Consider the following 57,249-nt stretch of genomic DNA (forward strand, 5'->3'; position numbering starts at 1 on the left):
GATGCCTATCGTGCCGGTACTTCAGTGGATGGGCCTGCCGGAGGCAGAGGCAGCGGCTCCCGCTATCCTGGTAGGCTTCGCAGACATGTTCCTGCCAGCGGTGCTGGGTAGCAACATCGAGAGCGAGCTGACGCGCTTTGTGATCGCCTGCTTGTCGTTGACCCAGCTCGTCTACATGTCAGAAATCGGCGCCCTGCTGCTGAAGTCGAAGATCCCGATGAAACTCTGGGAACTGTTCGCCATCTTCCTGCTACGCACGGCCATTACCCTGCCGATCATCGTCGTCATGGCCCACTGGCTGGTAGGATAAGGAACTCTGACATGACGTGTGCAGATCTGCTGATTCGATTGCTGCGTGATACCTATGGCCTCGACACCGTCTTCGGTATCCCAGGCGTGCACACCATCGAGCTCTACCGCAGTCTGGAGGGGGGCGATGCAGCGGGCATCCGCCACGTCTCTCCGCGCCACGAACAGGGCGCGGGCTTCATGGCTGACGGTTACGCACGCGCCACCGGACGCCCCGGGGTGTGCTTCATTATTACCGGGCCCGGAATGACCAATATTGCCACGGCGATGGGTCAGGCGCTTGCCGACTCCATTCCCATGCTGGTGATCTCCAGCGTCAACCGTCGCGCCACCCTAGGGATGGGTCAGGGACGCCTGCATGAGCTGCCCAGTCAGCAACAACTGATCGCCGGGGTCTCGCGCTTCAGCCACACGCTGCTCGATCCCTGCCAGCTACCCGAAGTGCTGGCCCGGGCCTTTGCAGTGTTTCGCAGCGAGCGACCCGGACCCGTCCATATCGAAATTCCCATCGACCTGTTCGATGCGCCAGTCGCGACACCGAGCCATTGGCTGGCGCCGACGCTGTATCGCCCGGCGCCGGACCCCCAAGGTCTTGCCCAAGCCGTCGAATGGCTAACGGCCGCCGAGCGCCCCTTGGTGCTGCTCGGTGGCGGCTGCGTCGATGCCCCCGACGCGGCGCGCCAACTGGTCGAACGTCTCGACGCGCCGACGGTAACCACGATCAATGCCAAAGGGCTGCTGGGCCAACACCATCCGCTCGACCTGGGCGCCAGCGCCGCCCTGCCGGCGCTACGCGAGCTCGCGGCGAATGCCGATGTGATCCTGGCGGTGGGCACCGAACTCGGCGAGACCGATTACGACGTAGTGTTCGACGAGGGCTTCGCCTTAACCGGCCGGCTGATCCGTATCGACCTGGATGCCCAGCAACTGGTGCGCAACCAAGCCCTGGCGCTAGGCTTGGTGGGCGACGCAGGGCGCAGTCTCGAGCTGCTGGTCGAGCGTCTGCCGCGCCCCATGCAGAAGGGAGGTCGGAAACGCACGGCGCTGGCCCTTGCCAAACTGGACTTGGCCAACGATCCGGCCTTCGCGCCCTTCGTGCCACTCTATGCAGCCCTCGCGACAGCACTGCCAGAGGCCATTCTGGTCGGCGACTCGACGGCCCCGGTGTATGCCGGCAATCACCTGGTCTCGCAGCCGGCGCCAAGGCGCTACTTCAACGCCTCTACTGGCTACGGCACCCTAGGCTACGGCCTTCCTGCCGCGATAGGTGCTCAGCTCGGCCAGCCGGCACTGCCGGTGATCGCACTGGTCGGCGACGGCGGCGTGATGTTCACCCTGCCGGAACTCGCCACCGCCGTGGAAGAGCGCCTGCCGGTGGTCGTCCTGCTGTGGCACAACGCCGGGTACGAGGAGATACGCCGCTTCATGGATGCCCACGGTGTCGAACACCTCGGCGTCGACCTCAAAGCCCCCGACTTTCTGACGCTCGCCCGCGGATTCGGATGTCGGGCGACTCGCGTCGACAGCCCCACCAGCCTCAGCGCCGCACTAGACAGCCGGCCTCTGGACGGCCCGATGCTGATCGAGATCGACGCCCACCGTTGGCAGGTCAACTGATGGGCGTCAGCGCAAGCACGACCATGGGCTTGGACACGGAACTTTTTCCCTTATCGCCCCGAGGCGTTACCGATCACTCACGAGGACAACAGCAATGAGCCATTCCACCTCCCCCTTCGGTCAGGACACCCTTTCCGCCGACCACGTCGAACGCAGCCTGGGCATGCCCGGCACCTTCGCCCTCTGGCTGGGAGCCAACGTCGTGGTGACCACTATTCTGACCGGGATGCTGCTAGCTCCCAACCTAACCTTTCAGCATGCCATGCTGCTGGTCCTGCTTGGCTCTGCCATCGGCATCATCCCTCTAGTTCTGATTGGACTGATGGGCCAGCAAACCGGCATGACCACCATGGTGCTGGCCCGCGGCACCTTCGGACGCTGGGGTGCCGTTTTCCCCGCCTGGGTAAACCTGCTCGCGCTGATCGCCTGGAGCTGGATCCAGGCCCTGCTCGCCGGCATGAGCCTCGATCATGCCGTCTCGACCCTAACGGGATACTCCAACGTCGCCCTGTTCACGGTGATCTGTGAAGGACTCGTCGTACTGATCGCCCTGCGAGGCCATCTCGGCATCGAGAAAGCGGAAAAACTGGCCGCCGTCCTGATGCTGCTGCTGTCCGGTGTCGTGGTCTTCGCCCTGGCGCGCAACTACGACCTGCCCAGCATCACCGAGATGGAAGCCACGGGGGTCCTGGGCGCGGGCGTAATCTTCGATATCATCATCGCCACCGCCTTCTCATGGATTCCGCTGGCCGCAGACTACAATCGCCACTGCCGCTCCCCGCGCGCCGCGGTAATCGGTACCTGGGGCGGCTATGTCGCCGCGACGCTGATTGCCATGGGCCTGGGCGCCACCGTCTCCACACTGTCGGTCTCGATCGGCTTCCCGCAGACTTATGACCCCACCCAGTTACTCAGCAGCTTCGGTTTCGGCCTACCCGCGGCACTGGTGATCTTCTTCTCGGTACTGACCACCAACGTGATGTGCGTCTACAGCGCGACACTGTCATTCATGAGCGTTCGACCCAGCAGCACCTTCTGGAAGCCGGCGCTGATCATCGGCATCGTCTCGGTAATCGGCTCGCTGATCCCGGGCATCCTCGACCAGTTTCAAACCTTCTTGCTGATCATCGGCAGCGTGTTCATCCCGGCCTTCTCGCTGATGATCGTCGACTACTTCCTGATCGATCGTGACCAATACACTGCACGACAGTTGATCGATCAGGCCGACCGGCTCCCCGCCATCAATCCACAGGCACTTGGCTGCTACATCATTGGCGCCGTGCTGGCCTATTACTGGAACTGGGTCGCCCCGCTGAGTGTCGGTGCCTCGCTGCCGGTGTTCGTGCTGACCGGCACCCTTTATTACGTCACTCGCCAGGTGACCCAGCTCCAGCAGAAGGCCAAGGCATGAGTCCGGGACAAGCGAGCCTCCATCGCATCGCGGCGGATCAGTGGTACCGCACACAACGCTTGAACCACGGCATCACCCTGATCGATGAACCATGGATCAAGCCATTCTTCCGCTGCAACCTCTGGCATGTTCGCGGTCGCGAACGCGACCTGCTGGTGGACTTCGGCCTGGGGGCCGTCCCTCTGCGCCGACACGTGGCGCTGCTCGCCGGGCGTGACATCGTGGGCGTGGCGAGCCATACCCACTTCGATCATATCGGCGCCGCCCATGAATTCGGCACTTGTCACGTGCATAGCACCGAGGCCGATATCCTCGCCGCCCCGGACAACGCCAGCACCCTGGCCGAGGTGTTCCTGAATGACGAGATGTTCGACGCCCTGCCGCCGGCGCCCTATGCCCACAGCGGCTACCGCATCGCTGCACCGCCCAAGATCGCCTTGCTCGAGGACGGGGACGAGATCGACCTGGGCGATCGGCGTTTCGAGGTGATTCATACTCCGGGCCACTCGCCCGGCGGGATCGCCCTTTGGGAAGCCGCCAGCGCCACCCTCATCTCTGGCGACCTGATCTACGACGGCCCGCTGATTGAGGATGCCTTCCACAGCAACCTCAAAGACTACGCTACCAGCATGCGGCGGCTGCGCGCCCTGCCAGCTCGAGTAGTCCACGGCGGACACTTCCCGAGTTTCTCCGGCACGCACCTGCACGCCATGATTGACGACTGGCTACGAAATCACGATCTATGACGGAGTGCATCATGCAACGGCTCGACCAGCAGTTCATCAACAACCAATGGGTGACCAGCCAAGGGCAGCGCCGCCTGGCAGTCACCGACCCGTTCCGCGAGAGTGTAATTGCCGAGGTCACCACAGGCGACCCCGCCGACGTGGATGTCGCGGTGGCAGCCGCCCGGCTCGCCCTGCCCGCTTGGCGGCGCCTGAGCGGTACCCGCCGGGCCGACTATCTTGACGGCTTCGCCGGCGCGCTGACGAAACGCCGCGAGGCGCTGATCCGTCTTTCCTCGACCAATAACGGCAAGGCAATAGCGGAAGCGGCGATCGATCTGGACGATGCCATCGCCTGCTATCGCTACTATGCGGGACAGGCGCGGGCGCTGGATGCCCGTCAGGGAGAATCCGTCGCACTGGAGATGAAAGGTGTCGTGGCACGCTGCTATCACGACCCGGTCGGTGTCGTGGGACTGATCACCCCCTGGAACTTTCCGCTGGTGACCAGCGCCTGGAAGCTTGCGCCGGCGCTCGCGGCCGGCTGCACGGTGATACTCAAGCCCTCCGAGGTAACGCCGTTGCCTGAGCAGGTACTGGCCGATATTGCCCTGGACATCGGCTTGCCCGCCGGGGTTCTGAACCTCCTGCATGGCGATGGGCAGGGCATCGGCGCGCCCATCAGCCGCCATCCTGGCATCGACAAGGTCTCGTTCACCGGCAGCAACCGGGTCGGCGAAGCCGTCATGCGAGCGGCAAGCGACACGACCAAGGGCATCTCGCTGGAGCTGGGCGGCAAGTCGCCAATTCTGGTTATGGAAGACGCCGACCCGCAGCAGGCCGCCGACTGGGTGATGGCCGGGATCTATTTCAACTCGGGCCAGATATGCTCGGCAACCTCACGGCTGATCGTGCACGAGACCATCGCCGACGCGCTTTATGCCGCACTGGCCGAGCGCATCGACGCCATCAGGCTCGGTGACCCGCTTTCCCCGACGACCGACATGGGACCCTTGACCAGCGCCCACCAGCGTGACGGCGTGCAGCGCTACCTCGACATCGCCGCCGCCGAGCAGCTCGTCGCGGTACGTGATGCTTGTCATCGGGAGCTGCCCAAGCAGGGCTACTTCCTGGCCCCGACGCTTTATCGCGACGTACCGGTGACGAGCCGACTGTGGCGCGAAGAGATCTTCGGGCCTGTACTCTGCGGCCGCAGCGTGGCCAGCGAAGAAGAGGCCATCGAGCTGGCCAATGATAGCGACTTCGGCCTGGTTGCTACCGTGATCAGCGGCGACAGCGAACGCGCCCAACGAATCGGCCGTGAAATACAAGCCGGCAGCATCTGGTTCAATAGCGAACAACTGGTGCTGTCAGAGACCGGCTGGGGCGGCTTCAAGCGCAGCGGTATCGGCCGAGAGCTTGGGCCCTGGGGGCTTGCAGCCTACCTGGAGGTCAAGCACATCATCGGCCCTGCTACCTAATTTACTGGAGCAAACATCAGCGCGATGGTCGTAAAACCATCAAAAGCTGAAGTTCGCCGTGAAGATCAGACTCGGGCAGAAACGACCTCGTTGCTGGTGCTGTCAAAAAAGTTCGAAGTCTTGTACGGCCAGAACCCGGACGACTCTATTCTGAGTCAGCAGCGTTGTTTACTACTTCCAGCGCGATTTCAATTATATCGTGGCGCCAGAACTCCTGATCGAACTCAACGACCTGATCATTTTGATCATAACTGGTTCGGGTAAGAAACAGTCCTGGCGCACCCGCAACCACATTAAGTTCTGCAGCCTGATCACCATTCAACGGTGCTGGGTACATATTCACCCGTGTCCTGCTGATACGAATGCCATAGTGTTCGCGAAGAAGTGCAGTCAATGAGCAATCCAGAGGCAACTCCAGTAAACCCGGACATAATTTTGCATTAATATGAATGTGCTCCACCAAGACTGCACGTCCATCAATCATCCTGCATCGACGAAGCAAGTGCACCGGGGCCCCGAGCTCAACACCCATCGTGCGATTTGTCCAAACAGACGCTACCAATTCACTCTTTGAAAGAATTATCGTCTCCGGCACGTGGCCCTGAGCACGAACGTTATCCATGAAACTGATATTTTTGGACGGATCATAAAAAAGTCTTGGCGGTGAAACATACCAGCCGCGACGAATTAACCGATATATTAGGCCCTCTGACTCAAGCTGCATTAAAGCCTGGCGCACGGTTACTCGGTTAAGATCATAAGCTTTACTGAGTTCTCGCTCTGACGGCAACTTCGCATGGTGTTGCAGCACCGATCTTTCAATATCGCCTGCCAGCTTATCCCTGAGCCTCAGATAAAACGGTATATGGAGATCTTTCATGCGGAGTATACCTGTGATTATAATCAGTATTCGGCGAAATTATACGTAGCGATCCGTACTTAAGCAACGCACTGAGCCATTAGCTTGCCATGATATTCCACTAAGTCCAGGGCATTAAAAACAGCCCTGCTGGCTACTCAAAAATTCGAATAAAAAACGTCATTAGCGCAGATTTTCAGCTTGCAAGAGATTCTGGTCTACACCATAATTATGTTACAGCGTTAAGGTGAATTATCTCCAAACCCTCAGTTTTAAACAAATTAGTAGAATGGAATCGTGGTATGAGTGTTTTTGCAGGGCTTCTGCTGGTTACTTCGGCATTTTTACACGCAGGCTGGAATCTACTCGGAAAAACCGTTCATCCGTCTCCAGCCTTTTTCCTGATTGCCACTTTGTTTTCCTGCTTATTATTGACTCCCGCTATTCTGATCAACGGCGAAGACTTGTTGTCGCTGCCGTCTCTGATATGGGAGCTTATTTTGCTCACCGGCTTTTTTCAGGCGGTCTACATGTGGGCGCTGGCAGGCGCTTACAAGCACGGCGAGATTTCCGTTGCCTATCCCCTATTACGCGCGTTACCGGTATTACTTATCGCAATTATGACAGCGCTTCTGGCGCAGGGAGAAAGTCTTGGGCTACTTGCCGTGAGCGGCATCATACTCGTCTCGATCGGCTGCCTGATAATACCCATCCCATCTCTGCGAAGGATCAGTTTCCGTACCTTTATAAATATGTCGTGTTGCTTTGCATTAGTAAGTGCTCTTGGTACTGTCGGATATACACTCGTCGATGACAAAGCACTGACCATTCTCAGAAACAACGAAGCCTTGCAGTTGTCTGTCATTGAAATAAGCCTGATCTACCTGTTTTTTGTAAATATGAGCGCTTCGGTATGGTTATGTTGCATAGTGTTACCGAATAGGAATAATCGCGAGCATATGCGCGAGATCGCTCACAAACATCTTTCAAAAACTGCATTAACCGGCTTCGCGATGACACTCACCTATGCGCTGGTGCTGATTAGCATGGCCTACGTAGATAACGTCAGTTACGTCGTCGCTTTCCGACAGCTCAGCATTCCTATTGCCGTCATTTTTGCCATCTATCTGCTTAAAGAGCCAGGCACACCGTCGAAATTGGTCGGCACTCTGACCCTCTTTACAGGGATCGTTTTAATCAGCCTTGCTTGATATGAATGAAACCCGTTTCCAGGTTTTAAACTTCCCGTTTAATGGTTCGCACCGGCGAGCAGCGCCAAAGCTGCAGAATGCAATTCTGGGGTCCCTGCCGCTATCACGGAACCCTCACTATTCCGATGCAGCGCGTTTCCCTGCCAATCCGTTATGACGCCTCCTGCTTCTTGAATAATTGGCACAGCCGACATCCAATCATAAGGGTGAAGACTCGCCTCGACTACCAGATCAATATGGCCAGAAGCCAGAAGTCCGTAGCTGTAGCAATCCCCGCCATACCTGCGCAGCCTCACCGCAGATTCCAATTTTTTGAGGCGTTCAGCCTGGCCAGTATTAAACATATTTGGTTCAGTGCTGAAAAGTGTGGCCGAACCGATGTCAGTAACATCGGATGCCTTACAGGGGGTGCCGTTAAAGGTGGAACCCTGCCCCAAAACACCAATCCAACGTTCGTTTAAGATCGGCATATCAATGGCGCCTATCAGAAACTGCTCTTCCCGCGATACACAGATCAACGTCCCAAAAAGTGGCAGGCCGCTGATAAAACTTTTGGTGCCATCGATGGGGTCCAGCGTCCAGGTATAAGCGCCCGTTCCTAACTGATCCTCCCCTTCCTCTCCTACAATGCTGTGCTCGGGAAAATGCTGGTGTATCACCTTGCGCATGGCTGCCTCGATTTCCTGATCGGCCAGAGTTACCGGGCTTAAATCTCTTTTGGCAGTGACCGCAAGCGACTGACGAAAATAATGCCGTGCTATGGTGCCCGATTCGGCAAGAGTCTCGTGCACAACCTTCAAAAGGGATTCATTCATATTCATGGCAATTCCCCAAAAAGAGAGGCCGTCTAAGACGGCCCGTGAATTTAACGAATTTGTGGCGTCTTAAAGCGCTGGTGATCGCCAGAGGAGCAGCCGCGAACGTAATTTCATCGTCAACAACCAGTGTATTATCCTTACGCCAGCAGACGTAATCACAATCATCATGGCCATGGCAGCAGCCGGAGCGATATCGCCGGCTCCTTCCATATTCAGGACGGCCACTGAAGCCAACTGCGTATCAGGTGAATACAAGAAAATCAGGGCCGATACCGTTGTCATTGCCGTTGTAAAAAGATAAGTCGAAATATTCAGTATAGCGGGCAGACACATCGGAACCGTTACCCGAAAGAATGTCTTGTAAATGGGCACATTAAGAGACGCTGCTACCGATTCCAGCTCTGGCGCCACCTGCTTTAGTGCCGTAACTGCAGTAATGTGGCTCACCGTATAAAAGTGCACGATTGTAGAGATCACCATGATGGCCATACTTCCGTAAAGAAAGTTCAACGGATTATCCGGTGAGTTAAAAAAGAAAATATACGACAAGCCAAGCACCATCCCTGGAACCGCCATCGGTAGCAGAGTAAGCATACCTATCAGCCCGCGCATGCGCCGAAATCCCTGGCTTTTTTCTAACGCATAAGCGGTTGTAAATATGAAGATGGTGCCGAATAGCGCCGTATAAAGCGCCATTTCTAGTGAGTTAGTAAAAGCGGACCATCCGCCCCCGTCCATCATATCGAACGCGTAGTTATTCAAAGAAAGTGTCAGATTATACGGCCAGAACGTCACGAACGACGCGTAAGCCGCCATAGCAAGTATGCCAATTAATACCGCAGCGATAACCAAGCAGTAAACGAAGAAAAGACTGTCTTTTAAGAGGTTGCGGCTGGGCACATACAGTACTGAGCGCGAACTTAACAGCGACACCTGCTTACGCTGTACATAACGGTCAACAAAGAATGCGAGCACTGCGGGTAATAACAACACAATGCCTACTACGGCTCCCATCTGGAAGTTCTGCTGGCCGATGACCTGTTTAAACAGATCCGTTGCAAGTACGTTGTATTGTCCGCCGATAACTTTGGCAACACCAAAATCAGTGGCTGTCAGGGTGAAAACAACAAACATTGCGCTGATCAGCCCATACTTGATGCTAGGCAGGGTAACAACAAAGAACGTGCGCAGCGGGCTTGACCGCATAACGGTCGCCGCTTCATACAAACGTCCATCTGTGTTCTGCAAAGACGTCTTGAGGATCATCAGTGCCGGAGGAAATACCCAAATTACCAGACCCATTACAATTCCAATAGGGCCATAGATGGTGTGCCCGAAAAGAAATTCTTTCGCTATTCCCTGATTACCAAAAATATACACCAGACTGATTGCGGGTAGCAGCGAAGGCGCCAGTAAAGGGATCATTGCCACAATATTGAAAAAACCTTTTAAAGGCATACACGTTCGGGTCAGGCCATAAGCATACAAAACGGACAGTGTTAATACTGTTAGCGTAGCAGTGCCCGCAACAAAAATAGATTGCTCGATGGACTGATAAAGCGAAGGGTTTGCAAAATACGCTGTGAAGTTTGCAAAGCCAATGAACTCGCCTTGAGAGTTCTCGGCACTTTTTGCCAACATACTGTATAGGGGGAAAGCGATTGTCAGCAACAATATCAATGCTGCGACTACAAGAATCACTCGCATGACCTTGTCATCAGTGCTGAGTTTTGGCTTGGTAAGCCTAACGGCTTTATTGCCATCGTATACGATAGTCTGCATTGGAAATCCCTGCCCGTTTAAAGCGACCGCTCTTCTGGGAAAAGCCGAATATGTTCAACAGGAAGAGTAACCGTAATCACCTTTCCAACCTTAATACTGAGATCACGCATAACATTCATCGAGAACTCGGTTTTGAGTTTCAAGCCGTCTTTGTGGCTGACCAAGACACGGGAGAACGCTCCTAAATACTCGATATCATCAACAGTGACGTCTAAGCTATTTACACTCGCCTTCGAGTCATTACTGACACGAATGTCCTCGGGACGGATGGCCATGAGTGCCTTTTGGCCCACCATATCAACTCGGCATTCACAGGCCAGATTCACACCGGCTGTACTGAGTGATGACGTGCTCAGCAGTTGGCAAGATAAAAGATTAGTGGTTCCAATAAAGCCTGCAACGAAGGCATTTGCCGGTTGCTGATATATCTGTTCAGGTGTGCCCACCTGCTCAATAACACCGTGGTTCATTACGACAATGCGATCAGCCATTGTCAGGGCTTCTTCCTGATCGTGAGTCACCATGATGGTGGTTACACCCAGTTTATTCTGCAGCGCCTTGATTTCTTTGCGCAGATAAACGCGCACCTGAGCATCAAGTGCAGAAAGAGGCTCGTCCAGAAGTAACAAACCTGGTGATGTGGCGAGCGCCCTGGCCAAGGCAACCCGCTGCTGCTGGCCTCCGGAAAGCTGAGCTGGATATTTTGATTCGGAGCCGGGAAGGCCAACCATTTCCAGTAAGTCTTCAACCTTGGAAGCAATGACTTTCTTGGGCATTTTGCGATTTTCCAATCCGTAGGCCACGTTGTCCCTGACAGTAAGATTCGGGAAAAGGGCGTAGGACTGAAAAACAATACCAAAATCTCTTTTGTTCGATGGCTCGTCCGACACATCTTTGCCGTTCTGGATCACCAAGCCTGATGTCTGCAAATCCAATCCGGCTATCGCTCTTAACAGCGTCGTCTTGCCACAGCCTGAGGGACCCAGGAAGCTAATAAACTCACCATCAAATATGGTCAGAGACAACCCGTTGAGCGCAGTAAATTCGCCATATTTTTTTACTACATCGGATAACTCAAGGTATTTCTTATGTTTATTCACTCTCTTGTGCTGCGGTTCATCCAGTGAGCTACCCGAGGACTCTCTGGTCTCAGGTTTATCCTTAACTAGGAGATTCGATACTTCCGCCATAGCAACCTCATTTCCCAACCTTTGAATCGGAATCGAAAAGCAGAGCCGAGCTAAAGCCTTTGCTTTAGCTCGGCATAAAAAAATTAGCTCTTGGGTTCTGATTTGCCGTCGTAGCGTTTAGTCCATTCGGCCAGAATTTCAGCTCGATTAGCCGCAGCCCAAGCCAGGTCATTTTTAATCATGAGCGACTCTACCTCAGGCGGGAAATGCTTAACTGGTTGAGCGACTCCAGGCATAGCAACTACCGCAAAGCTTTTGTTGTACATCTCATTAGCTTTGAGTGATACAGCGAAATCCATAAGCTTTTGGGCGGACTCCAAGTTCTTAGTCCCTTTCACAATACCGGCCGCTTCCAGCTCCCAACCCACACCTTCGGAAGGTATAATCACGTCCAACGGCGCGCCTTTTTCAATAAGCTGCGCGGCACGATAAGCGTATGAAATACCGATAGGAATCTCGCCTGACGCCGCAAGCTTGCAAGGCTGTGATCCGGAATGCGTGTAACGGCTGATGTTCTTGTGAAGGTTATCCATGTAAGTCCAGCCACCGTCCGTGCCGAACATCTGAAGCCAACTTGATACATCGAGGAAACCTGTCCCAGACGAACCGGGGTTAGGCATAATGAGATAGCCTTCATAGACAGGATCTAATAGATCGTTCCAGGAAGTAGGTTTAGGTAAACCAAGCTTTTCCCCTTCAATGTTGTTGTAACAGATGGCAGCCACCCAGGCATTCATTCCGACCCAAGACGGTGGGTTTGAGGCGCTTTTGAAACCATCAGACAACTTTTCCACACCTTTTGGTGCATAGGGCAGCAACATACCCTCGCTATCCAGCAGCAACAAACTGGTTCCCGCTACACCCCAGATAACATCCGCTTGAGGGTTTTCTTTTTCAGCCAACAATTTCGCCGTCACAATTCCAGTGGAATCACGCACCCACTTAATCTCGATATCGGGGTACTCTTCGTTAAAACTGGTCTGATACATTTTCAGCTGGTCAGCTTCTAAAGCCGTGTAGACAGTAAGTTCCGTGTTGGCGCTCACTGAAATAGAACCCGCCATCAACAGGGCCGCCGCAGTAGCCGACGCCATTGCCGTTTTAGTTAACTTAAATGCAGATACAAATTGCATAGATTTTACTCCATCTGATTGTGCGAGTCCTGCAACGGGAAAGCGGACTCCCCTTCCAAGAAAAGCAGAATAAGCTCCGCTCATCTACCTAGAAGCAAACCCCATGCCAGTCAATTTCGAAACTACTTTTATTCTTTTGCATCCAATTTTTCGGAACAGACAGATCTAATAGTCCATTAAAGAGCATCCGCCAAAATATGGTCTATACCACATTGAGTTACCGTGATATTTTTACGAAATGATGAATTCTTTAACCAAAAAATCAGAGCCGGAGTGACACGTGAAATTTTAAGAAATTGATCTTAAACCACTGTTTTAATTATAATTTAATAATTATAATTAAAAGTAATAAAAAAATGCCAAGTATTTTTTGAAAGAAGGAAAATAAATAAAATGGTATAGACCACTATAAATAATGAGCACCAATATAAGGCAATTTATCAAAAAGCTCACAGATAGCGCTGTAATTTGGTGCGGGAGAGAGGGCTATTTTGGTGCAACGAGGAGGGTAATGAAGACTGCTAAATAAGCATGAAAGACTCTAGGCAACCTCTGAACAACTCGCTAGATTGAGCAATAAAAGTGCCATCGCCACCTGCACAGGATTCACAGCAGCCATAAATCCGCTGATCTTCCCGGGAGCTGAATACGAGAGTCAAAACGCCCCACACCTCACCCGTTGCCGTCTATGCTTCGGGTTCAGTGCGTTCAGCGGAGATTCGGACGCTAATCAGGCTGCCCTTAAGTCTTTTTTCACCATTTTGATGATCAGCTCCCTGTAGTATTCCAGACCGGGAATATCGATACCTACTTGCTTGCCGTGATCGTCGCAATACCGCAGGCCAATAGCAGCATCAGAATGCTTCCCTGCACTGAATTTCTCTACCTGGGCGGGAGTCATCGGTCCACCCTGCAATACCAGGCTATGTTTTGATGCCTCACTTAGCGATTCGTAGTAACCCTCTTCGACAGAGCATAAATAGCGTTTAACGGCGACATGGAGCTGGATAGGCACAATCACTTCAGGACCAAAACAGGATTCCAGAAAGCGTGCTCCCAACACCTCGTGACAGAAGTTTTGCTCTGGTCGACCGTCCGACACCAGTTCCTCGGTCTGTGGGCTAAAGAAATGCCCGACGTCATGAAGCAGCGCTGCGACCACAATCGCATCCGACTCTCCGCGCTCCTCAGCCATGTGTGCACTTTGCAGCATGTGCTCACGCTGAGTTATCGCCTCACCGTACTGTTCGTCGCCAAACTTTTCGAACAACTTCGCCAGTTCTTCATAGATAGCCGCGGGGGCCAGTCTATTATCTAAAACAGGCCCATTCACGGCTGAACTCCGGCTGCAAGTTTTGCGTTGATATCGGCAATGACAGCTGGCAAATCAGCCACTGAATCGATCACATAGTGAGCACCAGACAAGGCCATCTGTCTACGCGACTTTTCCGCCACCGCGGCCTGCGCGTCCACTGACAATGCCGACCACTGTTCATAACTTAAACCGTTTGCGTTACCGCTCAATGCAACAGCCACTGTCCACATACCCGCATTGAGACCCTCTTCAATACCCGTTTCGGTATCGTCCACTTTAATACAGGCTTGCGCTTCCAGCACACCGAGCTTTTCCATCACTGCCTGTGCCATGTATGGATACGGACGACCTTGCGAAACTTCTGTAGCACAGACGTTTGCATCGGCTTCATAGCCAGAGTTTCTGGCAACCTCAGCTACCTGAGCATACATTTCAGTGTTATAGCCCGTGTTGGCGCCCAGTTTTATCCCCTGACCACGCAACTCATCGACTGTCTCAAGCCAACCCGGAATAAGATCTCCACAGTTGCGAATACTGGCCAGCTGTAAGGGCAAGAACTCCGTGTAAAGGGTCTGCACATCTTCCGCCGTCGCAAGCTTGCCTTTTATCTTCTGCCATTTAGCTGAGATAGCTGGCATGGCAAGCATGCGACGAATATGAACGCTTTTTTCAGTTCCCATCGGCTCGCGTGCCTGCGCCTCAGTCACATCAATATCATGAGATTTGAACAATGCTAGAAAAGCTATAATAGGCGCCCTCGAACCATAATCGATCGTTGTTCCTGCCCAGTCACAGATGACGGCTTTTATGGGCCCGTTATATTTTCGTACATAACTATAATCGACAACGCTCACTGGTTTTTTCTTTGCTTGGCCGTTGACACTCATAACAATTCCTCTTTTAAAAAGGTAGATCTAAATGATTTTCAATGCCTGCAATGAAGTCAGAGCCAATAGCGCTCAAGGCGAATAGCGTCAATAAGCCGCTCCATGTCTTCTGGGAAAACATGACCTATGTTGCCAATCCGAAAACAGTCAGCGTCCGATACCTTGCCGGGATAAATAACAAATCCACGGCGCTTCAATCGCGTATAAAACTCTTCGAACTTATAACTCTTGGCACCCGGATTATAGAAAGTTGTGATAAAGGGAGACATCACCTCATCTTCCAGCATGGTCTCGAAACCAAGCTCCCGCATGCCGCTTACAAGTACCTGATGATTCTTCCGATATCGTTCACAGCGCGCTGCGATACCGCCTTCTTCTGCCAACTCAATCAGAGCCTGATCGAAAGCTCGGACGGTGTGTGTCGGTGAAGTAAAGCGCCACTTACCTCCACCTGTTTCCATAGCGTGCCATTGATCAAAAAGATCAAGGGACATAGACCTGGAGTAACCCTTGGTTGATTCGATTTCGGCCCGCTTGGCAACGATAAGACCAAACCCAGGAACACCCTGAATGCACTTATTGGCGCTGCTGATCAGGTAATCTATCCCCAGCCCAACCATATCGATGGGGACACCGCCAAAACTGCTCATCGCGTCGACAATCAAACAGAGGCCTGCCTGCTTTACAACAGGCGCAATCTCTTCAATCGGGTTCAGGCGTCCGGTGGTTGTTTCACAATGGACAACCGCCAAGTGGGTAAAACCGTGGTCGCCCAAAAGCTTCTGCTGTAATGCCTCTAAGTCGATGGCACCTTGCTCGCCAAAATCCAACACCTCGTTATCGATAGCCAGTATGTTTGCGGCCCGTGCGATACGCTTACCGTAGGTGCCGTTCGCCAGCACCAGCAGCTTTCCGTCTCTGGGCACGACCGAACCAATAACACTTTCAACGGAGGCTGAACCACTCCCCTGCATCAGTACCGACGTGTACTTTTCTCGCGCTGCAGGGTGTGCTTCGACTGCTAGCTCAACCAACCGACTACGAATGCTATTCACCAACTCGTTATATTCTGAGTCCCAAGTACACCAGTCCTTCATCATAGCCTGACGGACCGTGGGGCTGGTCGATAAGGGTCCTGGCGTCAATAGCAAATAAGGATTTTCAGGTATGGCACTCATGGAATATTGCCTCTGTGCGGTCAATTTTTCTGCGAATTTTCTGGTATACACCAGCAATAAAACAATGTTATTGCTTGGTATCGACATAGTCAATGCCTGTTCAGGCTGAATACACCAAACCGATAAATTAGAAAATAAAAACGTCACTGAGCGGAATCTGATTCAGGGACCCTTTCTAGAATCGCCAGTCATAGCAACGATCGAGCACAATTTTATGCCGGTAAAGCAAGGCTCCGAACTCGTCATTGATGGCTTTCATACTATCCAGAGTATCCGTACCTCGGAGGCCGCCAGCCAGAATTAGCCTATCGCCATCCGGAACACTTGGTATACGCCAGAGAAACGATGGGCACCAGAAGTACAGCCTGATTGCACAATATCGCCTCGATTCTTCTCCGCTAAGTGTTCGAAACCCTTAGCAACTTTGGCGCCGGCGTTCAGACCTTAAATGCGTGTTTTCAGAGCGTAGCGCTCTTCGCGTTGGCACCTGTGGATGCTTCCACAACTTCAGATTCAGGGTAAAATTCTGACATCAGGGAATATAGTCACTTGATCACCACACATCAGACCCAGTGTGCCGTTCTCTAGTCGCCAGTCTCGAGAACTGGGCTTAGCTACGCGCTAGCAAAGCAGGGCCACGTTGGTGTTCTAGCTCGCGGTGCAACGTTATACTTGAGCCTTGATGGTGTTTCCGAAATCACAACGAAGGTTGCGTCGAAAAAGCCTGCCTAGCGACATTCAGTCGTTCATTTCATACTTATCACGCCGGGGACACACACTATGGCCGTGCAAGATCCATTTCATCTCGCCATACAAGTTCGAGATATAAACGAAGCTCGCCGATTCTATGGTGATTTTCTAGGCTGCCCTGAAGGCCGCTCGTCCGAAAGCTGGGTCGACTTCGACCTGTACGGTCATCAGTTTGTTTGTCATCTCAACCCTGCACTGAAAGAGCAATCCGCAAACACTCATAAAAACCCGGTAGACGGCCACGGCGTGCCCGTTCCGCACTTTGGGGTGGTTCTGGAAATGGATGCATGGAACACGCTATCTGCAAAACTACGTGAGCACGGAGTGGCTTTCGAAATTGAGCCCTACATACGCTTTAAGGGTGAGCCGGGGGAGCAAGCCACCATGTTTTTTTACGACCCTTCGGGAAACGCTTTAGAATTTAAAGCTTTCAAGGACCGCGAAGCCCAGCTCTTCCGCAAAAACTGAGTCTCTGAATCCGATATTTACGACTCATTGCGAGGGCCAGCGCAACCACATAAATACATGTTATTTTCGAAAACAGTCAGGGTATCGACTCGGGTTGTCCTCTAGATAGAGGAAAAATCCGGCGACTAGCGATTTTTGCAGGTTCGTTAACGCATAAAAAAAACCAACCTCATAACGAGGCTGGCACAAAGGCCCGGGTAGATGCTTCTGTCGGGCGAACTGAGCAGTGATCAATCTGCGTAATGCTGTGGCCACTGGAGTGGTTCACGTAGGTTGAGAACGAGAAACTCCCCAAAGCCATTCCTGATGTGTCATCAGCTTCGCGGTTGTACTGTTCGCGCAAATCTCCAATGGCACTCGGTTGAGCTGCTGCAATACCCGCTTCCTGCAGAATGTCTGCCCAGTAGTTGGCCGGCGCTGTTTGGAACGTTGCGCGTAAGAACTCGCTTCTTGCGCCCTGACCTTCGGGTAGCCTGAAGTTAAATCAGTAAAGGGACACAAGCATGTAGATCCTAAGGCACAGTGCTGGCGGATGCGGGTTCAATTCCCGCCGTCCCACCAACCAAGAGTTTCAAGAGGTCCAGCAAGATCCACTAAAATACCCTAAAGCCCCGGAAAATCGGCTTTTTTGTGCTGGTCTCATCCATATTGACCCACTGGCATCCACGCTCGCTTGTGGGTAACGTTTCGGGGGAAGTCTTATTCAACCTTGCCTATAACGAGGGGCTTCCATAAAAGTAAAACGTCGCTTATGCGTTGTACATCACGTGTCCGAGCTCGCTGATATCGTAACCGCCCAGTTCCCCGGCGCGTTGGGCGAACTGCTCGCATTGTGCAAACGCCAGCAGACGCTGACAGGCTGGTTCAAAGTAGTGTCGGCGGCGCATGGCCAGATCAAAATGCTCCTGCTGCAGTGGAATAAAAGCCAGTCTCTGCCGTCGCGCAACGGCTTCGATTGCAATGCCCACGTCTGCCTCACCCTGGCGAATAGCCAGAGCGAGATCGTCCTCACCGAGTGACGGATTAGCGGCCCACGTAAGATCTTTGGCGTTGATACGGTCACGAGTAAGAAAACTCTGCAGCAACTCGCTAGCGCCGGCATCAGGCTGACGATGGGCGACACGTATGCCGGGGCGAGCGATGTCTTCAAATCGAGAAACACGATGGGGATTATCATAGGCTAAAAGTAGCCCCTGCTGGCGTTTCGCCCAGCGAATCAGCACCAGGTCTCGCATGCCGCCAAGGCCTAGAGTAGCAGGGTCGTTATAGCGTTGGTTTTCCGCATGCCAGATATGCATGCCGGCAAGCATCGCGCGGCCGTCGAGCAGTCGCTGAACACCATCGCCGCTTCCCTGACACAACAACGCCAGCTCGGCGCCGCTTTCTTTAATGGCCCACTCCAACAGCGGGTCCTGGCTGCCCGCCAGCACCGGTGGGGTCGGCAGGCCTTTCGCGTCGTCCCCTTCCAGATGGTTCATCAGCCAAAGATCGATACGCTGACGCGGAAACAGAAGCTTTCCTGTCACTCGTACGCAGGGAATAACTCCCTGGCTGACCAGATCATAAACCTTGCGTTCTTTCAGGCGCAGATAATCGGCGACTTCCGACGTCGTTAAGTAGGCGGGAAGGGGCATCGTCTCTCCTGCTGCATGGATAAACGTAAGACTGTTTTAAGCTGCATGAATTTCAACAAACAGTGCAAAGCGTAATTGAAAATAACATTATGCTCAACAATAAGGAGACGCCGCTGTGGAAAATAATGCGTTTTATGTAGCGCTGTCGTTACTGATGAACCTGGACGCCGCATTATTTCAGATTGTGGCTCTGTCGCTACAGGTTTCGCTTTTGGCAGTACTGGCCGCAGCCCTGCTGGGATTTCCGCTGGGTGCAGCGGTCGCGCTATGGCGCTTTCCCGGGCGCGGAGGGGTGATTGTCGCGCTTAATGCCCTGATGGGGCTGCCCCCTGTTATGGCCGGGCTGACTGTCTACTTACTGCTCTCGCGCGCTGGGCCTCTTGGTGAATGGGGGCTTCTGTTTACGCCGACGGCTATGGTGATTGCGCAATTCGTGCTGGTGCTGCCGATTTTGGCGGCGCTGTCGCGCCAAAAGGTGGAGGAGCTTCTGGGTGAGTACCGGGAACAATTCCTTTCACTGGGTATGTCGCAGTCACGAATGATGCCGACCTTGTTGTGGGACGCCCGCTTTACGCTACTGACCGTATTACTCGCCGGGTTCGGCCGCGCCAGCGCCGAGGTGGGCGCTGTGATGATGGTAGGAGGCAACATTGACGGAGTCACAAGGGTAATGACGACTGCCATTGTGCTGGAAACCAGCAAGGGCGACCTTCCGCTGGCGCTAGGGCTCGGGATCGTACTACTGACGCTGGTAATGCTGATTAATGCAGGCGCTTATGTGGTGAGCGAATTGGCCAAAAGGCGGGTGGGATGACTTCATTTAAGGCACTACTCAGCGCCGCGTCCACGCTTTGCCCGCCAACAGAGTTGCGCTTTGAGGGCGTCACTTTCAGCCACCTGGGCGAGACGCTGTTAGGACCTTGTTCATTTACCCTGACGGGGTCTGGTCCCACACTGGTTATGGGGCCTAATGGCGCTGGAAAGAGCATTTTGCTGCGACTGGCCCACGGCCTGCTTTCCCCCACCCAGGGACAGGTGTCCTGGTCCGGCGAGGGGCGGCCCCGCCAGGCAATGGTGTTCCAAAACCCGGTACTGTTGCGCCGCTCAGCTGAGGCCAACCTCACCCACGCGCTGGCGGTGAACAATACCCCGCGCAAGGCACGCAGAAAGCTCGCCCGTGAGGCGCTTGAGCGCTTCGGTCTGACTGCCCGCGCCGATACGTCGGCTCGCGTGCTCTCAGGCGGCGAACAGCAGCGTCTGGCGCTGGCTCGCGCTTGGGTGCTTGCCCCCGCAGTGCTGTTTTTGGATGAACCCACTTCCGCGCTCGATCCGGCGGCAATTAAAGCCGTGGAAACCGCCGTGCGCGAGTTTCACCAGCGGGGAACACGCATCGTCATGACCACTCATGACCTATACCAGGCCAAACGTCTTGCCGGGGATGTACTATTTCTTGCCGGCGGAAAAATACACGAGCACACCCTTGCTGAATCCTTTTTTAGCTCACCTGTGTCGAAAGAGGCGCGAGCGTTTATTGCCGGAGAACTGGTCGAATAGTGCGGTTCTTTCGCCTTTGCCGAGTAATTGTTCAATGCAAGTTTTCAAAACACGGCAGGAAAATAACAAAATGAGAAAAACCTTAACGCTTGTACTCGCAGGCTTAACCACCCTGGGCCTGACCGCTGGCGCCTACGCCGATGACTACATTACTCTTGCCTCGACAACCTCGACCGAAAACTCGGGGCTATTCAATGCCATCCTTCCGCAGTTCAAGGAGGCCACCGACATCGAGGTACGTGTAGTCGCGGTAGGCACCGGGCAGGCTTTCGAGATCGCCCGCCGCGGTGATGCCGACAGCCTTCTCGTACATGACACGGCCGGCGAACTGCGTTTTGTAGAAAACGGCGACGCCACTGAGCGCGCCGATGTGATGTACAACGACTTCGTAGTGATCGGCCCCGGCAATGATCCGGCGAATGTCGGGCAAGCTCAAACCGCCGCCGAAGCGTTTGCGAGCATTGCCGAGGCACAGGCACCGTTTGCCTCACGCGGCGACGACAGTGGCACCAATCGCGCCGAACTGCGCCTTTGGGAAAATGCCGGCGTTGAGCCTGATGGCGACTGGTACCGCGAACTCGGCAGTGGCATGGGCCCAACGCTTAATACCGCCGCCGCCATGGATGCCTACGTAATGTCAGACCGCGCCACCTGGGTAGCATTTAAAAACCGGCAGAACCTGACACTACTTTTTGAAGGCGACGACGTGTTGCGCAACCAGTACGGTAGCCTGCTGCTCCTCAAAGAAAAGCACCCGCATCTCAAGCACAATCTGGCTGAGAAGTGGCACAAGTGGCTCATCTCCGGGCAGGGCCAAAAAGCGATTGCCGACTTCCAAGTGGACGGACAACAGCTCTTTTTCCCTAATGCAAAATAGGCTACTCTTTATGGTCCGCTATCGAGGCTCAAGCTCGTGGCGTTTCTGAAAGGACAGCAACAAACATGACGATCACCTATCTTCTGCCAAACCCTGCCGACCCTCGGCTATCCCGTAGGGTTGAAGGCGTTGACGAAAACGGTCAACCAAAGTCGATCAGCGTGATCGAAGAGCGCCCTCTGACCATCTATCTGAACAGTCAGGAGATCGTCACGGCAATGACCATCGGCGATCATCCGGAGTACCTGGCGCTCGGTTTTCTCTTGAATCAGGGTATGCTAAAAGAGACCGACGAGGTCACGGGGATTGATTTCGACGAAGAACTGGAAGTTGTTGTGGTCCGCACCGCGGGTGTTACTGATGTCGAGAACAAGCTGGAAAAGAAAACCCGCACTTCCGGCTGCGCCGTAGGCACTGTGTTCGGTGACATGATGGCAGGGCTCGACGGGCTGTCACTGCCAGATACACCGGTGCACACCAGTACCTTTTACGATCTTTCCTACCAGATTAACCACACGCCCAGCCTGTACATGGAAACCGGCGCCATTCATGGCACCGCCCTGTGTCAGGGCCGTCAGATTCTGGCCTACATGGAGGATGTCGGGCGTCACAATGCGGTCGACAAGATCGCAGGTTGGATGCACTTAACCGGCATCGAGGCGTCGGATAAAGTCCTCTATACCACTGGCCGCCTGACCTCCGAAATGGTTATCAAGACGGCCCTGATGGGGATCCCTACCCTCATCAGCCGATCAGGCTTTACGGCCTGGGGTGTCGATATTGCACAGCAGGTTGGGTTGACACTGATCGGACGGATGCGAGGCAAGAAATTCACCTGCCTCAGTGGCCAGCACCGTCTGGTGTTCGATCAGGACTTGTCTCAGATTCCCGATGAAGACAAAAGAATGGGGCGCAAGGGCGCTCAGCGTGACTGACTCGAGCGGAGTACTATTAATGGGAACGGAACATGACTGAGTGCGCGGTCATTCTGGCGGGTGGCCAGGCAAACCGAATGGGCGGTGGTGACAAAGGAAGATTGATGTTGGGCGGTCAGTCATTGATCCATCGTGTCATCGATCGAATCACACCGCAGGTCGCCGCCTTAGTGTTGAACGCCAATGGCGATTTGAGTCGTTTTGATGATCTGCGCTTGCCCGTGGTAGCCGATTCTGTCGCCGATTTTCCGGGCCCGCTGGCCGGTGTGCTCGCAGGCATGGATTGGGCTGCCGAGCAAGGGCATGAATGGCTGATCAGTGTCGCTGCGGATACCCCTTGCTTCCCACTGGATCTGGCAGCACGATTAGCCGAATGCGATACCCCGGTCGTTTTGGCCGCCACGCCGGATCCGAAGCGTGGCCGACTGCCCCAGCCGACCTTTGGCCGTTGGCAAGTCGCTTTGCGACATGATTTGAGGGCCGCTTTAAATGACGGCGTCCGCAAGATCCGCCAATGGACCCAGGCCAATGGTGAGTCTTTGGTATTGTTTGGCCCGGACGACTTTTTCAACATTAATACGCCGGAAGATCTAGTGTGGGCGGAGCGGAACCTGAAGTGAACGTTATTGGTATTGTAGGTTGGAAAAACTGCGGGAAAACCACCCTGGTCAGTTCATTGATTCGCGAACTGACCAGCAGAGGGTTAACGGTAAATTCGATCAAACATGCCCATCATGCGGTGGATGTGGACCAACCCGATACCGATAGCTACCGTCATCGTGATGCCGGCGCCAGGGAGGTCATACTGGCGGGTGGGCAACGCTTCGCTATCATGCACGAACTGCGCGGCGCCGACGAACCAACACTTGAAGAACTGCTCGCCCGGCTGGGGCCCTGCGACTGGGTCATAGTCGAGGGGTTTAAAACCCATTCACACCCCAAAATTGAGGTACACAGGCAGGAGTGCAACCGTGAGCCCCTGTATCCGAACGACGCCAGCATCATTGCTGTGGCAACGGACTATTCTCCGGATTTTGCGGGTCCCGGTTTTGATATGAACGACGTGTCTGAAATCGCTGACTTTATGCTAAATTCTGGAAAGCCATGAACCCACTTCGTAATGACTGTTTTGCCTTGCCCCCCGGGGTAAACTGGACGCCGGTAAACGAGGCGCTGGAGCGATTGCACTCGCGCTTACACCCAGTAGTGGGTGTGGATCACGCTGTCCCGCTGCCGCAGGTAAATGGCCGGATACTGGCGAGCGATGTCTATGCGCCTCGCGCTCACCCTCCCAGCAGTAATTCTGCGGTCGATGGCTATGCGTTTGCAGGGCCTTTGACCGAGGTGCCCTGCGCCCTACCTTTAATTGATGGCCGAAGTGCCGCCGGGGAGCCGTACAAGGAGCATGTGCCTGAGGGACACGCTATTCGGATTCTAACCGGCGCGGTAATACCGGCCGGCACTGATACGGTGGTTCTGGAAGAGGACTGCGAGGTCGTCGGTGATCAGCTACATTTAAACGGCACGTTGAAAGCGGGCGCCAATCTGCGTAAGGCCGGTGAAGACATCAAGGCACAGGATCGGATTCTAACAGCGGGCACCCGCCTGACGCCTACCCAGATTTCAGTCCTCGCCAGTGTTGGTGTCGAGTCGGCCGACGTCTATCAGCGGCTTCGCGTTGGAGTCCTGTCCACGGGTGATGAGGTAAAGCCAGTCGGTTCAGCAGTCACCGATTGGCAGATTTACGATGCAAATCGCCCGATGCTAAGCGCTCTGGTAGCGCAGCTTGGCTATCAACTGGTGGACCTGGGCCACGTGCTGGACCGGGCCGAAGACGTCAAAGCGGCGTTGGAGCGCGGAGCTGAGCAGTGCGACTTGATCCTGACCAGTGGAGGCATTTCCGCAGGCGACGAAGACCATGTGTCGAAAACACTGAAAGCCCATGGTGAAATCAGCAATTGGCGCATTGCGATCAAACCGGGCCGCCCTCTGGCGCTGGCCATGTTCCAGGGCACGCCCGTGGTGGGTTTGCCGGGGAATCCGGTTGCAGCCTGGGTTTGCGCGCTGTGCTTTGGCGCACCCGCGATGGCGCTGCTGGCAGGGGGGGAGTGGTTCGAACCCCAAGGCTATATGGTTCCCGCCAATTTTTACAAGAACAAGAAGCCTGGGCGCAATGAGATGTTGCGCGCTAGGGTCCGTAATGGGCAGGTTGAAGCATTCGGCTCTGAAGGCTCGGGCCGGGTCACCGGTTTGGCCTGGTCCGATGGTTTAGTGGATTTGGACGACAGCGCTCAGCAGATAGAGCCGGGAACTCCAGTGCGGTTTATCCCCTACGCCAGCTTCGGCCTGTAATGCCTGTCGAGCATAATCACTCGTAGTCGCCATGGACGGCAAAGGCTTCAAGCGAAGCATCTTGCGGTGCGCGAGTGTGGTAGGTCTCCTCAACGCCCAACTCTGTCAGTGTGCGGCTGACCATCATCAGGGTGTTGTCCTCAAAGTCCTCGCACATGCTGCGCATCTGGTCGATTTCTTCGCAGGCGAAGGGGTAGGCAGCATCAATATCCGGCGCACCATAAAGCTCAACAAAGGTTTTCGCCAGGGTTGTGCGCAGCTGCTCCAATTCGGTTTCAGTGATGCTGCAAACACCCACAAAACTGGCGCGTCCACCAGACTCTATGCTGTACCAACCGTTACTGAAGGCCTGACGAGCCTTACCCTTCAGATCGGCTTCGGTCCAGTTGGAAAATTCGAATCCGCCCGAAATTGCCCATTCTCCGCTGGGCGCCGGCAGTGCAAATACGTTTTGGTCAGATATATCCAAGCGCAGGGTTCGGGCCAGTTTCATGTGTGCTCCGCAAATTCAATCAAACTTAGTGTCTCGGTCATGACATCCTGACGCAATAGCATCCGGCCTTTTTCATCCAGTCCAAAAAAGACACCGGGCTTTGGGTAACTAATCGTTTCGCCCAGAGTGTCGCAGCGTGGCCGCCACTCTTTGTGTACGCGCTCGAATCCGCTATCCATGAAGTGGGTCAGCCACAGCAGTGTGTGTTTGGACCAGCTTTCCAGCAGCGCCATAGGGGTGATTTCGACGCAACCTTCCTCTTGCAGACAGGTTTCATTCGGATTTTTGCCAGGCTCGTCGTTCAAAGCCTTGAAGGCCACATGAATGCCGATGACGAGCCATTTAGGATACGCTTTGGGATCTGACACGTCCGCTGCAAAGCGGACACCACCGCAGACCGCGCCATTGACCTTGATGCGATCAGGCCATTCAAAGTGCACGGGCACTTCCGGCGGCGCCAGTGCGCCCAGACTTTCAGCCAAACCTATTTGGGCAACGTAGACGACTTGGATAGCATCTTCCAACGGTGTTTCCGGCGCCAGCACCAGAGCCGCACGCAAAGTCTCGACCCCATTGGAGTAAAAGATCGTGCCTGAATCGACTCCTGCGATGGCGCGGCTGACGGCCTTATCAAACGGATCTGTGTGTTTGGCAACCACTTCGCCAGAGAATAGCGGCGGGAATTGAGGTGATTCGCTCATCGCATGGCCTGGGCGTAAGCGTCAGAAGCGATAATTTCATCCGCAATGCGCTGGAAGGTTTGAGCTTGAGGGCTTTCCGGCTTTGACACCACAATTGGAACCCCGCCGTCCGAACCGATACGAATGTCCAGGTCGAGTGGGATTTCTCCTAAAAAGGGCGCTCCAATCTTTTCTGCCTCAGCCCGGGCGCCGCCGGATCCGAAGGGGTGATGCTCTTTACCGCAGCCGTCGCAGACAAAGGACGCCATGTTTTCAATTATGCCCAGTAGTGGCACGTCCATCCGGTTGAACATATCAATGCCTTTGCGCGCGTCCATCAGAGCAATGTCCTGAGGTGTCGAGACCACAATGGCACCCGCAACAAAGAATTTCTGGCTCAGGGTCATCTGGACGTCACCGGTACCTGGCGGAAGATCCACCAGCAACACGTCCAGCCTGCCCCAATCCACTTGGTTCATCATCTGCTGCAGGGCACCCATCAACATCGGACCGCGCCAGATAATTGCTTCGTCATCCGGGGTCATCAGACCCAGGGACATCAGTGTCACACCGTGGTTGCGCAGGGGCAATATGGTATGCCCGTCAGGGCTGGAAGGGCGCCCAGAAACACCCAGCATGCGGGGCTGGCTGGGGCCGTAAACGTCGGCGTCTAACAAGCCCACTTTAAGACCTTTCGAGGCTAGCGCGACAGCCAGATTGGACGCCACTGTCGACTTACCTACACCGCCTTTGCCCGAGGAGATAGCAATGATGCGATCAATCCCCTCCGGGTTTTTGTCTTTCGGCCGAGGCGCGTCTGAAGCGATCAGGCCGGGGTTACCTACTTCGGTGTATTGAGTCATGTTGTGTCCTGATTGATTTTTAGCTGTCTCGGTAGTCGTCGCTGGTGCGAATGCGGGGACGCTCGCCCATCGCCATGGGCGAGTTATCACCGTGGAATTGCGATTTAACCCGACAGTCGTTACACATCTTGACCAATTGAACATTATCCGTGTTGGTGTACATCCAGTGTTTGTTCTCCAGCTTCTCAACAATCCGGTTGATGGTGCTGGCAACGCCAAAGGGAATACCACAACTGATACATTCGAAAGGATCTTCGCCATGCAATGCTCTCGGGATCAGCGCATCGTTCGACAGATCCAGCCGGGGCTTCAGAATGATGGCCGTTTCCGGGCAAGTGCTTTCGCAGACGCCGCATTGAACGCAGGCGTTTTCCGTGAACTGAACCTCTGGCCGGTCCGGATGATCGCCCAGGGCACCAGTGGGACAGAGCGATACGCAGGCCAGACAGAGCGTGCACTTGTCGGGATTGATTTCGATTGCGCCGTAGGGTGCACCCGCTGGCAGGGCAATCGGTGCTTCGATCCTGTCTGCCATGGCGGCGACAGAGACCCGTGTGATATCACGGCGACCGCCGACCAGTAAAATCGGCTGGCTCACTCGTCCGGCGTTGTCCGCGGCTGCGCTCAACTCGTCGGCTGCGATTACCCGGGCCCTGGTGGTGGAATGATGAGTGCCGCCAAGCATGGCTTGAGCCAACTCAACCTCAGCGGCCACGGCCTGACGGTCTGTCTCGTTGTCTGCCAGGATCAAGACTTCAGCGTAACCCGCTCCAAACGCAGCCAGTATCTCGGCATGGCCCACCCGATCAACATGCTCTAGCCCCAGCGGGATGAGGTCATCCGCCAGTCCGGCACCATATCGTGCGAGCCGTGCGATAGCGTCATTACCAGTGCCCAATGTGTGAAAAACCAGACGCGGAGCTTCGTCAGCTTGCTCGCGATAGACCTTCGCCATAACCGCTATAACTTGGGTTAGGGCCTCGAAGGGGGTTTCGTTCATGGTTACGGCTGACGTCGGGCAAACCGCCGCGCAGGACCCGCAGCCGGCGCAAATATCCGAATTGATTTCTACGTGGTCCCCGGCGGAAAAAATCGCCTCGGTGGGGCAAACGTCCAGACAGCGGGTGCAACCGGGCTGATTCGCCCGGGAGTGGGCACAAAGGGAGGTTTCCAGCTTGAAATACACGGATTTCTCAAACTCACCGACCCGGTCCCTGGCAGTCAGAGCAATACGCTCTAACTCTCCGGCTTTGGTCGGGTCGGCCCAAAAGTAGCCGTTGCGTTTTTGATAACTGGGAAACGCCGGCTCGACGCCACGCAGGTCGATAAACACGTCGCACTCACTACGGGCAGTGGCTTCAGCCTCGCCGTAACCAAGGGCGCCGCGACCCGCGAGATTCAGGGTCTGCAGCTGGGCAAACTCCAGTTTAAAGCAACCTAACGCGCCCTGGGCGACCGTCAGTTGACCTTTAGCAACGTTATAACCGGCGGAGGGCAGTTGTATCGGCCCCGCATCATTGACAATGCATGTGACGCCCAGTTCGTCCTGTACCAGCTCGGCCATTCTGATGGCCTGCTCGGTAGGGCCGACAATGCAACACACACCGCTGGACTGAATGCTTTTCACGGGGACCATAGGGGCCGGTAGCTGGGCCGCAGCAAGCAAGGCCGCTTGTTTGGCGTGCAAGCGCTTGGGCTTTGCGTTTGCTGAACCCCAGCCAGCACGATCTCGAATGTCGATGGTGCTGAACGGTGCACAATGCTGGGTTTCAGCTTGCACGTCCTCACCTAATCGCTCGAACAGGGGGGCCTGTTGACCACAGGCAATGAGCAACTCATTACCGTCACCCAGGTGCTCGGCGGCAATTCTCATATTTTTGCCGCACAGTTGGTCCACCACGATCACCTGTTCAGCTCCCGCAGCCGTTTGTAGTGCCTTGGAATTAAAGGACTGAGTTTGATCGCAAGTACATAACAGAAGGGTTTTGTGTGCCGTCATCGGAGTTGTGACCCGTTTAGTTGTTTTTGTGCGAATACGTTGTCTCTACCGATTGCCGAGCATGCCACAGCCGCTTGTCATTGCACAGTTCGTTAATGGAATATTTGTTTGGGTTCTGCTAGCGTTCATAAAAAAGAGAGCAAATATGAACAATCGTGCAGATAATTGGAAACGCGAATTAACAGTCGGTGCCTTGGTTCGCAGGATGCCCGGCGTGACGCGGTGGGCGCGAGATGTGTGGAAACCCGTGGCTGTCATACCTGGTGCACCAGAGGCGTTCTGGAAAGAGCTTGTGCGCGACGGCGAGGTGGTCGACTACCACGCCGGCACAGTCACAATGGAATTATTTCGCGCCGATGTGGAGTCCTACCTTGTGTCCCTGAATATGGCTGTACCTTCGGTGTGGATCATAATGGATCGTGATGAAAGCAATCAGTCCCCATCAGGCTGGTTCGTCAGTACCATTACGGCGAGCGCCTTTGAAGCTCAGGATTCCTTGGACAGTGGCGAAAGCATCGTCGAGGCTGTGCCAATTCCCGAGTCCCTTGCAGCCTGGATCGACGAGTTTATCCAGATGCACTACATCGAAGAGCCGTTCAAGAAACGCCGTCGCGACAAGCACCGGGTTGATGGCATTCAAGATGGAAAAGGCGATGTACGCATCCCTCAGCAGAGCGACGTTTTCCGCGCACCCGCTCACATTAAAAAACCAAGAGTTCACTGATGGCTGAGTCACGCTTACAGCGTTGGTCACGCAAAAAAACCAAAGCTGGCAAAGAAGCTAAACTCGCCCCCGCTTCGACGGTTGAGCCCGAACTGTCGTTCGAAGAACAGGAGCTCGCCGTCAATGAGGCCATGCCCGAGCTTGGCGTGTTAGAGAAGTACGATTTGCCTGACCCGGATGCAATCGAGCTGGGCACAGACATTACAGGGTTTATGCGGAAAGAGATTCCTGAACTTCTGCGCCGCAAGGCCCTGCGCGCGCTGTGGAAGTCCAACCCGGTTCTGGCGGTGCTGGACGGACTCAATGACTACGATGAAGATTTCTCTGATGCCGCCACTGCAGGCAACGCCGTGAAAACCCTGTATAAAGTGGGCCAGGGTCTAATCGATAAAACAAAAAGGGCTGACGTGCCAGCTGAGGCTCAGGGAACCGTTGCCCTCGTGGTTACCCCAGAGCTGGGCGCCGAAACAGCAAAGCCCGAAATCGCCGCTGATTCCTTGCCCACCATTCGCCACTTCGAACCTTCTGTTATCAAGGCTGAAGCGAACGTTATCGAGGCTGAAGCGAAAGTTACTGAGGCAGAGGCAAAAGTGATCGAAGCTGACGTGGAATCTGCGCCGCGCTATCGCCCCCGGATGCGTTTTGAATATTAGTATTTGTAAACAAAGTTGCGCAAAACGCAAATCGACTCTATAAATACTATTTAGTGTAGTCATCAAACAATAACTCCAAGGACAAAGATTTGACTAACACAGCTGAAGTTCAGTGCCCTCGTTCGATCAGCGAGGAAGATCGTGCGCGAGCCCAAATATATCAGTTGCTGGGCGTCCTGCTGGGCGATCCACCTTCGAAAGAGTTGCTTCGTGGGTTGGAATCCTTACAGGGTGACGCCACCCCTCTTGGGTCCGCCTCTAAAAATCTCGCTGCTCTTGCCGAGCGTACCGCGCTCAATGACGCCGAAAGGGAATACAACAGCCTTTTCGTTGGACTTGGCCGCGGTGAACTTCTGCCTTACGCCAGTTATTACCTGACCGGATTTTTGAACGAGAAGCCCCTTGCGGACCTGCGTAGCGATCTGATGGCCCGGGGTATCAAAGCCAATGCGAACGTCAAAGAACCTGAAGATCACATAGGCACGCTATGCGAAATCATGGCGGGCATCATTACTGGCGAATTCGCGTGCGATAGCGATTTGCCCTCACAAAAAGCCTTCTTTGACGCGCACCTTGCGAAATGGGCGGCATTATTTTTTACCGATCTAGAGAAAGCGCAAACTGCGATCTTCTACACTCCTGTAGGCACGCTTGGTCGGGCTTTCATGGCGGTAGAGGCTGAGGGGTTTGCAATTCAGTAACGGGGATCGATCCGATCCATTAACTCAGGTGGAGGTGTCCTATGGACGACCAAAAGCGTGAAAACAGCCGGCGCATCTTTTTGCGGATGGCGGCAATTGCAGTTCCGGCTGCGGTTGCAGTAGTGGTTGCACCGAATGCCGCAGCCAACGTTGTTAAAGACGTCCCGAAAAGCAGTGGTCTTCGTGACACTGAGCACACACGTAAATATTTCGAGTCGGCTCGCTTTTGACGGAGCGCGACTCATTCAAGATTGCGTGATGCTCTTGAATAGTCGTATTTCCAGAAAACGAGAATAAGAAAAACAGAGGTACCTTGATATGTTAAGAAAGAAAACCAACGGGGTAGCGAAGGGCTCCCGTACAGGATCTTTACTTTCATCCCTCGCTGCAAAAACGATGGACCGCCGTGGCTTTTTGACTGCTTCCGGCGTCGCAGTGGGTGGGCTGGCGGCTTTGTCGCTAACGTCTACGCGCGTTCAGGCTGCTACCCCGTCATCGGCAGGTGGCGAAGTAGTTCGCAAAAAATCGGTGTGTACGCATTGCTCGGTCGGTTGTACGGTCGAAGCTGAAGTTCAAAATGGCGTATGGACTGGCCAAGAACCCGGCTGGGACAGCCCATTCAACCTTGGCGCCCACTGCGCTAAAGGCGCCGCGGTGCGTGAAAGCGCCCATAATGACCGTCGTTTGAAATATCCCACGAAAATGGTAGACGGTCAGTGGCAAAAGATCTCCTGGCAACAGGCGATCAACGAAATCGGCGACAAGATGTTGCAAATCCGCGAAGAGAGCGGCCCTGACTCGGTTTACTGGTTGGGCAGTGCGAAGTTCTCGAACGAACAGGCCTACCTGTTTCGTAAGTTTGCGGCCTACTGGGGCACCAATAACGTCGATCACCAAGCCCGTATCTGTCACTCAACGACGGTGGCCGGCGTAGCCAATACATGGGGCTACGGTGCGATGACCAACTCGTACAACGACATCCACAAGTCGAAAGCGATCTTCCTGATTGGTGGTAACCCTGCAGAGGCACACCCGGTGTCGCTGCTGCACATTCTGAAAGCCAAAGAAGAGAACAACGCGCCGGTTATTGTTTGTGATCCGCGCTTCACACGCACCGCAGCGCATGCTGACGAGTACGTGCGTTTCCGCCCGGGTTCAGACGTTGCTCTGGTATGGGGCATCTTGTGGCATATTTTTGAAAACCGCTGGGAAGACAAAGAATTCATTCGCACCCGAGTTTACGGCATGGACGAAATCCGTGAAGAGGTCGCGCGCTGGGATCCTGCGGAAGTCGAGCGCGTTACCGGTGCTCCGGGTGCTCAACTCGAACGCGTCGCGCGCACTCTGGCTAACAACCGTCCGGGTACCGTTATCTGGTGTATGGGTGGTACCCAGCACACCAACGGTAACAATAATACCCGTGCGTACTGCATCTTGCAGCTGGCGCTGGGCAATATGGGTGTCTCCGGCGGCGGTACCAATATTTTCCGCGGACACTGTAACGTTCAGGGCGCCACTGACCTGGGTGTCCTGGCTGACACATTGCCCGGCTATTACGGTCTGACCGCCGGCGCCTGGGCTCACTGGGCACGCGTGTGGGACGAAGATCTGGATTGGATGAAGAGTCGTTTTACCTCATTCGATAAAAACGGCAAGACCCTCGCCATGATGAACGAGAAGGGTATTCCCGTATCTCGCTGGATCGATGGCGTTCTGGAGGCCAAGGAAAACATAGACCAGCCTGATAACACCCGCGCTATGGTTCTGTGGGGCCACGCGCCCAACTCCCAGACCCGTATGCTGGAAATGAAGGAAGCCATGGAAAAGCTCGACCTTTTAGTCGTAGTGGATCCCTTCCCTACCGTTTCAGCAGTGCTGCACGATCGCAAAGACGGCGTTTACCTGCTGCCCTCGACCACCCAGTTCGAGAACTCAGGTTCAGTAACCGCCTCCAACCGTTCGCTCCAGTGGCGTGAAAAGATTGTCGAGCCCCTGTTCGACTCGAAGGTCGACCACGAAATCATCAAGTTGTTATCTGACAAGTTCGGTTTCACTGATCGCATGCTCCGCAACATTGCTCTGGAAGGGGACATCCCGGTTACCGAGGACATCACTCGCGAATTCAACCGTGGCATGTGGACCATTGGCTACACTGGCCAATCGCCTGAGCGCATGAAAAAGCACATGGCTTACCAGCACCACTTCGACAGAACCACGCTGCGCGCAGTGGGCGGACCCTGTGACGGTGACATCTACGGTATGCCCTGGCCGTGCTGGGGAACGCCCGAAATGAACCATCCGGGCACACCGAACCTGTACGACATGTCGTTGCCGGTGTCCGAAGGCGGTCTTACCTTCCGTGCCAGATTTGGTGTTGAGCGTGACGGCGTAAGCTTGCTTGCCGACGGCGTTTACTCGAAAAACTCAGAGATCAAAGATGGGTACCCCGAGTTCACCATGCAGATGTTAATGGATCTGGGCTGGGATGGAGATCTGACGGCCGAAGAGCGCGCCAGCATTAACGCGTTTGCAGGCCCCGAGACCAATTGGAAGACCGATCTGTCAGGCGGCATTCAGCGTGTTGCGATCAAGCACGAGTGCGCACCCTTTGGTAACGCCAAAGCGCGCGCGATCGTCTGGAACTTCCCAGACCCCGTGCCGGTTCATCGCGAACCGCTGTACACCACCCGTCGCGATCTGGTCGTTGATTATCCGACGTATGCCGACAAGCAATTCTGGCGTGTTCCGACTTTGTATGAATCCATTCAGAAAAAGGACTTCAGCAAAGACTTCCCCATCATTCTGACTTCAGGCCGCTTGGTTGAATATGAAGGTGGTGGTGAAGAGTCGCGATCAAACCCCTGGCTGGCAGAGCTGCAGCAGGACATGTTCATCGAGATAAACACCCGAGACGCGAATAACCTGAACGTTCGCGACGGCAAGGATGTCTGGGTTTCTGGCCCCGAAGGCGGGCGCATCAAGGTAAAAGCAATGGTCACCGAGCGTGTTGGCGAAGGCGTGGCCTTTATGCCATTCCATTTCGGCGGGCACTTGGAAGGTAAGGACCTGAGGGACAAGTATCCCAAAGGCGCCGATCCAATTGTTTTGGGCGAATCCTGTAACACGATTCAAACATACGGGTATGACTCGGTCACGCAGATGCAAGAGACCAAAGCCACCCTATGTTCGATCATGCCAGCATAATAAGAGGTGAAGAAAATGGCCCTTGAAGGACAAGCACGCGCAAAATTCCTCTGTGACGCCGAACGATGCATTGAATGTAATGCTTGCGTAACGGCCTGTAAAAATGAACACGAGGTGCCCTGGGGCATCAACCGTCGCCGCGTCGTCACCATCGAAGATGGTAAACCTGGCGAGCGTTCAATCTCGGTAGCTTGCATGCACTGTTCAGACGCGCCTTGTATGGCCGTTTGTCCCACAGACTGCTTCTACCAGACTGAAGACGGAATCGTGTTGCACTCCAAAGACCTGTGTATCGGTTGTGGATATTGTTTTTATGCTTGCCCCTTCGGCGCGCCCCAGTTCCCCCAAGCGGGCAACTTTGGCAGCCGGGGTAAGATGGACAAATGCACGTTCTGTGCAGGCGGTCCTGAAGAAGACAATTCAACAGCCGAGTTCAACAAGTACGGTCGTAACCGTATAGCAGAAGGCAAACTGCCGATCTGTGCGGAAATGTGCTCGACCAAAGCCCTGTTGGCCGGTGATGGCAATGAGGTGTCGGACATCTATCGTCAGCGTGTCGTGAACCGTGGTTTCGGTTCAGGCGCTTGGGGATGGGGCACGGCCTACGAGAAGAAGACCGGCTAAGCTAGCCTGATTATTCCGGGGCCCTCAGGCCCCGGAATTGATTGAAGCAACGAATTCTTTTTGTTGGTTCCGTTGGAGTGCTTCCATGAACTTTAAAATATTTGGTGTCGCCGTTTTTATATTGGCTACACTGATCTTCAATCCTGCCTTGGCGCAAGAGGCCTCCTCTGTCGATCGGACTGGTACTGGGGGAGCTCAAACCCTGAAAGATGTCATGGCTCGTCAAGCGCAGTTGGAAGTTGACGAGACCTTTCGGTCTGAGAACCTGGGTGATGCAGCCGATGCAGCGTTGACCAGTGATGAACTGGGTACTCTGGGAGGGCGCTCTGATGCCAACATCTGGCGCGGCATTCGTTACAACGAGATTGACTCCAGCACACAGGTCCGGGGGCCTGCGGTTGACGTCCTGATCCAGGACGGCGGCATGCCTTGGTATAAACTGCGTGAAGGACCGATCATTACCTACGGCGGTGGCGCACTGTTAGGCACCATTCTGTTGCTTGTGGTGTTCTACTTTGCGCGCGGAAAAATCATGATCGACGGTGGCCCCGCGGGCACCAAGATTGAACGATTCAAAGCCATCGAGCGGTTTGGCCATTGGTTGTTGTCGGGCTCGTTTGTCGCATTAGGTATTACCGGCCTGCTGACCCTAATGGGGCGCAGTTTCCTGATCCCTGTTATAGGGCCTGAAGCCTTTTCGACTCTGGCGATCGGCTCCAAGTGGATTCACAACAACATTGCATGGGCCTTTATGTTGGGTCTGGTGATGACCTTCGTCATGTGGGTGGCGCACAACATCCCCAATAAGCTGGACTGGCAGTGGCTCAAGGCGGGCGGCGGTATTTTCACCAAAGCTCACCCTTCAGCAAAGAAGTTCAACGCCGGTCAGAAAATTGTTTTCTGGACTGTGATGGTGCTGGGTTTCTCAGTGTCTTTATCAGGCCTGTCTCTGTTGTTCCCGTTTGAAATTTTTATGTTCGCCGATACTTTTGCCATCATGAACAGCATTATGGGAACAGACTTCCCCACAGTGCTGGCACCGCACGAAGAGATGCAGTACGCCAACATTTGGCACTCGATTGTCGCGTTCGTGATGATGGTCGCGATAATGGCACATATTTATATCGGTTCAGTCGGTATGGAAGGTGCCTTCGATGCCATGGGTAACGGTCAGGTTGATGTGGAGTGGGCGCGTCAGCACCACGATCTGTGGGTCGCTGAGGTCGAAGCTAAACAAGGCAAAGGAGAATCATCGTGAAAGTAATGATTTTTGCATTTGTTGCTGCCCTAGTCATCGCCTCTCTCGCCCCTGTAGTTCTGGATCAGTTCGGGTGGTCTTCTGCCGAGCAATACAGCAGTGAGAGCGTGCGGCTTGAATGATCAATCTAAGCTATCCCTAGAGGCACTCCAAATCGATGCCATCGGTTTGGTGTGCCCTCTTCCCATCTTGCGTTTAAAAAAACGCACTCAGGGTTTGCCCAGCGGCACGCAGATAGAGTTTCTGACCGATGACCCCAGCGGTCGACGGGATTTACAGACGCTGTGTAAGCTGACCGGACACAGGATTGAGTGGATTCGCGAAGAGGATACCGGTGTCATCCGTTATCGTATCTGTCTAGCCTAGTTGGCGTTCGAGAGATGGACGTCGCACTGACTTCAGTTTCATCACGCACTTACCCCAACGCTGGCAGGGCCGCTAAGGCAAAAACGGCAGATAATGTGCTGAGAATACGGTTGTCTGTTTTGATTCCATACATAAGGCGTAGCGACAGTCAGTCATTCATTTCATACTTATCACGCCGGGGACAAACACTATGGCCGTGCAAGATCCATTTCATCTCGCCATACAAGTTCGAGATATAAACGAAGCTCGCCGATTCTATGGTGATTTTCTAGGCTGCCCTGAAGGCCGCTCGTCCGAAAGCTGGGTCGACTTCGACCTGTACGGTCATCAGTTTGTTTGTCATCTCAACCCTGCACTGAAAGAGCAATCCGCAAACACTCATAAAAACCCGGTAGACGGCCACGGCGTGCCCGTTCCGCACTTTGGGGTGGTTCTGGAAATGGATGCATGGAACACGCTATCTGCAAAACTACGTGAGCACGGAGTGGCTTTCGAAATTGAGCCCTACATACGCTTTAAGGGTGAGCCGGGGGAGCAAGCCACCATGTTTTTTTACGACCCTTCGGGAAACGCTTTAGAATTTAAAGCTTTCAAGGACCGCGAAGCCCAGCTCTTCCAAAAAAGCTGAGTTTCTACCAACTCCTAAGACACCGGAACTCAAAGAACTTTAAAGCCCCGCTCGTCGGGGCTTTTGCTGTCTATATTTTTTGGACGTGTCGGAGATTATTGCCAGCGCGAGCCTACGCTACTGACTCACTGCCCAACAAAACGGCTCCCTCGCTCTGCAACACCTCGGGCGAGACGATCGCCGGCGCTGGCTGAGAAGCTGCACGTAAAATCTCGCCGATACTGATTGCCGGACTGACAACCTGCAAGCTTTCCACACCCGGTAGGTATTGCCTGCTCCAATTCAGGCCTGCAATTTTGCGCTCAATCATCGATTCCACTTCCGCTTCGGAGTAGCCGATGCTGGCCAGAACGCTGCGGGTGGAGTAACCGAATTGTTCTGCCGGTGTAAAGGCGCGGGTAGATGCATCTGTCGGGCGAATCGAACAGTGGTCAATATGGGTAATACGGTGGCCGCTAGGATGGTTGGAGTAGGTTGAAAACGAGAAGCTGCCCAAAGTCGTTCCTGGCGTACCATCGGCTTCGCGGTTGTACTGTTCGCGCAGGTCTTCAATGGCATTCGGTTGGGCTGCTGCAATGCCCGCTTCCTGCAGAATGTCTGCCCAGTAATTGGCCGGCGCTGTTTGGAAAGCTGCGCGTAAGAACTCGCCGATACTGGCCGCTGAACTGATGCCTTGTAAACCTTCTATGCCTTCGAGCTTGTCCAGCTCCGAGCGGTTTGAGTCCAGGAAAACCCAGCCATCACTGGTTTTATAAAAGTGCGACAACTCGTGGTGGCCCATTGCCTCCCGTCCCGATGGCTCATTGAAGGGCGCGCGGCCCTTGTAGTCAAAGGCAAACGGAATTTGGGCAATGTTGGTCACCGCCGACAGGGAGGTGCGTGCGCGAGTGGCCTGGCCAGTTTTCAACTTGTGATAGAGGGAAACCGCCATAGCCAAGCCCGCAGCAAAGCCACAGTTTACGTCGAGAGTACCTAGGTGAGCGTGCTCTTCTGGGGTAGCCGGGCCACCGAAGCGGCTCATGATGCCACTGTTTGCCTGAATAATGTCGTCGTACCCGATGTAGTCGGTCTTAGGCCCGGGCAAAGGACCACCAAGGCAATCGAGGCGACAGAACAGAACACCGGGGTTCAAGGCCTGCAGGCTGGCGTTATCCAATCCCAAAGGCTTCATTTGGCGATCGGGCGCGTTAATCACAACCATGTCCACCGAGCGTACAAGGCGGTTAAATCCCTCACGACCCTCAGCTGTGGTTATATCCATCAACGCACTTTGTTTATTGACGTTGGTCTGGAAAGTGAACAATACGCCAATCAAAGGGTCGTACATCGGCTTGACCGTATCCAGCTTGATCACTTCTGCCCCAAAGCGGCTTAAAAAAGCGGTTGAATGCGGCCCTGCAATCACGTTGGTAAGGTCCAGAATACGCAGACCTTCCAGCCAGCCGTTGCCGCTAGCCGGCTGAATGGCCTTGCCAGTAGGCCGGGTTACCGTTTCCTGCGCTGCAACTGAAGACAGCTCAACCAGTGCTTCATCAAACGAAACCGTTTTGCGAGGACGCGGCGCGAGCATGTCTGCGGCGAACTCTTCCAGCCAGGCAATTGGCCCGGGCTGTTTCATCAGGCCATACACAGAATCGTTAACCTCAACAATAAGGCCAGCAGCGTTGGTGTGTTCATCATTCACCCACTCTTGAGTGGTGCGATGCGGCGCTCCGGGAATCTGACCCTCGCCAAACAGCACACCCCACTCTGTGGATGTCTTAGCCAGGAACGCTTTTTTCATCTTCTCGGAGATGATGTCAGCCCACTTTTTGGGTAGTGGATAGACGCCAATGGAGGTCTCGCCATCCCACTCGGCGACGGGCGCGTGCAAATCTTCAACTTCGGGTAGCCCAGCGGCTTTCAGTTCGTCGTAGACACCCAGCAGTATCAATGCACGTTTGGCATGATTGCGATGCGATGGGCAAACGCAGTAGAACATGCGACCGTCAGCACACTCATAGGTGCGATAAAACGGGTCGAGATATTCCTGCAGGTCTTCGTAGCTCAGATCAAACTCGATTTTATTGGCCTTGCGGTATTCGATTTCATCTTCCCGCATGGTCTTGTAGCGGCTGGGCAGGCCGTCGATAACGTAGGAGTTGTAAGACAGGCCTTCCATCAAGGCAGCGGCAATCGGTACTTCAACGTGGTCCCCCCGGCCTGTTTTTTCCCGCTCCAATAACGCGAGTACGGCGGCACTTGAAGCGAGTGAGATGGCGTAAGCTGAGCCGAGCGGAAGGGGAGAGAAACTAGGGTTAACGCCCATCAGTACCCGGTTAAAGCCCATGTCAGTGAACGCACCGCAGGTGGCGGCGACCACGGCTTCAGTCGCTTTCCATTCACGGCGCAGATCATCGTTGCTGGCAAAACCTGGCACTGACAGGGTGATCAGCGCGGGACGATTAGCACGCAGTTTTGCGAAGTCTAAACCCAACTTTTTCATGACACCCGGGCGGAAGCTTTCGATAACGATATCGGCTTTTTCAATCAGTTTTTTGGCCCGTGCCAACCCGGACTGACTTTTTAAATCCAGCTTCAGACAGCTTTTGTTACGGTTCAACACGGCATTAGCTGGGTGGTCCCATTGGGGGCCATTGGGGGGATCGACGTGCACAACAGTGGCACCGAAGTCCGCCAACACCATGGCTACAGCAGGGCCGGCAATCTGCTGGCCAAAATCAACAACGCGCACGCCTTCTAACGGCAGGGGGTTCTTTTTTGTCATTGCTCTTAATCCTTTTCGCTGTGCATCAGCGTTTGTTGAGCTGTTATGAAAACCGACGGTGATTCGGTGGTGATCATGTTAGGAGCACAACTGACGCTGGAACCAACGAAAAAAAAGAGCTCTGAGACCTCGATTTATTTATAGGTAGTGGCTGACGTGGTGGTGGCACAAGCCATAAAAAAAACAGCACCTTAGGGGCGGTTTTTATTGGTTTCAATCTACAACCAAACCCAACGAAAATGGCGGCACTTCGATTGAGGATGCCGAGACATATCAGGAATTCAGTCAGACAGAGCGAACAAAAATAATTAAAAAACTCCGAAAGAGGTACCAATGTATGAACAACAAAAAAGACTATATCTGCTCGACCGGCTGGCTGGATTACTATCTTTGGCAATACCGCCATGTTTATCGAATTGTTCGGCAATGGCGGAGTGGTTGCTGCGGCCAATGCGGATACCACCATGGCGCTGTTCAAAACAATCGAACTGATGAATACCAACAGTTGGGTCGTTACCGTGATGGCAGGTATTTGCACCATTATGCTGGTGACTTACTTCGTGACCTCTGCAGACTCCGCAACCCTAGTCGTGTGTACCTTAATTTCGATGGGTGATAGTGAGCCTTTGGCCCGTTATCGCGTGTTCTGGAGCGTAGCGATTGGTGCAGTGGCTTCAACCTTGCTGTTGACTGGCGGCCTGGCTGCTTTGCAAACCGCTACCATCGTTGCCGCGTTACCCTTCTCATTCATACTGATCATGGCCATCTACGATCTGTTTAAATCACTGCTTGAAGAGCCGATACCAGGACAGCTGCTTAAAGCCGCTGCCGTGGCAAGCGACGCTGAATTGCTGACCAGGAGACCTAAAGTAGCTGTGGCTACGGTTTCTCTCTGATCTTCAAACCATCATTCAGGGCCTCAGATCCACGGTGGGGTGAGGCCCGCAACGTTAGAAACAAGTGGAGCAAAACATGGTTACTCAAGTCATTCTCCCGCGCATTCTGAAAATTGGTGAAGGAGCCTCACAGCAATTACCGCAGGTGCTGGCGAGCCTGGGTTGCAGTCGCCCATTAATCATCACCGATAAGATGATGGTTAAACTCGGTTACACCCAAACTATTCAAGACTGCCTGGCGGCGAGTGGACTGTCGGCCGACGTGTTCGATGACACCGTGCCGGAACCTACGGTTAGCTCAATACAGGCGGGCGTTGCCAAAGTACGCGACGGTGATTACGACAGCATTATCGCCCTTGGCGGCGGCAGCCCCATCGACAGCGCAAAGGCGATCAGTATTCTGGGCAAATTTGGCGGCGTAATGCGGGATTACAGGTTTCCGCGCATTGTTAACGAGTTGGGTTTACCCATCATTGCCATACCCACCACGGCCGGCACTGGTTCAGAAGTGACCAAAGTGACGATCATCACGGACGAGTCCAACGATGAAAAAATGCTGTGTGTGGGCGTTGGTTTTATGCCGTTAGCGGCTTTGGTTGATTTTAACCTGACCTTAAGCCTGCCCAAGCGCACCACCGCCGATACCGGTATTGATGCCCTGACCCACGCGATGGAAGCCTACGTTAGCCAGAAGGCGAGCTTGTATACCGACGCTCAGGCCATTGCAGCAATGCGCTTAATCGGTCCGAATTTGCGCCGCGCGTTTCATGATGGCACCGACAAACAGGCTCGCGAGCGAGTCATGCTGGGATCCACTCTGGCCGGCATTGCCTTTTCCAACGCCTCGGTGGCTTTGGTACACGGCATGAGCCGACCGATTGGCGCCGCTTTCCACGTGCCCCACGGATTGTCCAACGCCATGTTACTGCCTGCGGTTACCGAGTTTTCCATTCCCGCCGCTGCGGAGCGTTATGCTGACTGTGCTCGTGCTATGGGCGTTGCTTCTGAGCAAGACAGCACTGACGTTGCCAACAGCAAACTAATGGCCGAGCTTTATGCCCTGAATGACGAACTGGAAGTGCCGACTCCAGAACTGTTCGGTATCGATCGCGACGAATTTTTCCGGCTGCTGCCCACCATGGCTGAGCAGGCTTTGCAGTCTGGTTCCCCGGGCAACAACCCCCGTGTACCCAGTGCCGATGAGATTATCGAGCTTTACAAAAAGCTCTGGTGAAGCTGGTAACCCAACAACTTTTTTGATAGAAACAACCCTTACACGCGCAGCGTGAACTTACTTTGAGGACATATTATGAGCACCGTAGGACATTTGATTAACGGCCAGATTGTTAACGACAAAAACCGTACCCAGCCTATTTTTAATCCCTCTACCGGTGACTCCACACGGCAGGTTGCACTGGCTTCAAAAACCACGGTAGAAAAAGCGATCGCCGCTGCGGAAGCAGCTTATCCTGCATGGCGCGCGACCCCTCCCCTTAAGCGCGCACGCATCATGTTCCGCTTCAAGGAATTGCTTGAGCAGAACGCTGACCACATTGCCCAGTTGATCGGTGAAGAGCACGGCAAAATTCAACACGATGCTCTTGGAGAGCTGCAACGCGGTATCGAAAATGTGGAGTACGCCTGCGGTGCTCCCGAACTTTTAAAAGGCGAGCACAGCGCCAACGTTGGCCCCGGCATTGACGCCTGGAGCGAATTCCAACCGCTGGGCGTGGTTGCGGGTATTACACCGTTTAACTTCCCGGCCATGGTTCCGCTGTGGATGTACCCGATGGCGATTGTTTGCGGTAACTGTTTTATCCTGAAGCCTTCAGAGCGCGATCCTAGCTCCACCCTGTTCATTGCTCAACTGTTGCAACAAGCAGGCTTGCCTGACGGCGTTATGAACGTTGTCAATGGCGATAAAGAAGCGGTGGATACACTGTTACGAGACCCTCGCGTTCAAGCGGTTAGCTTCGTCGGCTCAACCCCCATTGCCGAATACATTTACACCACCGCCAGCGCTCACGGCAAGCGTTGTCAGGCTTTGGGCGGTGCCAAAAACCACGCCATCGTCATGCCCGATGCTGACATGGACAATACCGTGAACCAGCTGCTAGGCGCCGCATTTGGCTCTTCGGGTGAACGCTGCATGGCGCTGTCGGTTGCGGTTGCCGTGGGTGACGCTGCCGCTGATGCCTTGGTCGCCAAGATGGCCGAAGCCATGAAGGCGCTGAAAGTGGGTGCGTACAACGTACCCAGCAATGACTTTGGCCCCGTGATCACCGCTCAACACCGCGACAAGATCGTGGGTTATATCGACAGCGCAGAGAAGCAGGGCGCACACATTGTCGTAGACGGTCGTAACCAGGTCGTTAACGGCCACGAAAACGGCTTTTTCGTGGGTGGCACGCTCATTGATCGGGTTACTCCTGAGATGACAAGCTACCAAAAAGAAATTTTTGGACCGGTGCTTCAGGTGGTGCGCGTTAAAACCATGCAGGAGGCCATGGATTTGATCAACGCTCACGAATACGGAAACGGTACCTGCATCTTTACCCGGGATGGCGAAGCCGCCCGTTATTTCACCGACCATATTATGGTCGGCATGGTCGGCATTAACGTACCCTTGCCGGTACCGGTGGCTTATCACAGTTTCGGTGGCTGGAAGCGATCCTTGTTTGGCGATTTGCACGCCTACGGCCCCGATGGCGTGCGCTTCTACACGCGTCGCAAGGCTATTACGCAGCGCTGGCCTTCCGCCGGAGTCCGCGAGGGTGCCGTATTCTCGATGCCAACGATGAAGTAAACGTACCGATTGATCGCCTGTTTGTTGTAAGTTGATTCTTGGCGGTGTACTCACAAGGTGAGCCACCGCTTTTTCATGTCTGGCGAGATGGCGGCATTCAATCAAGAGACAAAACACACTACGGCGCTCAACAACAAAAATAGAGTTGCGGACCATGAAAAAGAGACTTCCACCGTTAAATTGGCTGCGGACTTTCGAAGCAGCAGCACGCCATCTGAACCTGACCCAGGCTTCGGTTGAATTGAATTTGACCCAGGCCGCAACCAGTCAGCACATTAAGGGGCTTGAGTCCCAGCTCTACACGGTCCTGTTCCGGCGATTACCGCGGGGCTTGGAATTGACAGACGCAGGCAAGGCGTATCTGCCAGTGGTGCATGAGTGCATCAGGCGGCTTACCACAGCAACCGAAGAAATCTTCGGTCAGAGCAAAAATCGATTGTTAACTGTCAAAGTGAACCTGGTGTTTTTTACCACTTGGATTGCCCCTCGGCTTGCCGGCTTCTACCAGCAATATCCGGATGTGGGTATGCGTTTCACCAGCAATATCTGGCTGGACCAGGAGATACACACCCATGATTCCGATATGGGAATTCGCTATGGCAAGGGGTATTGGCCGGGCTTCGATGCCGATCGGCTGAGTTGGGACGAGCTATTTCCTGTCTGCAGTCCGCGTCTGGCGAGCACCCTTGGGTCGATCAACCAAGCAGACCTAGGTGCCTGCGAACAGCTGAGTAAACAGACGCTGCTGCACGTTATCGGTTACGAGGAAGGCTTGGGCCATTGGCTCGATCAGGCTGGCTTGTCTGATATCCGGTTTTCCCATGAAATTCAGTTTGATACCTTGATTTCTGCGCTAGAGGTGGCAAAACACGGGGGAGGCCTCGCCCTCGGCAGAACGAGTTTGGTCGAAGACATGCTCGAAAAAGGCCTACTTGTGGCACCGTTTGAACAAAAAGTCCCAACGGCCGAAGCTTTTTATCTCCTGCGTCCGTCTAATAAATACGTTCACCCACACGCTGAAATTTTTCGTAGCTGGTTAATAAAAGAAGCCAAACAAAAAAATTAGTTCTTAAAAAAACCTACTTGACCAAATCCTGATTCCGCAAGCCGTTCAATGGTTCTGCTGCTGATTTTGCAGACAGCTTAATGCCAAATGACCTCAGCTTCCAGCGACAACGGCTGGGCGAACTGGCCGTTAAGCCCCATACGTTCGATGGGATTTTGGAACCGTCGCAATTTTGCTCAATTTTTTTATAATTACGCAAATACGCTCACTATCGCCGCAAACATTCCCAGGTCCGCTTGCTGGCCAACTCCCGCCTGTCGCGTCTTAGCCGGTTTCCTCGAGAGGCTGAATAGCCACCGGCGCGCAATCGGCTTTCTATATTGCCGATGCGGTCTGCATAATTCTCACAGGTTTTTTGCTGGGCAATCTCGGCCGCATTGGCTTGTGCGGGCTTTTGAGCTTTACCCTGAACCGAGTTCTTCGGTGTGTCAGGCTGAAGGCCCTGCAAACGGTCGCCACGGCGTCGGTTATTGTCTGCGATAGGAATCACAGTGGGCTGGTGGAAATTGATCGCCTGGCTGCCAGGCGTTTTGGGCTTATCGGTGAAGTGGGTAACGCCGTTAGCGTCCGTCCAGCGGTAGTAATCGGCTTTTGCCGCACCAGACAGGCTGACTAACATCACCACAACAGCAATGGATATCGGGACGGGTCGCATCGTTCATTCCTTTGACGTTTGCGGTTCGGCACAGCAAATGGGCTATCACTCAAAATCAGACGATAACATGCTAAATAAGTACTCGCATAAAATGTGTCAGTAACGCTGTTTTTTTACCCTCATCGGTTATGCTGTATTGCTCTACCCGTAATACTGGGAACACATTTTGTTTTTTGACAGGTGCGCTTATGAGTAGCCAACCCAAGCAGCTGCAAAAACTGCTGCTGTTTCAACTGACAGATCACCGGCAGTTTGGCCTGGGCACTCTGAAAATCCGCGAAATCATGCCGTTCAGGCGTCTTAGTCGCCTGCCCCATAGCCACCACGCCATTGTTGGCACGGCCACCTTCCGTAACGCGGCGGTGCCGGTAATCGATATGGCCGCGGCTATTGGTTACCCGGCGTTAAGCGCGGAAGAGCGCGCCGATGCCTCCATTATCGTGACCGACGTGCAGCGTCAGGAAATCGGTTTTATGGTGCGCAGCGTGCAACGCATCGTTGAAGCCGATTGGAAAAAGGTGTTGCCGCCGCCCCAAGCCCTGGGTAAAAACGCGTTTATTACCGGTTTGCTAACCCTTGATGGCGCTTTGGTGCAACTGCTAGATCTGGAATTGCTGCTGGCTAGGGTATACCCGGAGTCTTTGAACAGTCAGGACGTGCTGCTGAACGATATGGAGATAGAAACCCTACGCAACATGTCGATTCTGCTGGTAGATGATTCACGGGTGGCGCGCAAACAGCTCTGCGATGTGCTGGATCGCAAGAATATTGGCTATCAGGTAACCGAAAGCGGCACGGCAGCGTTCGAGTACCTGCTGGATAGCAGCGCCCACGGCAAACCGGTGAATATTCTGGTGAGCGACATCGAAATGCCGGGCCTGGACGGCTATGAACTGACGTTCAAGGTGCGCGACAACAGCCAACTGCACCAGCCATACATTATTCTGCATACCTCACTGAACAGCGAAATGAGCCTGAGTTATGCCGAACAGGTCGGTGCTGATACCGCGCTTACCAAGTTCGACGCTGAGGAACTGATGCACGCTATGTTAGTCGCGGCGCAAGGGCGCCAGCAGCAGGTCTGATGGCCCGTCTATTATTGCCGGCACCATTGTTGCCGGCAGCGTAAGACAAAAACCGGAGCCAGCTCACCAGGCTCCGGTTTTTTTATGCGCTTGCCCCGTCAGGATTCCGCGTCACGGTTTGAGCTTAAGGGTGGTGAGCGTACGCTCACGCACTTTTAACAGCAGCTCTTCGTCCTCTTCTAAAGACTGGCCGTACGATGGCACCAAAACTTTCATGCGCGCCTGCCACTCCGGGGTTTTCATTTTCTCGGGGAAGCAGCGCTGCAACACGTCGAGCATCGCGTTTGCGGCTGTTGAGGCGCCAGGCGAGGCTCCCAGCAGCGCGGCTAACGTGCCGTCTTTGGCAGCAACTATTTCAGTACCAAATTCCAGCTTGCCGCCGCCGTCTTTGGATTTTTTGATGATCTGCACCCGTTGGCCTGCGTCCTGCAAGTGCCAGTCGCCCTCGCGGGCATCCGGGAAGAAATTGCGCAGTGCGTCTACCCGGTCGCGGTGGGACTGAAACACTTCGCCAATCAGATAGCGGGTCAGATCCATGTTGGACTTGCTCACCGACAACATGGGGCGCAAGTTCGACGAGCGCACCGAACTGATCAGGTCAAACACCGAACCTTGTTTCAGGAAGCGGGTGGTAAAGCCGGCAAAGGGTCCAAACAACAGGGCCGGCTCGCCGTTAATAATGCGGGTATCCAGGTGTGGCACCGACATCGGCGGCGCACCAATCGGCGCTTTACCGTAAACCTTGGAATGATGCTGCTGCACCACTTCCGGCCGGTCACACACCAACCACTGGCCGCTCACCGGAAAACCGCCATAACCTTCGGCTTCATCAATACCTGATTTCTGCAACAGGGGCAGAGCACCGCCGCCCGCACCCAGGAACACAAAGCCGGCTTCCAGTTTAGTCTGTTTACCGGTTTCCTGATTTTTGACCCTTATTTTCCAGCGCCCGTTATCGCGTTGGTCAATATGGTGCACCGGGCTGTTCAGCATTAGCTCGAAACCAGGCTGGCTTTCCAGATGTTTCACGATGCTGCGGGTCAGGGAACCGAAATCCACATCGGCGCCGTGCTTTATCCGGGTAGCGGCAACACGCTGCATGGGGTCACGGTGCTTAACGATCAGCGGCATCCACTCGGCCAGGTCTTCCGGCGACTCGCTGTATTCCATTTCACGAAACAGGTGATGCGCACTCAGGCGTTCGAAGCGGCGTTTAAGGAAGGCAACGTCTTTTTCGCCCCAGACGAAGCTCTGATGAGGGGTACGGTTTATGAATTTTTTCGGATCGGGCAATATGCCCTGCTCCACCAAGTAAGACCAAAACTGCAGCGTTACTTCGAATTGGGCGTTTATCTGCAGAGCCCGGTCGATGGCCACATCGCCCTCGTCGGTCTCGGGGGTGTAGTTCAGCTCACAGTAGCCGGCGTGACCGGTACCTGCGTTGTTCCAGCCATCAGTGCTTTCGTGGGCAATATGGTCCAGACGCTCCACCAGAACGATGTCCATGGTTGGGTCCAGCTGCTTCAATATCATGCCGAGGGTAGCGCTCATGACGCCCCCACCGACCAGCACTACGTCTGCCTGTCTTACGGCCATTGGTTGTTCACCCTAGCGAGTATTGAGCTTGTGTGCTCTTTCACGATCAGCAAAAGAGCCTGTCGGAAACCAGCCAGATGGAGATAATAATGCTGGCAACGGTTTCCTGAATGCGATGTAACGATTATCCCGGCTTTCGGCGCATTATTACACTGTAATAAGCAACGGTTGCGCGTCATGTAAAGACTCACTTGGCCCCCGGAGCCTGTCTTCGTTGTAATTGATTTTCCCGACTTTTCCAGACAATATCATCGCAAATTGAGTCTCACACCCCCCCGGTTTAGTAAAGAGGTAGCAGGTATGTTACTGGCGATCGGTGCAATCATTGCCGGCTTGATTCTTCTGGTGTGGAGCGCCGACAAGTTTGTCGACGGGGCCGCCGCCGCCGCTAAGCATTGGGGCATGCCCACTTTGCTGATCGGCATCGTGATTATCGGCTTTGGCACCTCCGCCCCCGAGCTGGCTGTTTCTGCTATCGCCGCGATGGAAGGCAACTCCGGCCTGGCCTTGGGCAACGCCTACGGTTCCAACATTACCAACATAGCGCTGATTGTTGGCTTAACAGCCATCATTGCGCCTATTGCCGTGCATTCACAAATCGTCCGCAAGGAACTGCCACTGCTCGTCGGCCTTACCCTGATTGCCGGTTACCAGCTAATTGATGGCGAGCTGTCGCACACCGACGGTTGGGTTTTGCTAGCGGTTTTCGCGGCGGTGATGGGCTGGTTCATATTCCAGGGCCTGCGCAATAAAGATGACTCTGTTGAAGCTGGCCTAAAGGAAAGCGCGTTGGCCCATCCCATGCCGCTGAGAAACGCCGTTTTCTGGCTGGTTGTGGGCTTGGTGCTGCTGGTCGTCAGTTCCCGAATGTTGGTTTGGGGCGCGGTTTACGTTGCCCAGAGCTTGGGCGTCAGCGATCTGGTTATTGGCCTGACCGTTGTCGCCGTTGGCACGTCTTTGCCGGAGCTGGCGTCAGCCTTGGCCGCCGTGCGCAAAAATGAACATGACCTGATTCTCGGCAACATTCTGGGTTCGGGTATTTTCAACACACTCGCAGTGGTCGGTCTTGCCGCGACCATCAACCCATTGCAGGTGGACCCAGAGGTCCTCTACCGCGACTGGTCACTGATGCTGGCGCTGACCGTTGGCCTACTGCTGATGGGCTTTGGCTTTGCCGGCCGCAACCGCATCATCAGTCGGGTAGACGGTGGTATTCTAATGCTGGTCTACGTGTCGTACACCGGCTACTTGTTAAGCACCATGATACCCATCAACGGCTAAGCGCTGGCGTTTTCCTTGAACGTCAGAGCCACCGAGTTCAGGCAATAGCGCTGGCCAGTAGGCGCCGGGCCGTCTGGGAAAACGTGACCCAGATGGCTGTTACAGCGCGGACAGCGCACTTCTATGCGACGCATGCCCAGTGTATCGTCTTCAATAGAATGAATGTGTTGCGGATCGAAGGGCTGAAAAAAGCTGGGCCAGCCGGTACCGGAGTCGAACTTGGCGTTAGAATTAAACAACGGCAAGTCACACAATCGGCATTCGTAAACACCCTGTTTTTTGTTGTCCAGCAGCGTGCCGCAAAACGGAGGTTCGGTGCCATGGTCTAACAATATCCGACGCTCGTCGGCGCTCAGGCCAACGGCTTTCTCTTCAATCTGTTCCGCTGTTAGCGGCGTCAGATCGTATCCGGCTGCAGATTCGGCCAAAATAGTGCTCCTTACGCTTTATTCAAGTGGTCGTCGGTAGATCTAGACGTTACGCCCGGCTTTAGCCGATCGCTGTATTGGTCAACTAATTTCTGCACTTTGGGCGCAGCAACCGCCATGATATAGGGCTGACCCGGGTTGCGAGCGGCAAAGTTCTGGTGATCTGCTTCTGCTACGTAGAAGGTTTCCAGCGGCTCCAGTTCCGTCACAACCGCCGAATGGAACACGCCTGCCTGGTCCAACTGTTCGATATAAGCTTGCGCGACCTGGCGCTGCTGTGCCGACTGATAAAAAATGGCCGAACGGTACTGGGTGCCAATGTCGTTACCCTGGCGGTTGCGCTGGGTGGGGTCGTGCGCCACCGAAAAGAATACTTTCAGCAAGCTGCCCAATGACACCTGATTCGGATCGTATTCGACCTTAATTGCTTCGGCGTGGCCAGTGGTGCCGGTGCATACAGCATGATAGTTAGCGCTGCCAGCAGATCCGCCAGTGTAACCGGATTCAACCGAGTGCACGCCGTTCATGGCAATCATGACCGCCTCCACGCACCAGAAACAGCCACCTGCGAGTATTATCTGACCGCTGTCTTGGTCTGCGGAAAGATCCTGTTCAGGATCCGGAAACCGGCTGCGCGGCACAGTCATGCCGGGGATGCTACAGGATGTTGTCATTACTACCTCCACAAATACTTTGGTATGTATAACGATTATTCGTTCAGTCTGATTACGCGGACCACTATTGTCTTGTCTGGAGCATCCCGTCTGAAGTGCCCCGTCTGTTTTTTTCGGACTCTCAGAAGCTCAATAGGTTCACCAATGAGCCAAAATGGACACTCACTGCCCTGCGAGCCCGCCGCGGGTCAGTTTTAACGGGTCCATAAGCTGCTCAAGCCGCTCGCGGCTGAGACCACTGCGCTCTTCGGCTACGTCAATCACTGGGCGGCCACTGGCGTAGGCTTCTTTGGCGATTTCAGACGCCAGGCTGTAACCAATTTCCGGATTCAGCGCCGTCACCAGCACGGGATTACGGCCAACACCTGCATTTAAGTGCTCGGCGTTTACAGTAAAGCCTTTTAGCGCTTTGTTACTCAGCAGACTGCTGGCATTGCTTAGCAGGCCAATCATCTCCAGCAGGTTGGCACCTACCAACGGTAACATCACGTTGAGCTGAAAATTACCAGACTGCCCGGCGTAGGCGATAGAGGCATCAAGCCCCATGATTTGTGCGCCGACCATCGCCACCGATTCGGGGATCACCGGGTTTACTTTGCCCGGCATAATGCTGCTGCCGGGCTGCAGTACCGGGAGGCTAATTTCTGACAACCCGTGAATAGGGCCGCTGTTCATCCAACGTAAGTCGTTGGCAATTTTTGTCAGCACTATGCCAAGCCCACGCAGCTGCGCCGACAGCGCCACCGGCGCATCCACTGCGCTCTGTGCCACAAACTTATGGGTTAATGGCTTGAAGTCAAAGCCGGTATTGGCTTTCAAACAGCGGGTAAACTCGGGCGCAAACTCGCTAACGGCATTAATTCCGGTGCCTACAGCCGTGCCGCCCTGGGGCAACGCCAGGAGCTCATCTGCTGCACGTTCGATACGCGTCTGTGTCGCTTTTAATTGCTCGCGCCAAGTCTGAAGCTCTTGACCCAGGGTCACCGGCATTGCGTCCATCAGGTGGGTTCTGCCGGTTTTTACCTGCTCGCCATACAGGCCTTCGCGTTCGTACAGAACGCCTTGTAAATGGGTCAGCGCCGGCACCAGGTTCTGGTGAATTGCTATCACCGCGCTGATATGGATAGCCGACGGGATGACATCGTTAGAGCTCTGGCTCATATTCACGTGATCGTTGGGATGAACCACCACACCACTGAGCTGGGCCAGTGTCGCGATCACCTCGTTAACATTCATGTTGGTGCTGGTGCCAGAGCCGGTCTGGTAGCGGTCTACCGGAAACTGATCGTAGTAATCACCGGCCAGCAGCTGGTCACAGGCCAGCACAATGGCATCGCGAACCGGGCCATTGAGCAAGGCCAGGCTGGCATTCGCTTCCGCCGCGGCTTTTTTTATCTGCACCACGGCGGCAATGAACGCCGGCGGCATGGGTTGCCCGCTGACGGGGAAGTTTTCGATGGCGCGTTGGGTTTGTGCCCCCCAAAGTGCGTTTTCCGGCACCCTGACTTCGCCAAGGCTGTCGCTTTCTACCCGTTCATTGCTCATGAAACTTCCTTAAAGAAGTGATGGTCTCTGCCGCACACTTGAGGATGTGAGATCCTCGGGCGCCGATCCCGATACTGTAGACACTCAGCAGGTTTTTTGACAATGCGCAACGTTGTGGGGGCTCAATTATCCAGATGGCTGACAAGCGCTTGATTCAAAGCCACCATACAATCGCTCTGAAAGCGCTGCACATCCAGGTTGGCAGAATGGTCGGCAACCACTGTCAGTCGCAGCTGGCCGGCGTAGCGGCAAGCGGTCACGCTTATTCCCGCATCGGCAATTTGCGGACTCCAGGCCACCAGTTCGTCAACCCGACAACCCGCCAAATAGCGAACCACTCCGGCACCGTCGAAACTGGCGAGTGCTGCACTGGGGCGAGCGGCAAAAGGCCATAGTGGCGTCTGTTTTATCATTTCAGGCAAAAAAGCGCTGCAGGCGGTCAGACCCCAGGTTAACAACGGTTGCAGGCTGTCGCGAAGGCGGCGAACCTCCTGTTTTATGCGATACACCCGTTCCACAAAACTGTCACCGTCTATTGGCAGCAACAACCGTTCACTGCCACTGCCATTACCAGGCTCAGACAGCGCTGGCCTTAAACTGGCGGGCAGTTGGGGACGAACATCTACTGGCAGCAACAGGTTAATTTGGGCCTGTTCCAGCGCCTGCGGGCTCAGCCCGAGCTGCGCCCGCAAAGCCGCCGTTAGACAGGCCGCCAGCACGTCGCGGCTGCTAACGCCCAGCGTCTGGGCCGCCGCCTGTAAACTCGCATCGGGAATCGCCGCAGACCAACAGCACTGGCGCTGCCCGGTTAATGGCCGGCTCAGGTTGCTGGGACTGTCGTCTGGCTGGGCCAGGTAACTGCCTAACTGGCCTGCTAGCTCAAGCGCCGTGGCAGCGCTCGACCTAAAAGTGCCCGGCAGCTCCCCAGCGGCGGCGGCCATCTGTACCGCGTCGTTTTCGGGTGGAGGGCCCTCGGCACCAAAAACACGCTCACTCAGCCAATTTTTAGCGCACTGCAGCCAGCGATCGAGGTCTGCCGGGTGCGCTGCACCGTAAAGTACAGGGTGTTGCTGCGGCGACGCGGTGAACAGTTGTTCGAACAGCTGCGCCAACGACGCGCTATCGGCGTAACAATGGTGTATCCGCAGGAGCAATAACCCACCACCTACAGCATTGGGCGCCAACCAGAATTTCCATAATGGCCGGTAAATGGGCAGCGGCTGACTGATAACGGCGTTTATCCAGGGCTGCTGCTGGGGTGCCGTAAAACGGTCGAGCACAATATCCAGATGCTGGCGCACATCAAAATTGGCGCTTTCCTGCCAGCGCCAATAGCCAGCATACGGTTCCGGGCGAAAGTGAAAACGCTCCCAGGCACCCCAGTAAACATGCAAGAATTCTCGCAGGCGAGCAGCTGTCAGCCCCTGAACGCGAAGCAACACGGTGGTAACCAGCGGATTTTCCGGCCGTTCGGCAGCCAGCCAGCCTGCGTCGGCAGGCAACATCAAATGCAAAGCTTGCTGGCTCAAAATCCGCTGCCTTTTGTATAGGATGAGCTAAGTTGCGGTAATCTCGGCGAATCCTGAGACTGAGAGTAGAACGATATTGTGCCAGACATCTACCGGCGCCTCCAGAGCCTGCTTATACCCGGCGCAAGGTAAAAGTGTTGCGCACGGCTTTACCCGCAGGCTTATAATAAGTACAGATTCGAGCCACTGTACTGTCAATGCGGGCGCTCGCTATAACGATCAGGAGAGATTATGCAGGCAAGCCATATTCGAAAACTGATCAAACCTATCGGAAAGGCTTACGCCGAGATGTTTTCGGGCCAGGTATTTTCTATCGGCGAAGGTGCGATTTCTGTGCGCAATCATAGTGGCCCGGCCGAAAACACGGTGGTGTGTATACACGGTTTTATGGAAAACCACTGTTATTTTACCCAAGCCTATAACGCCCCCACCACCGAACTAATCCTGATCACCTGCAGCAATTACCATGTGCCGGTTAGCGGCATTATGCCGCAGACGCCCGACTGGGCGGTCGACATCAAGCATTTGGCCGGCACCATCGAATACGATGCCTGCATACTCAACCAGGCCATGCGCAATCTTATAGGCAGCAACAATGTGCGCATTCACGGTCACTCCCGCGGTGCCGCGGTAGCACTAGAAGCTGTTCGCCAATGGCCAGAGCTTTACCACGACATAGAGCTGGTACTGGAAGCCCCGATACTACCCCAGGGCCGCGCTCACCCGCTGATGCTAGCATTACTGGAACCACTCAGCCCCAGCATGTGGCCGTGGGTTGTCCGCCTGCTGAACAGCACGTCCAATTCGGCTTACAATCAGACATTTTTTGGCAAAATGAACCGGCGCAAGAAAGAACTGCTCAGCAAGCTGTTCCACGCCACCAAAGATCACCTGACCATTGTGCGCAATATCGACAATCTGCTAGCCTGGATGGAGCGCACCGACACCAGCGTTTACCAGCACATTACACGCGGCATTGTGCTGATTCCAGCCACTGACCGGGTGCTCGACCGCAACGCCATGCTAGCCAGTGCCCGCCAGGGTGGCGAAAACTTGAAGATTGTGGAAACCACGGCGCCCAGCCACTTTATTATTCTGGACGACAAAAAATGGATACCGGATTTAACACAGGTTGCGACTGCTGACGCCTGATGTCTCCAGTCACTATTGATGACACTTCAGCACACGTCACGCTACTCGGTTACAATGCCGCCCCCCGACTCAACCGCCCAGCCGGAGCCTTTTCATGTATCGCCAGCGCCTGGTTGAAACCGCCGTTCACAGCGATAACGCTCGTCAGTTGCAGTATTGGCTGCTGGCATATCATGATTTTCGTCAGGGCAACAGCCATAACCCACTGCAACAGCAAAGCGCTCAGGTGGCCAGCTGGCAGGCCGCTCGGCTAAAACAGACTCACCAAGATTTATACCAGACCCCGGGCTATCACGAGGGGCTGGAGTTTTTGCTGACGGATTTGTACGCGCCCGCAGGAATGAGCCATCGCGACGACAATATCGATCGGGTTTTTCCAAAAATGGTGAAGTGGCTGCCAGACCACCAGTTACGAACCCTGGCCAGACTGGTGGAGCTCAACCTGCTGACCCAGCAATTGGACCATAATCTGGCCAGCGCACTGCACAGCCATCAGATGAGTGCCGAGGCGCTGGCAGTAGAGGACTACTGTCGGGCCTACCGTTACGCCAATGACCAACACCAGCGACTGCGCCAGATTGAACTGATCGCCGATGTGGGCCATCGCCTTGACCGCTACGTGCGCAACCGAACACTGGGCTGGCTGCTGTCGATGGGCCGCGGACCGGCGGAGATGGCCAAACTGCAGGATCTGCACAGTTTTCTGCACCGCGGTTACAGCGCGTTTCGGTGTATGGCTGACGTCGGCACACTCATTGACCGGCTAGTGCTGCGTGAACAGCACATTATGGACAACATACTGGCTGGTCAATCGCAGCCATTTGAGCTACCCGCCTCGCTTTGATGCGGGCCGCTTTACGGCTTCAAACGCGGATAATCTGATCTAGCTGGGATTCGATTTCCTGTGCAATCCGGCCCTTCATCGGCCGCAACATAAGCCCTAGCTCCAAGTAAACGTGCAAGTCGCCGTGATTAATCGTGAGCTGGCCTTGCACTCCGCTGCGCTTGATTTTCATAACATCGCCTTCCCAAGCGTAAGTCACAGCAAAACGGCTAGACAGATCGGCAGCCAAGGTCTCAGCCGCTTCACGTGCGTGCTGTTTGTCCAGGGTATGAGTGCGGTGAATATCAATAATGGACATAAATCAGTTTTCTCTCGCGAAATGATAGGTTTTACAGTGTAAGGCGGTATTAAACTTGTAGCCAACCCCGCAGGCGTTAGAATACGGGATTCAGATTCTGACAGGACAGTTCCATGAGCGATCAGCAAACGCCAGCCAGCGCCGCAACACCGGGCAGCCCGCAAGACGACGTCACCCATTTCGGTTTTCGCGATGTGCCAAAAAGCCAGAAAGCCGGCCAGGTAGCCGAGGTTTTTCACAGCGTTGCCGGCAAATACGACCTCATGAACGATTTGATGTCGATGGGTGTTCATCGCCTGTGGAAACGATTTACGATTGAGCTCTCTGGCGTGCGCCCGGGGCACCAGGTGCTGGACATTGCAGGCGGTACCGGTGACCTGGCCATGAAGTTTTCGGATTTGGTCGGGCCCAGCGGCAAAGTAGTATTGGCTGACATCAACGCCTCCATGTTGAAAGTCGGTCGCAGCCGCCTGACAGACCGCGGCTACGCCGGCAACATTGAATACGTGCAGGCCGATGCTGAACACTTGCCATTTCCGGACAACAGTTTTAATGCCGTATCCATCGCCTTTGGTCTGCGCAACGTGACCGACAAAGACCAAGCTCTGAGGGACATGGCTCGGGTACTAAAACCTGGTGGCAAACTGATGATACTGGAGTTTTCCAAGCCCACTAACGCGCTGCTAAGCAAGGCCTATGACACCTACTCATTCACCGCTTTACCGTTTATGGGCAAGTTGATTGCCGGCGACAGCGAGAGCTACAAATACCTGGCGGAATCCATCCGTATGCATCCAGACCAGGACACCCTTAAAGCGATGATGGGGACCGCCGGCTTCGCCAACTGCAAATACCACAATATGACCGGTGGCATTGTGGCCCTGCACGTGGGAATAAAACCCTGATGTTCCCTGGCCCTACCCTGCTTAGCGCTGCCAGCGCCATTGTTGAAACGGCGTTGAACCAAGCCCTGGAGTTTGACCCGGCCGGCCGCAAAGCGTTGCTGGCAGCGCTGACTGCCCCGGTACAGTTTGACCTGACGACACCCATCGCATTAACCCTTACCCTGACCCAAGGCGCCAAAGGCGTGTTGGTGGGCAGCCAGCCGGCCACTCAGCCCGGGCTGGTGATTGGCGGGCCGGCTCTGGCGTTTTATACCATGGCCAGCGGCGACACAAGCGCCATTCAAGACGGCCGTTTGAGCATCAGCGGGGACACCGCTCTAGCACACCAGTTTCAGCGTGCTATTGAACAATTGAATCCGGATTGGGAGGCGGCCATGGCTCGCCATCTGGGCGATGTGCCCGCACATTTTCTGGCCAAACGCTTACGCAATGGCGCGAAGTGGAGCCGTGATGCGCGACACAGCATGGCCAGCAATCTGGAAGAATACCTGCACGAAGAAACCGGCGCCTTACCCGGCCGCCGCGAGCTTGAGGCCAGCTTTCAGGATATAGACGCCCTAAGCCTTCGGGTTGAGCGCCTGGCCGCCCGCGTGGCGTTCCTGCCCCAGAGCCAGCCGCCCTCTCTCCCGTCTGAATCGTCTGAAAAACAGGAGAATTCGTGAGCCGTCTGCAACGCCTGTTTCGAATATTTTGGGTATTCTGCCGCTACCGACTGGATATTTTTCTGCCCCTGGCCGAGCTGCCGCCAGTGCTGAAAGTCTTTTTCATACTGGCCCCCTGGCATCTGTTTCCACAACCCAAACTGGACCGCGGTGACCGTTTGCGCATTGCCCTGGAAGAGCTGGGGCCGGTGTTTGTCAAATTCGGCCAGATACTGTCCACCCGGCGCGACTTGCTGCCGGACGACATGGCCGACTCGTTGAAAACCTTGCAAGACAAAGTGCCACCGTTTCCAAGCGATAGCGCCCGTGAAATTATAGAGCGCGCGCTGGGCGCCCCTGTCACCGAGCTGTTTGCCGAATTCAGCGCAGACCCCATGGCGT

Annotated in this window: 56 protein-coding genes (2 of these 56 cut by a window edge); 35 read left to right on the top strand and 21 right to left on the bottom strand. The window is 54.6% G+C overall.

Annotated features, from left to right (window positions below; all coding sequences use genetic code 11):
- From MRBBS_RS16280 to MRBBS_RS16300, 5 genes are all read left to right on the top strand, one after another.
- A protein-coding gene (locus tag MRBBS_RS16280; protein WP_041635350.1) for a YjiH family protein crosses the window boundary here: on the top strand, positions 1-310 show its end. Its footprint begins 1,076 nt before the window's first position; 310 of the gene's 1,386 nt are visible here — the last part of the coding sequence; its start codon lies beyond the left edge, outside the window; it ends in the stop codon at positions 308-310.
- Between the two features lie 11 nt (positions 311-321).
- Positions 322-1,926: a 5-guanidino-2-oxopentanoate decarboxylase gene (locus tag MRBBS_RS16285; protein WP_014872683.1), complete on the top strand. Its 1,605-nt coding sequence runs from the start codon at positions 322-324 to the stop codon at positions 1,924-1,926.
- A 94-nt stretch (positions 1,927-2,020) separates the two neighbouring features.
- A complete protein-coding gene (locus tag MRBBS_RS16290) occupies positions 2,021-3,337 on the top strand; it encodes a purine-cytosine permease family protein (RefSeq protein ID WP_014872685.1) in 1,317 nt (438 codons plus the stop codon).
- On the top strand, positions 3,334-4,083 hold the full coding sequence (locus tag MRBBS_RS16295; protein WP_014872686.1) for an MBL fold metallo-hydrolase: 750 nt from the start codon (positions 3,334-3,336) through the stop codon (positions 4,081-4,083). The genes MRBBS_RS16290 and MRBBS_RS16295 overlap by 4 nt, the downstream gene beginning before the upstream one ends.
- Before the next feature lie 11 nt (positions 4,084-4,094).
- A complete protein-coding gene (locus MRBBS_RS16300) occupies positions 4,095-5,543 on the top strand; it encodes an aldehyde dehydrogenase family protein (RefSeq protein WP_014872687.1) in 1,449 nt (482 codons plus the stop codon).
- 145 nt (positions 5,544-5,688) lie between these two features.
- Here the strand turns inward: MRBBS_RS16300 and MRBBS_RS16305 are convergent, their stop codons facing one another.
- On the bottom strand, positions 5,689-6,423 hold the full coding sequence (locus MRBBS_RS16305) for a UTRA domain-containing protein (RefSeq protein ID WP_041635351.1): 735 nt from the start codon (positions 6,421-6,423) through the stop codon (positions 5,689-5,691).
- 281 nt (positions 6,424-6,704) lie between these two features.
- Here MRBBS_RS16305 and MRBBS_RS16310 point away from each other — a divergent pair, with 281 nt between their 5' ends.
- On the top strand, positions 6,705-7,613 hold the full coding sequence (locus MRBBS_RS16310) for an EamA family transporter (protein ID WP_014872689.1): 909 nt from the start codon (positions 6,705-6,707) through the stop codon (positions 7,611-7,613).
- Between the two features lie 38 nt (positions 7,614-7,651).
- Here the strand turns inward: MRBBS_RS16310 and MRBBS_RS16315 are convergent, their stop codons facing one another.
- The 7 genes from MRBBS_RS16315 to phnW form a co-directional block, all read right to left on the bottom strand.
- Positions 7,652-8,434 carry an inositol monophosphatase family protein gene (locus MRBBS_RS16315; protein WP_014872690.1) on the bottom strand — a complete coding sequence of 261 codons (783 nt, stop codon included), beginning with the start codon at positions 8,432-8,434 and terminating at the stop codon, positions 7,652-7,654.
- A 63-nt stretch (positions 8,435-8,497) separates the two neighbouring features.
- Complete coding sequence (locus MRBBS_RS16320; RefSeq protein WP_014872691.1) at positions 8,498-10,213, bottom strand: putative 2-aminoethylphosphonate ABC transporter permease subunit; 1,716 nt, start codon at positions 10,211-10,213, stop codon at positions 8,498-8,500.
- 17 nt (positions 10,214-10,230) lie between these two features.
- Complete coding sequence (locus MRBBS_RS16325; protein WP_144012723.1) at positions 10,231-11,403, bottom strand: putative 2-aminoethylphosphonate ABC transporter ATP-binding protein; 1,173 nt, start codon at positions 11,401-11,403, stop codon at positions 10,231-10,233.
- 83 nt (positions 11,404-11,486) lie between these two features.
- A complete protein-coding gene (locus tag MRBBS_RS16330; RefSeq protein WP_014872693.1) occupies positions 11,487-12,536 on the bottom strand; it encodes a putative 2-aminoethylphosphonate ABC transporter substrate-binding protein in 1,050 nt (349 codons plus the stop codon).
- A 730-nt stretch (positions 12,537-13,266) separates the two neighbouring features.
- The gene (locus MRBBS_RS16335) at positions 13,267-13,869 is read right to left on the bottom strand and encodes an HD domain-containing protein (protein WP_014872695.1); all 603 of its coding nucleotides are present in this window, start codon (positions 13,867-13,869) and stop codon (positions 13,267-13,269) included.
- Positions 13,866-14,738, bottom strand: a complete 873-nt coding sequence (phnX, locus tag MRBBS_RS16340) for a phosphonoacetaldehyde hydrolase (protein ID WP_014872696.1) — start codon at positions 14,736-14,738, stop codon at positions 13,866-13,868. Before phnX ends, MRBBS_RS16335 begins: the two co-directional genes overlap by 4 nt.
- Before the next feature lie 56 nt (positions 14,739-14,794).
- Positions 14,795-16,063 (bottom strand): 2-aminoethylphosphonate--pyruvate transaminase, encoded by a 1,269-nt coding sequence (phnW, locus tag MRBBS_RS16345; protein ID WP_264641009.1) that lies wholly within the window; start codon positions 16,061-16,063, stop codon positions 14,795-14,797.
- A 633-nt stretch (positions 16,064-16,696) separates the two neighbouring features.
- On the opposite strand from phnW, the gene MRBBS_RS16350 reads away from it, so the two are divergent.
- On the top strand, positions 16,697-17,134 hold the full coding sequence (locus MRBBS_RS16350; protein ID WP_014872698.1) for a VOC family protein: 438 nt from the start codon (positions 16,697-16,699) through the stop codon (positions 17,132-17,134).
- A 749-nt stretch (positions 17,135-17,883) separates the two neighbouring features.
- On the opposite strand, the gene MRBBS_RS16355 is transcribed toward MRBBS_RS16350, so the two are convergent.
- Positions 17,884-18,768, bottom strand: coding sequence for a helix-turn-helix transcriptional regulator (locus MRBBS_RS16355; RefSeq protein ID WP_014872700.1), 885 nt, complete (start codon positions 18,766-18,768; stop codon positions 17,884-17,886).
- A gap of 115 nt (positions 18,769-18,883) precedes the next feature.
- Between MRBBS_RS16355 and MRBBS_RS16360 the strand changes: the two genes are divergently transcribed.
- The 7 genes from MRBBS_RS16360 (at position 18,884) to MRBBS_RS16390 (ending at position 24,486) form a co-directional block, all read left to right on the top strand.
- The gene (locus MRBBS_RS16360) at positions 18,884-19,582 is read left to right on the top strand and encodes an ABC transporter permease (protein ID WP_014872701.1); all 699 of its coding nucleotides are present in this window, start codon (positions 18,884-18,886) and stop codon (positions 19,580-19,582) included.
- Positions 19,579-20,322 (top strand): ATP-binding cassette domain-containing protein, encoded by a 744-nt coding sequence (locus MRBBS_RS16365; RefSeq protein ID WP_041635352.1) that lies wholly within the window; start codon positions 19,579-19,581, stop codon positions 20,320-20,322. Before MRBBS_RS16360 ends, MRBBS_RS16365 begins: the two co-directional genes overlap by 4 nt.
- A gap of 70 nt (positions 20,323-20,392) precedes the next feature.
- A complete protein-coding gene (locus tag MRBBS_RS16370; protein WP_014872703.1) occupies positions 20,393-21,199 on the top strand; it encodes a substrate-binding domain-containing protein in 807 nt (268 codons plus the stop codon).
- Positions 21,200-21,264: 65 nt separating this feature from the next.
- Positions 21,265-22,134, top strand: coding sequence for a formate dehydrogenase accessory sulfurtransferase FdhD (fdhD, locus tag MRBBS_RS16375; protein WP_014872704.1), 870 nt, complete (start codon positions 21,265-21,267; stop codon positions 22,132-22,134).
- Between the two features lie 32 nt (positions 22,135-22,166).
- Positions 22,167-22,754 (top strand): molybdenum cofactor guanylyltransferase MobA, encoded by a 588-nt coding sequence (mobA, locus tag MRBBS_RS16380; RefSeq protein ID WP_014872705.1) that lies wholly within the window; start codon positions 22,167-22,169, stop codon positions 22,752-22,754.
- The gene (mobB, locus tag MRBBS_RS16385; RefSeq protein WP_014872706.1) at positions 22,730-23,242 is read left to right on the top strand and encodes a molybdopterin-guanine dinucleotide biosynthesis protein B; all 513 of its coding nucleotides are present in this window, start codon (positions 22,730-22,732) and stop codon (positions 23,240-23,242) included. The genes mobA and mobB overlap by 25 nt, the downstream gene beginning before the upstream one ends.
- A complete protein-coding gene (locus MRBBS_RS16390) occupies positions 23,239-24,486 on the top strand; it encodes a molybdopterin-binding protein (protein ID WP_014872707.1) in 1,248 nt (415 codons plus the stop codon). Before mobB ends, MRBBS_RS16390 begins: the two co-directional genes overlap by 4 nt.
- A 16-nt stretch (positions 24,487-24,502) precedes the next feature.
- On the opposite strand, the gene MRBBS_RS16395 is transcribed toward MRBBS_RS16390, so the two are convergent.
- The 4 genes from MRBBS_RS16395 to MRBBS_RS16410 are packed head-to-tail and all read right to left on the bottom strand — an operon-like array spanning position 24,503 to position 28,419.
- Positions 24,503-24,979, bottom strand: a complete 477-nt coding sequence (locus tag MRBBS_RS16395; RefSeq protein ID WP_014872708.1) for a DUF6505 family protein — start codon at positions 24,977-24,979, stop codon at positions 24,503-24,505.
- Positions 24,976-25,680, bottom strand: coding sequence for a biotin/lipoate--protein ligase family protein (locus tag MRBBS_RS16400; RefSeq protein WP_014872709.1), 705 nt, complete (start codon positions 25,678-25,680; stop codon positions 24,976-24,978). Before MRBBS_RS16400 ends, MRBBS_RS16395 begins: the two co-directional genes overlap by 4 nt.
- Positions 25,677-26,522, bottom strand: a complete 846-nt coding sequence (locus MRBBS_RS16405) for an Mrp/NBP35 family ATP-binding protein (protein ID WP_014872710.1) — start codon at positions 26,520-26,522, stop codon at positions 25,677-25,679. The genes MRBBS_RS16400 and MRBBS_RS16405 overlap by 4 nt, the downstream gene beginning before the upstream one ends.
- A 19-nt stretch (positions 26,523-26,541) precedes the next feature.
- Positions 26,542-28,419, bottom strand: coding sequence for a 4Fe-4S binding protein (locus MRBBS_RS16410; RefSeq protein ID WP_227497535.1), 1,878 nt, complete (start codon positions 28,417-28,419; stop codon positions 26,542-26,544).
- Between the two features lie 247 nt (positions 28,420-28,666).
- On the opposite strand from MRBBS_RS16410, the gene MRBBS_RS16415 reads away from it, so the two are divergent.
- The 10 genes from MRBBS_RS16415 to MRBBS_RS16455 all read left to right on the top strand — a co-directional run bounded on the left by MRBBS_RS16415 (position 28,667) and on the right by MRBBS_RS16455 (position 36,679).
- A complete protein-coding gene (locus tag MRBBS_RS16415; protein ID WP_041635354.1) occupies positions 28,667-29,245 on the top strand; it encodes a DUF3305 domain-containing protein in 579 nt (192 codons plus the stop codon).
- Entirely contained in the window at positions 29,245-29,898 is a 654-nt protein-coding gene (locus MRBBS_RS16420) for a DUF3306 domain-containing protein (protein WP_014872713.1), read from the top strand. The genes MRBBS_RS16415 and MRBBS_RS16420 overlap by 1 nt, the downstream gene beginning before the upstream one ends.
- A gap of 89 nt (positions 29,899-29,987) precedes the next feature.
- Entirely contained in the window at positions 29,988-30,599 is a 612-nt protein-coding gene (locus MRBBS_RS16425) for a molecular chaperone (protein ID WP_014872714.1), read from the top strand.
- A gap of 41 nt (positions 30,600-30,640) precedes the next feature.
- A complete protein-coding gene (locus tag MRBBS_RS16430) occupies positions 30,641-30,829 on the top strand; it encodes a hypothetical protein (RefSeq protein ID WP_014872715.1) in 189 nt (62 codons plus the stop codon).
- A gap of 88 nt (positions 30,830-30,917) precedes the next feature.
- Positions 30,918-33,803, top strand: a complete 2,886-nt coding sequence (locus MRBBS_RS16435) for a formate dehydrogenase subunit alpha (protein WP_041635355.1) — start codon at positions 30,918-30,920, stop codon at positions 33,801-33,803.
- 15 nt (positions 33,804-33,818) lie between these two features.
- Positions 33,819-34,427, top strand: coding sequence for a formate dehydrogenase FDH3 subunit beta (gene fdh3B / locus MRBBS_RS16440; protein ID WP_014872717.1), 609 nt, complete (start codon positions 33,819-33,821; stop codon positions 34,425-34,427).
- An 85-nt stretch (positions 34,428-34,512) separates the two neighbouring features.
- On the top strand, positions 34,513-35,685 hold the full coding sequence (locus MRBBS_RS16445; RefSeq protein WP_014872718.1) for a formate dehydrogenase subunit gamma: 1,173 nt from the start codon (positions 34,513-34,515) through the stop codon (positions 35,683-35,685).
- The gene (locus tag MRBBS_RS20305) at positions 35,682-35,807 is read left to right on the top strand and encodes a hypothetical protein (protein ID WP_007348491.1); all 126 of its coding nucleotides are present in this window, start codon (positions 35,682-35,684) and stop codon (positions 35,805-35,807) included. The genes MRBBS_RS16445 and MRBBS_RS20305 overlap by 4 nt, the downstream gene beginning before the upstream one ends.
- A complete protein-coding gene (locus MRBBS_RS19230) occupies positions 35,800-36,051 on the top strand; it encodes a sulfurtransferase TusA family protein (protein ID WP_083847081.1) in 252 nt (83 codons plus the stop codon). Before MRBBS_RS20305 ends, MRBBS_RS19230 begins: the two co-directional genes overlap by 8 nt.
- A gap of 190 nt (positions 36,052-36,241) precedes the next feature.
- Entirely contained in the window at positions 36,242-36,679 is a 438-nt protein-coding gene (locus MRBBS_RS16455; RefSeq protein WP_014872720.1) for a VOC family protein, read from the top strand.
- Positions 36,680-36,791: 112 nt separating this feature from the next.
- Here the strand turns inward: MRBBS_RS16455 and MRBBS_RS16460 are convergent, their stop codons facing one another.
- Positions 36,792-39,446: a CoA transferase gene (locus MRBBS_RS16460; RefSeq protein ID WP_014872721.1), complete on the bottom strand. Its 2,655-nt coding sequence runs from the start codon at positions 39,444-39,446 to the stop codon at positions 36,792-36,794.
- Positions 39,447-39,832: 386 nt separating this feature from the next.
- Between MRBBS_RS16460 and MRBBS_RS16465 the strand changes: the two genes are divergently transcribed.
- From MRBBS_RS16465 to MRBBS_RS16480, 4 genes are all read left to right on the top strand, one after another.
- Positions 39,833-40,342 (top strand): BCCT family transporter, encoded by a 510-nt coding sequence (locus MRBBS_RS16465; protein ID WP_227497688.1) that lies wholly within the window; start codon positions 39,833-39,835, stop codon positions 40,340-40,342.
- Between the two features lie 76 nt (positions 40,343-40,418).
- Complete coding sequence (locus MRBBS_RS16470) at positions 40,419-41,576, top strand: iron-containing alcohol dehydrogenase (RefSeq protein WP_014872723.1); 1,158 nt, start codon at positions 40,419-40,421, stop codon at positions 41,574-41,576.
- 75 nt (positions 41,577-41,651) lie between these two features.
- On the top strand, positions 41,652-43,148 hold the full coding sequence (locus MRBBS_RS16475; protein ID WP_014872724.1) for a CoA-acylating methylmalonate-semialdehyde dehydrogenase: 1,497 nt from the start codon (positions 41,652-41,654) through the stop codon (positions 43,146-43,148).
- A gap of 154 nt (positions 43,149-43,302) precedes the next feature.
- Positions 43,303-44,214 (top strand): LysR substrate-binding domain-containing protein, encoded by a 912-nt coding sequence (locus MRBBS_RS16480; protein ID WP_014872725.1) that lies wholly within the window; start codon positions 43,303-43,305, stop codon positions 44,212-44,214.
- Positions 44,215-44,422: 208 nt separating this feature from the next.
- Here the strand turns inward: MRBBS_RS16480 and MRBBS_RS16485 are convergent, their stop codons facing one another.
- Positions 44,423-44,869, bottom strand: a complete 447-nt coding sequence (locus MRBBS_RS16485; protein WP_014872726.1) for a DUF4124 domain-containing protein — start codon at positions 44,867-44,869, stop codon at positions 44,423-44,425.
- A gap of 188 nt (positions 44,870-45,057) precedes the next feature.
- On the opposite strand from MRBBS_RS16485, the gene MRBBS_RS16490 reads away from it, so the two are divergent.
- Complete coding sequence (locus MRBBS_RS16490) at positions 45,058-45,954, top strand: chemotaxis protein (protein WP_014872727.1); 897 nt, start codon at positions 45,058-45,060, stop codon at positions 45,952-45,954.
- 111 nt (positions 45,955-46,065) lie between these two features.
- Here MRBBS_RS16490 and mqo read toward each other — a convergent pair whose 3' ends face one another.
- Positions 46,066-47,550, bottom strand: a complete 1,485-nt coding sequence (mqo, locus tag MRBBS_RS16495) for a malate dehydrogenase (quinone) (protein WP_014872728.1) — start codon at positions 47,548-47,550, stop codon at positions 46,066-46,068.
- A gap of 300 nt (positions 47,551-47,850) precedes the next feature.
- Between mqo and MRBBS_RS16500 the strand changes: the two genes are divergently transcribed.
- Entirely contained in the window at positions 47,851-48,831 is a 981-nt protein-coding gene (locus MRBBS_RS16500) for a calcium/sodium antiporter (RefSeq protein WP_014872729.1), read from the top strand.
- Here MRBBS_RS16500 and msrB read toward each other — a convergent pair.
- The 4 genes from msrB to MRBBS_RS16520 form a co-directional block, all read right to left on the bottom strand.
- Positions 48,828-49,259, bottom strand: a complete 432-nt coding sequence (msrB, locus tag MRBBS_RS16505; RefSeq protein WP_014872730.1) for a peptide-methionine (R)-S-oxide reductase MsrB — start codon at positions 49,257-49,259, stop codon at positions 48,828-48,830. The genes MRBBS_RS16500 and msrB overlap by 4 nt on opposite strands.
- An 11-nt stretch (positions 49,260-49,270) precedes the next feature.
- Positions 49,271-49,933, bottom strand: coding sequence for a peptide-methionine (S)-S-oxide reductase MsrA (gene msrA / locus MRBBS_RS16510; protein ID WP_014872731.1), 663 nt, complete (start codon positions 49,931-49,933; stop codon positions 49,271-49,273).
- Between the two features lie 162 nt (positions 49,934-50,095).
- Positions 50,096-51,478, bottom strand: a complete 1,383-nt coding sequence (locus MRBBS_RS16515; RefSeq protein ID WP_014872732.1) for a class II fumarate hydratase — start codon at positions 51,476-51,478, stop codon at positions 50,096-50,098.
- Between the two features lie 122 nt (positions 51,479-51,600).
- On the bottom strand, positions 51,601-53,007 hold the full coding sequence (locus MRBBS_RS16520; protein WP_014872733.1) for a WS/DGAT domain-containing protein: 1,407 nt from the start codon (positions 53,005-53,007) through the stop codon (positions 51,601-51,603).
- Between the two features lie 231 nt (positions 53,008-53,238).
- On the opposite strand from MRBBS_RS16520, the gene MRBBS_RS16525 reads away from it, so the two are divergent.
- Both MRBBS_RS16525 and MRBBS_RS16530 read left to right on the top strand, forming a co-directional pair.
- Positions 53,239-54,159: an alpha/beta fold hydrolase gene (locus MRBBS_RS16525; protein ID WP_014872734.1), complete on the top strand. Its 921-nt coding sequence runs from the start codon at positions 53,239-53,241 to the stop codon at positions 54,157-54,159.
- 94 nt (positions 54,160-54,253) lie between these two features.
- Entirely contained in the window at positions 54,254-55,003 is a 750-nt protein-coding gene (locus tag MRBBS_RS16530; RefSeq protein ID WP_014872735.1) for an FFLEELY motif protein, read from the top strand.
- A 19-nt stretch (positions 55,004-55,022) separates the two neighbouring features.
- Here the strand turns inward: MRBBS_RS16530 and MRBBS_RS16535 are convergent, their stop codons facing one another.
- Positions 55,023-55,301 (bottom strand): polyhydroxyalkanoic acid system family protein, encoded by a 279-nt coding sequence (locus MRBBS_RS16535; protein WP_014872736.1) that lies wholly within the window; start codon positions 55,299-55,301, stop codon positions 55,023-55,025.
- Positions 55,302-55,414: 113 nt separating this feature from the next.
- On the opposite strand from MRBBS_RS16535, the gene ubiE reads away from it, so the two are divergent.
- The 3 genes in view from ubiE to ubiB are tightly spaced (each overlapping or abutting the next) and all read left to right on the top strand, a layout consistent with a single transcriptional unit that may run on beyond the window.
- On the top strand, positions 55,415-56,206 hold the full coding sequence (ubiE, locus tag MRBBS_RS16540) for a bifunctional demethylmenaquinone methyltransferase/2-methoxy-6-polyprenyl-1,4-benzoquinol methylase UbiE (RefSeq protein WP_014872737.1): 792 nt from the start codon (positions 55,415-55,417) through the stop codon (positions 56,204-56,206).
- Positions 56,206-56,868, top strand: a complete 663-nt coding sequence (locus tag MRBBS_RS16545; RefSeq protein ID WP_014872738.1) for an SCP2 domain-containing protein — start codon at positions 56,206-56,208, stop codon at positions 56,866-56,868. The genes ubiE and MRBBS_RS16545 overlap by 1 nt, the downstream gene beginning before the upstream one ends.
- Positions 56,865-57,249 carry the beginning of a ubiquinone biosynthesis regulatory protein kinase UbiB gene (ubiB, locus tag MRBBS_RS16550; protein WP_014872739.1) on the top strand. Its footprint extends 1,259 nt past the window's final position, so only the first 385 of its 1,644 coding nucleotides appear in the window; it begins with the start codon at positions 56,865-56,867; its stop codon lies beyond the right edge, outside the window. The genes MRBBS_RS16545 and ubiB overlap by 4 nt, the downstream gene beginning before the upstream one ends.

The organism is Marinobacter sp. BSs20148 (assembly GCF_000283275.1).
GTDB lineage: Bacteria > Pseudomonadota > Gammaproteobacteria > Pseudomonadales > Oleiphilaceae > Marinobacter > Marinobacter psychrophilus.

Coding starts and splice junctions, on each gene's coding strand:
- MRBBS_RS16470 (WP_014872723.1), top strand. CDS start 40,419: ATGGTTACTCAAGTCATTCTCCCGCGCATTCTGAAAATTGGTGAAGGA.
- MRBBS_RS16305 (WP_041635351.1), bottom strand. CDS start 6,423: ATGAAAGATCTCCATATACCGTTTTATCTGAGGCTCAGGGATAAGCTG.
- MRBBS_RS16485 (WP_014872726.1), bottom strand. CDS start 44,869: ATGCGACCCGTCCCGATATCCATTGCTGTTGTGGTGATGTTAGTCAGC.
- fdh3B (WP_014872717.1), top strand. CDS start 33,819: ATGGCCCTTGAAGGACAAGCACGCGCAAAATTCCTCTGTGACGCCGAA.
- MRBBS_RS16460 (WP_014872721.1), bottom strand. CDS start 39,446: ATGACAAAAAAGAACCCCCTGCCGTTAGAAGGCGTGCGCGTTGTTGAT.
- MRBBS_RS16325 (WP_144012723.1), bottom strand. CDS start 11,403: ATGGCGGAAGTATCGAATCTCCTAGTTAAGGATAAACCTGAGACCAGA.
- MRBBS_RS16295 (WP_014872686.1), top strand. CDS start 3,334: ATGAGTCCGGGACAAGCGAGCCTCCATCGCATCGCGGCGGATCAGTGG.
- MRBBS_RS16535 (WP_014872736.1), bottom strand. CDS start 55,301: ATGTCCATTATTGATATTCACCGCACTCATACCCTGGACAAACAGCAC.
- MRBBS_RS16320 (WP_014872691.1), bottom strand. CDS start 10,213: ATGCAGACTATCGTATACGATGGCAATAAAGCCGTTAGGCTTACCAAG.
- MRBBS_RS16365 (WP_041635352.1), top strand. CDS start 19,579: ATGACTTCATTTAAGGCACTACTCAGCGCCGCGTCCACGCTTTGCCCG.
- ubiE (WP_014872737.1), top strand. CDS start 55,415: ATGAGCGATCAGCAAACGCCAGCCAGCGCCGCAACACCGGGCAGCCCG.
- MRBBS_RS16310 (WP_014872689.1), top strand. CDS start 6,705: ATGAGTGTTTTTGCAGGGCTTCTGCTGGTTACTTCGGCATTTTTACAC.
- phnX (WP_014872696.1), bottom strand. CDS start 14,738: ATGAGTGTCAACGGCCAAGCAAAGAAAAAACCAGTGAGCGTTGTCGAT.
- mobA (WP_014872705.1), top strand. CDS start 22,167: ATGACTGAGTGCGCGGTCATTCTGGCGGGTGGCCAGGCAAACCGAATG.
- MRBBS_RS16300 (WP_014872687.1), top strand. CDS start 4,095: ATGCAACGGCTCGACCAGCAGTTCATCAACAACCAATGGGTGACCAGC.
- MRBBS_RS16350 (WP_014872698.1), top strand. CDS start 16,697: ATGGCCGTGCAAGATCCATTTCATCTCGCCATACAAGTTCGAGATATA.
- MRBBS_RS16395 (WP_014872708.1), bottom strand. CDS start 24,979: ATGAAACTGGCCCGAACCCTGCGCTTGGATATATCTGACCAAAACGTA.
- MRBBS_RS16515 (WP_014872732.1), bottom strand. CDS start 51,478: ATGAGCAATGAACGGGTAGAAAGCGACAGCCTTGGCGAAGTCAGGGTG.
- msrA (WP_014872731.1), bottom strand. CDS start 49,933: ATGACAACATCCTGTAGCATCCCCGGCATGACTGTGCCGCGCAGCCGG.
- MRBBS_RS16435 (WP_041635355.1), top strand. CDS start 30,918: ATGTTAAGAAAGAAAACCAACGGGGTAGCGAAGGGCTCCCGTACAGGA.
- MRBBS_RS16500 (WP_014872729.1), top strand. CDS start 47,851: ATGTTACTGGCGATCGGTGCAATCATTGCCGGCTTGATTCTTCTGGTG.
- MRBBS_RS16445 (WP_014872718.1), top strand. CDS start 34,513: ATGAACTTTAAAATATTTGGTGTCGCCGTTTTTATATTGGCTACACTG.
- fdhD (WP_014872704.1), top strand. CDS start 21,265: ATGACGATCACCTATCTTCTGCCAAACCCTGCCGACCCTCGGCTATCC.
- MRBBS_RS16405 (WP_014872710.1), bottom strand. CDS start 26,522: ATGACTCAATACACCGAAGTAGGTAACCCCGGCCTGATCGCTTCAGAC.
- MRBBS_RS16290 (WP_014872685.1), top strand. CDS start 2,021: ATGAGCCATTCCACCTCCCCCTTCGGTCAGGACACCCTTTCCGCCGAC.
- MRBBS_RS16330 (WP_014872693.1), bottom strand. CDS start 12,536: ATGCAATTTGTATCTGCATTTAAGTTAACTAAAACGGCAATGGCGTCG.
- MRBBS_RS16400 (WP_014872709.1), bottom strand. CDS start 25,680: ATGAGCGAATCACCTCAATTCCCGCCGCTATTCTCTGGCGAAGTGGTT.
- MRBBS_RS16430 (WP_014872715.1), top strand. CDS start 30,641: ATGGACGACCAAAAGCGTGAAAACAGCCGGCGCATCTTTTTGCGGATG.
- MRBBS_RS16490 (WP_014872727.1), top strand. CDS start 45,058: ATGAGTAGCCAACCCAAGCAGCTGCAAAAACTGCTGCTGTTTCAACTG.
- MRBBS_RS16285 (WP_014872683.1), top strand. CDS start 322: ATGACGTGTGCAGATCTGCTGATTCGATTGCTGCGTGATACCTATGGC.
- MRBBS_RS16455 (WP_014872720.1), top strand. CDS start 36,242: ATGGCCGTGCAAGATCCATTTCATCTCGCCATACAAGTTCGAGATATA.
- MRBBS_RS16355 (WP_014872700.1), bottom strand. CDS start 18,768: ATGCCCCTTCCCGCCTACTTAACGACGTCGGAAGTCGCCGATTATCTG.
- MRBBS_RS16480 (WP_014872725.1), top strand. CDS start 43,303: ATGAAAAAGAGACTTCCACCGTTAAATTGGCTGCGGACTTTCGAAGCA.
- MRBBS_RS16370 (WP_014872703.1), top strand. CDS start 20,393: ATGAGAAAAACCTTAACGCTTGTACTCGCAGGCTTAACCACCCTGGGC.
- MRBBS_RS16415 (WP_041635354.1), top strand. CDS start 28,667: ATGAACAATCGTGCAGATAATTGGAAACGCGAATTAACAGTCGGTGCC.
- MRBBS_RS16475 (WP_014872724.1), top strand. CDS start 41,652: ATGAGCACCGTAGGACATTTGATTAACGGCCAGATTGTTAACGACAAA.
- MRBBS_RS16530 (WP_014872735.1), top strand. CDS start 54,254: ATGTATCGCCAGCGCCTGGTTGAAACCGCCGTTCACAGCGATAACGCT.
- MRBBS_RS16315 (WP_014872690.1), bottom strand. CDS start 8,434: ATGAATATGAATGAATCCCTTTTGAAGGTTGTGCACGAGACTCTTGCC.
- MRBBS_RS16525 (WP_014872734.1), top strand. CDS start 53,239: ATGCAGGCAAGCCATATTCGAAAACTGATCAAACCTATCGGAAAGGCT.
- MRBBS_RS16390 (WP_014872707.1), top strand. CDS start 23,239: ATGAACCCACTTCGTAATGACTGTTTTGCCTTGCCCCCCGGGGTAAAC.
- MRBBS_RS16545 (WP_014872738.1), top strand. CDS start 56,206: ATGTTCCCTGGCCCTACCCTGCTTAGCGCTGCCAGCGCCATTGTTGAA.
- mqo (WP_014872728.1), bottom strand. CDS start 47,550: ATGGCCGTAAGACAGGCAGACGTAGTGCTGGTCGGTGGGGGCGTCATG.
- MRBBS_RS16420 (WP_014872713.1), top strand. CDS start 29,245: ATGGCTGAGTCACGCTTACAGCGTTGGTCACGCAAAAAAACCAAAGCT.